We start from the raw sequence: 53365 nt of genomic DNA, 5'->3' as shown, positions 1-53365 counted from the left end.
CATCGGCACGCGGCCGGGCACCAGTTGCGCCCAGGTGTCCTTGGCCAGATCGTTGGTGCCGAGCACGAAGCAGGTCAGCCGGGTGCGCCGGTCGCGCCGGGCCTTGGCGATCTCGTGGATGTTGAGGATCGCGGCCGGCGTCTCGATCATCGCCCAGACGGCGATGGAATCGGGGGCGTCGAGCGCCTCCAGATGGTCGGCGATGCTCTCCAGCACGGCGGGCGACGACACCTTCGGCATCAGGATCGCGTCGGGCTTCGCCTCGATGGCGGCGCGCAGATCGCCCTCGCCCCAGGGGGTCTGCGGGGCGTTCACGCGGATCACGAGTTCGCGATGGCCGTAGCCGCCGCCCTTCACCGCGGCGCAGACCTGCTCGCGGGCCAGCTCCTTCTCCTCCATCGACACCGCGTCCTCGAGATCGAGGATCAGCGAGTCGGCCGGTAGGGTCTTGGCCTTCTCCAGCGCCCGCGCATTCGAGCCCGGCATGTAGAGCACGCTGCGGCGCAACCGCAAATCCGACATCTGTGGTCTCCTCCGTGTGGGGGGCCGACGCCTTTGCCGCGCCGCACCATTTTGCATGCGGAATACGGGAGAACCGGTTCGGTTGGAAGCGGCCGGGCGCGGTTCTACCTTAGCCCCACGGCCGGCGACCGCCAGAGGCCGTTCATTTCACTCTTCCGGAGTCCCCCATGCCCCTCATGCGCTTCGACCTGCTGGAAGGCCGCAGCGACGCCGAGCTGAAGGCTCTGCTCGACGCGGCGCACGAGGCGATGCTGGAGGCGTTCAACGTGCCCCCCGGCGACCGCTACCAGATCGTCACCGAGCACAAGCCGAGCCGGATGATCGTGGAGGATACCGGCCTCGACATCCCGCGCACCAAGGACGTGGTCGTGGTGCAGATGATCACCCGGCCGCGGGGCCGCGAGAAGAAGGCGCTGTTCTACCGGCTGCTGACCGAAAAGCTCCAGGCCGCCTGCGGGATCGCGCCCGCCGACGTGATGGTCTCGACGGTGGAGAACACCGACGAGGACTGGTCCTTCGGCCACGGCCGGGCCCAGTTCCTCACGGGCGAATTGTGAGCGAGGCTTTGCCCTCCGCCACGAGCCAGTCGATGAAGGCGGAGAGCGCGGGCGACTTGTCGGCGTCGAACGGCGTCAGCACGAAGTAGCCCGGCCGCTCGACCACGATCTCCGGGAACGGGGCGGCGAGCCGGCCCTGCTCCACTGCGCGGTCGAGCACCGGGAACGGCCCGATGCCGAGCCCGGCCCCGTCCTCCACCGCTTGGAGCGTCACGAAGTAGTGGTCGAAGACGCGGGTGGGCACGCCCTCGGGCCGGCCCGCCCCGGCAGCGGCGAGCCACGCGCCCCAATCGCCCGGTCGGGTCTGGGTGCCCAGCAGGACGCGGCCGTCGAGATCGCCGGGATTTTGGAGCGGGCGCCGCGCCAGCAGGCCTGAGCTCGCCACCAGGGTGTCGAACTCGGGCAGGAACGGCACGGCGTGGTGCTGCGGCCAGGGCTCGGGCCCGCGCCGGATCGCGATGTCGAAGCCGCCGCGCAGCTCTTCCTGTAGGGTGGTCGTGGTGGTGACCGTCACCTCGGTGTCGGGCCGCGCACGACGAAAAGCATCGAGCCGCGGGATCAGCCAGCGCATCGCGAAGGTCGTCGGTGCGCTCACCCGCAGCACCCGCGGCGCCACCGGCCGGCCGCAGGCCTCCGCGGCCTCCGTCAGCCGGTCGAAGGCGAGGCTGATCTCGGCGGCGAACACCCGCGCGGCTTGCGTCGCCACCATCCGGCGCCCGACGCGGGCAAAGAGCGGCTGCCCCAGCCACGCCTCGAGCGCAGCGACCTGCCGGCTGACCGCGCCATGCGTCAGGCCGAGTTCGGTCCCGGCCGCCGCGTAGCTCCCGGCCCGCACGGCGACCTCGAACACGCGCAGGGCATTGAGCGGCGGCAGGCGGCGCATGCGTGAGGTTTTAGCACGGTACGCGTGAGAAGGATGGGGCTGATCGCGAAAAGCTCACGGGTTTAGAAGTGGCGGTGAGTTGGGTTGATCTACCTGGATGCCGCGAAGTCCCCCTCTCCCCGCCCGCGGGGAGAGGGTCGCGACGACCTCGTCGTCGGCGCGACGAGGCGGCAGCCGAGGCGTGAGGGGGCTTCGACGGAGGTAGCGCATCCCGAGACTTCCCCTCACCGCCGCTGCGGCTTCGCCTGCGCTTCCCGCAGACACGACAAGGTGCCTGCGGGCCTCTCCCCCGTGCGGGGAGAGGGGGGAGCCGCGGCATCCAGACGGATCAATCCACGTCCGTTCGAGCCAATCGCCGAGAGAAACCCGCCGTGAGCCAAGCCCTGCCGCTCTCTGAGGCCCCCCGCGACGACCGCGCCGCCACCCAGCGGCGCAGCCTCGGCGGGGCCTGCCTCGCGCATGCGCTGCACGACGGCTACACCGATCTGCTCTACGTGCTGCTGCCGGTCTGGCAGGCGGAGTTCGGACTGTCCTATGCCGGCGTGGCGGCGCTCCGCAGCCTCTATTACGGCACCATGGGCGGGCTGCAGATCCCCGCCGACCGGCTGGCCGGGCGCCTCTCGATCCGCGCGGCGCTCGCTCTCTCGACGCTGGTCGCGGCGCTGGGCTTCGTCGCGATGGGCCTGAGCGGCGGGCTGTTCGGGCTCTGCGCCGGCCTCGTTCTCGCCGGGATCGGGTCGAGCATCCAGCATCCGCGCGCCTCGCTGCTGGTCTCGGACGCCTACGGGCGCGCCGCGCGGGGGCCGCTCGGCATCTACAACTTCGCGGGCGATCTCGGGAAGGCGACGTTTCCGGTCGCGGTCGCCCTCATGCTCGGGGTGCTGGCATGGCGGCCGGTCGCCGGGCTGATGGCGCTCGCCGGGCTCGCTGCAGCGGTCGCCCTCGTCGCGGTGCTGCCGCACCGGCCGCTGCCCCCGGCGCCAATGCGAGCCGCGGGAAGCGGCGAAGGAAAATCCCAAAAAAACTTTGCGCTGCTGATGGGCGTCGGCGCCCTCGACACCGCGACCCGGATGGGCACGCTGCTGTTCCTGCCCTTCCTGCTGGAGGCCAAGGGCGGCACCGGCGCCACCACCGGCCTCGCCCTGGCGCTGGTCTTCGCGGGCGGCGCCTTCGGCAAGGCGGTGTGCGGCTGGCTCGGCGAGCGGGTCGGGGTGGTGCGCTGCGTGATCGTCACCGAGATCGTCACCGCGGGGCTCGTCGCCGCCCTGCTGCCGCTGCCGCTGATGCCGACGCTGGGGCTGCTGCCGCTGCTCGGGATCGCGCTGAACGGCACCTCGTCGGTGCTGTACGGGACCGTGCCGGACCTCGCGCCGCGGGGCGACACCGGCCGAGCCTTCGCCCTGTTCTACACCGCGGTGATCGGCTCCGGCGGGCTCGCCCCCATCGCCTACGGGGCCTTCGCCGACCATGCGGGCGAGACCGCGGGCCTGCTCGCGGCCGCCGCGACCGCGCTCGCCACGGTGCCACTGGCGCTGGCCCTGCGCCGACCACACAAGGCGGCGGAAGCGCGAGTATAAGCTAAGAACAAGCGCGACTATTCGGGCTTCCTGAAGTTGCCGCGCGAGACGAGGGGGTCACCCTTTCGTCAAGATCGGCCGTCAGAGGCGTCCCCGTACTGACCGAAGGGACGAATCTGATGCGAATGACCTGTCTCGGCCTCGCCATGATCGCCGGCCTGTCGCTCTCCGCGCCCGCGCGGGCCGAGAGCCGCACCGCGGTGGGCGTCGGCGCGGGCGCCGTCGCGGGGGCGCTGGTGGCCGGGCCGATCGGTGCCGTGGTGGGCGCGGTGGCCGGCGGCGTCATCGGCTCGAACAGCGAGACGCGTCCGCGCCGGGCCCGTCGGGCCCGCGCCGGCCTGCGCCAGCGTCAGGCCCGCGTGCAGGCTCCGGCCCCGCGCCGCTCGGCGATGGCCGAGCCGCCCGCCGCGGGCGAGCCCGTCCGCACCGGCAGCACCGCCCCGGCGGCGTCGGGCTGGCGCGATCCGCGCTGAAGCGGGGCGCGGGGGCCCGCCAAAAGTGTCACCCTCGCGCCACAGCCAGGGAAATGCGCGAGCGAGACCGGCCGCTTGCCATTTTCATGACGCGTTGCGGCGCGCAAATTCGCTCCATGCCATGTCCGTCAGCGAGGAAGCGATGGTCGATCCCGACGAGCCGGACAGATTTCCCTCCCCGATGGACAAGGCCGACCTCTCGGTCGGCCGGGTGACCAAGGGGGTCGCCTACGCCATCGGCAAGCGCCTCTCGGTCGAGCGCGACAGCGCCCTGCCCGACCGCCTCGCCCGCCTCGTGGACCACCTTCATGCCGGCCCCCTCGGCCGCTCCGCCCTCAAGCCTCGTCGAGTCGCCTGAATGTCCAAGATCGAACGCGCCCTCACCGACGCCAACGTCGTCGCCTTCCCGTCCGCCGCCGCCGAGGCGGTCGCCGACGAGAACGTCGCCTCGATCATCGAGGTGCTTCAGGACCAGCTCAAGCTCGCCCGCGAGGGCAAGCTGCGCTCGGTCGCGGTGGTCTCGGTTTCCCAGGACGGGGGCGCCATCGGCACGCAATGGTCCTGCGCCCACGGCGACGTGGCGAGCCTCATCGGCAAGCTCACCGTCCTGTCCCACGACATGATGGCCGCCCGTAACTGATTTTTTGGGGTTCTTATCCGAGCCCGACGAAAAAGGCCGGCGCCTCGGGGCACCGGCCTTTTTCGTGTCTCGTGCGGGTGCTGCTCAGGCCTCCGGCGTCTCGCGAAAATACGGCTCGACCGGGCCCTTCAGCTTCACCGTCATCGGATTGCCGGACCGATCGAGGGTCTTGCCGGCGGAGAGCCGCACCCAGCCCTCGCTGACGCAGTATTCCTCGACATTGGTCTTATCGACGCCCTTGAAGCGGACGCCGACGCCGCGCGCGAGCAGCGCCTCGTCGTAGAACGGGCTGTTCGGGTTGACCGAGAGGCGGTCGGGAAGCTGGTCGGACATCGGCGGCGGCTTCGTCTGTGAAGGGATGCGGGCCGGTTACGGCAATCGCGGCGGCGTCGCAACGGCGCGCCGTCCCTCGGATCTGGCGTTCCGGCGGCCGACGTCGCATATTCGTCCGGATACCGAAGGCCGATCCATGCCGACCGCCTACACCGTCGCCGACTCCGCCAAGCTGCAGGTCCATCATCTGCCGCTCGCCGAGAAGCGTGCGCTCCAGGCCTTGTTCGACGCGCCGAGCGCCGTCGAGCACAGCCGGCCGCTCGAAGGCGGGGAGTTCGTCGCTCGGATGGGCGCGCGCCGCGTGCTCTGGCGGCCGGACGCGGAGGGCCGTCCCGTCGTCCTGAGCGTGCTCGATCACAGCTACGCCCGCGCTTGAGCCTGTTTCAGCCGCTGGCCTGGAGCCTCGCTCGGGCCGAGACGGAACTCGACGGCTTCCGAGGCTGGCTCGCGGGCCAGAACTTCGTCGCAGAGACGCCGATCGTCGCGCAGATCACGGCGCGTCCGCACCTGTGCGGTCTGCTGGCAGCGATCGCTGGCTTCAGCGCACCCGACCTGATCCGGTTCGAACTCTCGCTCAAGGGCCTGTTCCGTACTGACCTCGTCCTCGGGAACGATGCGGCCCGTCAGTTCGCTCTCGTCGAGTTCGAGCCGGCGGAGGCGACGAGCCTCTTCTCCGGTCGATCGACCCAGCAATACCGCCCCTGGTCGCGCCATCTGGAGCACGGCTTCGGCCAAGTCGTCGATTGGGCCTGGATCAGGAGCGACCATCCGCATGACATCGCGCTGACGAACGCGTTCGGCGGCCCCGTGCAGATCAGCGCGTTCCTCGTCATCTGCGGGCGCGACGCCGGAATGCGAGATGAGATGGAGCGGCGGCGCTTCAGCCATCGCGGCGGCAGCGTGCGGATCGACGGCGTGTCGGCCCGCATCCTTACCTATGACGGGATGGTCCGGGAAATGGAGCGCAACCTCGCCGTCGCGAAGAGTTTCGCGACGCTTCCCTGATCCTCGCGGAGCCGGTCAGGTGTCGCGCCGCCGCTCCGCCCGCACCGCCGCGATCAGTTCCGCCACCCGCCCGCTTTGCAGCAGCGGCACCCACCGGGTCACCGTCGCGTGCGGAAAATCCCACCACGCCGTGTCGATCAAGGCGGCGACCGTCGCCTCGTCGAAGCGCCGCCGCACGACTTTTGCCGGGTTGCCCGCCACCACCGCGAAGGGCGGCACGTCGCGGGTGACGACGGCGTGCGCGGCCACCACCGCGCCGTGGCCGACCGTGACGCCCGACAGGATCAGGCAGCCCGAGCCGAGCCAGACGTCGTGTCCGATCACGACGTCGCCGCGCGACGAATGGTAATCCTCGGGTGCGTCGGTGCCCGGCCACAATCCCGACATCGCCGCGAACGGATAGGTCGAGACCCAGTCGAGCCGGTGGTCGCCGCCGAGCAGGATTTCGACCTTGTCGGCGATGGAACAATAGCGGCCGATCGTCAGTCGCCGGCCGGATTCGGGGAAGCGCACCTTCGGACGGCCGTAAGAGTAAGCGCCGATTGAGAAATTCCAGCGCCGGGCCAGGCTCTCGAGGTGCAGCCGGGTCTCGTTGTGCGGGTTGCGCCCCCGCCTCAGCCGTTGCAACAGATGCCTCAACGATGCGCCCTCCGCGGAAGCGAACGAGCGAGCGGCGCGGCACGAGCGGGAGAGGACGGCGTCATGGCCGACAACATGTCCGAGGATCTGAAGTCCGGGGCGCTCGTCTACCACCGCCTGCCCAAGCCCGGAAAGCTGGAGATCCAGGCGACCAAGCCGCTCGGCAACCAGCGCGACCTCGCGCTTGCCTACTCGCCGGGCGTGGCCGCCGCCTGCATGGCGATCCACGAGGATTCGCAGGAGGCCGCGACCCTCACGATCCGCCAGAACCTCGTCGCCGTGCTCACCAACGGCACCGCGGTGCTGGGCTTAGGCGATATCGGCCCCCTCGCCTCGAAGCCCGTGATGGAGGGCAAGGCGGTCCTGTTCAAGAAGTTCGCCGGCATCGACGTGTTCGACATCGAGGTGAACGAGAAGGACGTCGACAAGCTCGTCGATGTGGTCTGCTCGCTGGAGCCGACCTTCGGCGGCATCAACCTCGAGGACATCAAGGCGCCGGAGTGCTTCGAGGTCGAGGAGCGCTGCCGCGAGCGGATGAACATCCCGGTCTTCCACGACGACCAGCACGGCACCGCGATCATCGTCGCGGCGGCCGTCCTCAACGCGCTGGAACTCGCCGGCAAGCAGTTGTCCGACGCCAAGATCGTCACCTCGGGCGCGGGCGCGGCGGCGCTGGCCTGCCTCAACCTGCTGGTCTCGCTCGGGGCGACGCGGGAAAACATCACGGTCACCGACATCAAGGGCGTGGTCTACAAGGGCCGCGCCGAGCTGATGGACCGCTGGAAGGACATCTACGCCCAGGAGACCGAGGCGCGCACGCTCGCCGAGGTGATCGGCGGCGCCGACGTGTTCATCGGCCTCTCGGCCGGCGGCGTGCTCAAGCCCGAATATCTGGAAAAGATGGCGGACAAGCCGCTCATCATGGCGCTCGCCAACCCCTATCCCGAGATCATGCCCGATCTCGCGCAGGAGAAGCGCCCCGACGCGATGATCTGCACCGGGCGCTCGGACTTCCCGAACCAGGTCAACAACGTCCTCTGCTTCCCCTACATCTTTCGCGGTGCGCTCGATGTCGGCGCGCACGCCATCAACGAGGAGATGAAGAAGGCCGCCGTGAAGGCCATCGCGGCGCTCGCCCGCGAGACGCCCTCCGATGTCGTTGCCCGCGCCTATGGCGGCGAGGCCCGGCCGTTCGGTCCGCACTCGCTGATCCCGAGCCCGTTCGATCCGCGCCTAATCCTGCGCATCGCCCCGGCCGTGGCCCAGGCGGCGATGGATTCGGGCGTGGCCGGGCGCCCCGTGGAGAACATCCAGGCCTATACGGATTCGCTCGACCGGTTCGTCCACCGCTCCGGCTTCATCATGAAGCCGATCTTCTCCAAGGCGAAGGAGAACCCCAAACGCGTCGTCTACGCCGAGGGCGAGGACGAGCGGGTGCTGCGCGCCGCCCAGGCGCTCGTGGAGGACCAGGTCGCCCGGCCGATCCTGATCGGCCGCCCGCGGGTGATCGAGACCCGCATCAAGCGCTTCGGCCTTGCGATCCGCGCGGGCGACGACTTCGATCTGATCGACCCCGAGGACGATCCGCGCTACCGCGCCTACGTCTCGACCTATCTCGAGGTGGCGGGCCGGCGCGGCATCACCCCCGATCTCGCCCGCACGCTGGTGCGCACCAACAACACGGTGATCGGCGCGCTGGCCGTTCGCCGCGGCGAGGCCGACGCACTGATCTGCGGCCTGGAAGGGCGCTTCGAGACGCGCCTGCGGGTGATCCGCGACATCATCGGCCTGAGCCCGGACGTGCTCGATTTCGCCGCCATGAGCCTAATCGTGACGAAGAAGGGCGCCTTCTTCCTCGCCGACACCCATGTGCGTCCCGATCCGAGCGCGGAGGAGATCGCCGACGTGGCCCTGGCTTGCGCCAACCACGTCTCGCGCTTCGGCCTGACGCCGAAGATCGCGCTGCTCAGCCACTCGGATTTCGGCCAGTCGGATTCGGCGAGCGCCCGCAAGATGCGCGGCGCCCTCGAACGCATCCGCTCGCGCGCGCCGCAGCTTCACGTCGATGGCGAGATGCAGGCGGATTCGGCCCTGTCCGAGTTGATCCGCGACCGGGTGCTGCCGGGATCGAGCTTCAAGGGCGCGGCCAACATCCTTGTCTTCCCGAACCTGGATGCGGCCAACATCGCCTTCCAGTTCGCCAAGGTGCTGGCCGACGCGCTCCCCGTCGGCCCGCTGCTGATCGGTCCGGCCAAGCCCGCCCACATCCTGACCCCGTCGGTGACGGCCCGCGGCATCGTCAACGTCACCGCCGCCGCGGTGGTGGAGGCCCAGGCCGGCGCGGTGGACGAAGTCGCCATCGTGGCCGAGCCGGGTGCGGCGCCGATCTCGGAGTGAGCTGAGCGGGCGCCATGGCGCCCGCCCCTTCCTCCGACCTACACCCTCATCCTGAGGTGCCCGCGCAAGCGGGCCTCGAAGGAGGGCTCCAGTGGATCGCCGAGCGAGTTGGAGCCCTCCTTCGAGGCTTCGCTGAGCTCCGCACCTCAGGATGAGGGGGTTTGGTAGGAAAGTTTCCTACTTCGCCACCGCCCCCACCAGCGGCCCGAGGGGGCGGCTGAGGTCGGAGCGGCCGAGGCCGGGGGCGTAGAGGCTCGACACGCTGCCGTCGAGGAACAGCGCGTTGCGGCAGCCGAGTTCGTCCTTGAACAGCCGGGCGAAGGCCCCGAACGTCACCGGCTGCTCGGAGATGGCGAAGATCGCGGTGCGCCCGTCGTCGCGCACACCGACGCCGTTGCGGATTTTCTGGCTCGGGCCGTCTTCCGAGATCTTCGGGTGGATTTTTCCCTCGACCACCAGCATCGGCCCGGATTGCGTGGCGAAGTCCGGCGAGGGCTTGGCCTTGAGGTAGCGGGCGGTGTCCATCACGCCGGCCCGATCGCCCTTCACATAGAACACGCCGTTGGGCTTGAGATGGAAGTTGCCCGGCCCGTTGGCGGTCGAGACGCCCTTCATCTCTCGCCCCTCCTCGACATAGAGCCCGACCGGCGCCTGCCCCTTGTCGTACATGCCGGCATTCATCGCGAAGCTGAGGCGGGCGCCCTGGCGGTCGGCGAGGCTGCCGAGGGAGGAATAGGGCAAGCCGTCCGGCCCGAGCCAAAAGAGCCGCACCCGCTCGCGCCGCAGATCGACGGTGCAGACCGTGAAGGGCTGCCCCTCCGCCTGCACCGGGCGGCAAGGGCCGTTGCCTGCCCCCTTGGCTGCGGACGCCGGCTCGGCGACGGCCGCGAGCGGGGTGGACAGGACGAGGCAGGCGGCGAGGAAGGCAAGGCGCGTCACGGGTTCCACGGTCCCTGTCGATCGGCGGGCCTCGCGGAGGGATGATCCGGGACGAGGCTCGGCCGTGCGTGCCCCTCCTCGCCCGAAAGCATGGCGGCATTCAAGCCGGCAGGGTGATGCCCGATTGCCGCTTCGGGCCGCCGCACCGCCGACAAGCGGCACGACTGGCGCAGGATTTTCATCCCGGCTCACGGAATTGAGACCGTCGGTCGCGTGAACCCTTCTCCGGCGCCGCACGTTCTGAGCGCACGGGGGACCCCTTTCCCTGTGTTGGAGATGGTTCGATGAAACGGATTGTTCTGGCATCGGCCGCCATGGTCGGCGCGCTGGCGATGATCCCGGCGACCGCCGACGCCCGCGGCTTCGGCGATTTCCATGGCGGCGGTTTCCACGGTGGTGGCTTCCACGGCGGCGGCTTCGGTCGCGGCTTCGGCGGCCCCCGCTTCGGTGGCGGCTTCGGCGGGCATCGCTTCGGCGGGTTCGGCGGTCCGCGCTTCGGCGGCGGCTTCGGCGGATACCGGGCGGCGCGCTTCGGCTACGGCGGCTACGGCTACCGCGGCGGGTACGGTTATCGCCGCGGCTACGGCGGTCTGGGCCTCGGTCTCGGCCTCGGTCTCGCGACCGGCGCCGTCCTCGGTGCCGGCTATTACGGCGGCGGATACGGTGGGTATGGCGGCTATTACGGCAGCCCCTACGGCTACTCCACCGTCGGCTACGACCCGTACTCTTACGGCGGCGGCTGCTACACCGTCCCGCGCACCCGCTGGACGCCCTGGGGCCCGCGCCGGGTTCTGGTCGAGCGCTGCTACTGAGCGCCGACATCTGAGATGATCGACGAGGGGCCGCCCGCGGGCGACCCCTTTTCGTGACAAAGAGGTTCCGCGGTGCTCAGGCGTCCGCCGCCTTCATCGGTGCCGGCTCGGCGGCCTGCAATTCCAGCCCGAACCGTTCCGCCGCGTAGGCCTCGAGATCGAACCGGTCGTCGGGCAGCTGGAACATGAAGCGTTCGGCCACCTGCCCGATCACGAGGTCGGGCCGGACCCGTTCGAGGTAGTGCCAGTCGAGCGACGACGACCAGATGAAATGCACCTCGGCGAAGGTCTCGGCGATCAGCGCGGTCAGCATGATCGGCGCGAAATGCGCGTAGGAATCGCCGAACAGCACCACTTTGCGCGGGTCGGTCCCCGGCGATGCGTTGCGGTAGATCACGTGCGAGCCGACATGGAGCGTGTCGGCCCGGCCCAGGCGCTCGCGCAGGTGCACGATCGGGCTCGCATGCACTCGTACGGCGTCGCGCTGGATCCGGCGGATCGGCCAGGGCTCGGTCCGCGGCGGGGTGAACTTGCCGCCGAGGTCGCCCGCCCTCTCCAGCCATTCGTGCGGCTCGGTGCGGAGGTCTTTCGGCGCGGCCCCGCAGGCGGCGCAGATTAGGCGGTAGGCGGTCTCGCAGCCCTCGAACGACCAGTGGCTGTCGGTGCGGTAATAGAGGTCGTGGGCGTCGCGCTCCGCCCGGAAGGCGCCGACGAGGTCGAGGCAGGCGCGCCGCGCGCGCCGGTGCCAGAACAGCGCCCGGCGCAGCCGCAGGGCCGGCGACAGCCGCACCCGCACCTTCAGCCCGTCGAGCCGATGGTCGTAGACCGTCAGCTTCTCCGGCACGATCACGTGGAGATAGGGGCAACCGAGCCGCGCGCAGCCGCGCACGCGGGCGATCACCAGCCGCTTCCAGCCCCGCACCCGCCGCGCCATCAGGCGCGAGCGGCTGAACTGGCCGACGACGTTGTTGCTGCCCGCCGTCAGAAAAAGCCAGCCGTCCCGCCCGACATGGACGTGCTCCGCCCCCTCGATCTCCATCCTCGCGGGCTCAGCCCCCGAACACGGAGGTCAGCACCTCGCCGCCGCGGTTGATCGAGACCTCCCACAGGCCGAAGCTGCGCTGGGTCAACCGGTCGAGGTCCTTGGTCGAGGCGACCGGGGTGCCGTTCACCGCCACGATCACGTCGCCCTTCTTGAAGCCGGCCCGGTTGGCGAGCGAGCCGTCCTCGACGGCGCTCACCGCCACGCCCTCCTCGGGAAGGTCGGCCTGCAACTCCTCGCCGACGGCGGGCGAGGTGTTCACCAGCGTGGCGCCCGCGAACGGCGTGCGGGTCTTCACCTTGAGGAGGTCGCGCGGGCGCGTCTCCGGCGCCGCGGTGAGCTTGACCGGGATCGTCTGGCGCCGCGTGCCGCGCAGGATGCCGAACTGCGCCGTGCCGGTGATGCCCTTCAGCGCGAAGCGGTAGCCGAACGCCTCCGGGTCATCGACGTTCTGCCCGTCGATGGAGAGGATCACGTCGCCGCGCTTGAGGCCGGCCTCCTCCGCGGGGCTCTTGGCCTGCATGCTCGCCACCAGCACGCCGGTCGGCCGGTCGAGCCCAACGCTCTCGGCGATGTCGTTGGTCACGCTCTGCACTCGGGCACCGAGCCAGGGCCGGCGCACGAGGCTGCCGCCGCCCTTGGCCGCATCGACCACCGCGCGGATCATGCTGGCGGGAATCGCGAAGCCGATGCCGTGGCTGCCGCCGGACTGCGAGTAGATCGCGGTGTTGACGCCGACGAGGCGCCCCTGGAGATCGACCAGCGCGCCGCCCGAATTGCCCGGATTGATCGCCGCATCGGTCTGGATGAAGAACTGGTAGTCCGACGAGCCGACCTGCGTGCGCGCCAGCGCCGAGACGATGCCCTGCGTCACCGTCTGGCCGACGCCGAACGGGTTGCCGATCGCCAGCACGAAGTCGCCGACCTCGAGATGGTCGGAATCGCCGATCGGCATCGGCGCGATGTCGGCCGGCGTCTTGATCTTGAGGACGGCGAGGTCGGTGCGGGGATCGCGCAGCACGATCTGCGCTTCGAACTCGCGCTTGTCGGCAAGCGACACCTTCACCTCGTTCATCTCGGCGATGACGTGGTTGTTGGTGATGACGAGGCCCGAGCCATCGACGATCACGCCCGAGCCCAGCGAGCGCTGCGCCCGCTCCCCCGGAGCCCCGCCGGGGCCGCCGCGCCCGCTGCCCCCGGGGCGGTCCTCGCCGAAGAAGCGGCGCATGAACTCGTCCATGGCCGACGAGCGCGCCGAACGCTTCTCGACATGGGTGGCGTAGACGTTGACGACGGAGGGTGCCGCCCGCTTCACCACCGGGGCCAGCGAGAACTGGATGTCGCCCTTGGAGAGCGGCACCGCCTTCTCCTGCGCCACCGCGGGCGACGCGGCGAGCAGCAGCACGGACAGAAGGCCGGCCGGCCGAAGCGGCGAGAAGGGCATGTCGGGTCTCCCGGAGAAGGCTGAACTCCGGGCTATGTAGCCCCGGCCGCTTCGAGGCGCGAGAGCCGGAAAGACCTACCAGGGCTCTGCCCTGGACCCGCGAAAGGACTTGTCCTTTCGAAACCGGAACTTAGTGCTTGAAGTCCTGTGCCCTCAGGTCGAGCATGAAGCCCTTGCCGCGGACCGTGGTGATGACCGGGCCACCGAGGCGCACGAAGTCTGAGAGCTTCGAGCGCAGGTAGCCGACATAGACGTCGACCACGTTGAGCGAGAGCCCGCCCTGGCTCGCCCAGAGCCGGTCAAAAATCTCGCCCCGCGAGATCGGGCGGTTCACCTCCTGCATCAGCAGGGCCAGCAGCTCCGCCTCCCGCGGCGTCAGCCGGGCCGAGGCCTCGCCGAAGCTGACTTGGCGGATGTTCACGTCGAGCGTCAGCCGGCCCGCGGTGAAGACGGTGCGCGGCGTGTCGGCCTCGCGGCGCCGCAGCAGGTGGACCTGAAGCCGGGCGAGCAACTCGTCGAACACGAACGGCTTGACGATGTAGTCGTCGGCCCCGAGCGCCAGCCCTTCGGCCCGGTCGCGCACCTCGTCGCGGGCGCTCAGGAACAGGATCGCGCCGGGATAGCCACCCTCGCGCAAGCTGCGGCACACGTCGTGGCCCGAGCCGTCGGGCAGCGTGATGTCGAGCACCACCGCCTCGGGCGCGGCGTCGCGGGCCGCGCTGAGCGCGTCCTCTACGCGGCCGGCCACGCCCACGTCGAACCCTTCCGCCTCCAGGCCGCGGGCCAGCATGCCGCGGATGTCGATATCGTCTTCGACGATCAGAACGCGCGTCGTCATACGGCGTCGATCCTCTCCCGTGCCGCCCCGTGTCCATCCGGCTCGGCGCTCAGGTCGAACGCGGGCAGGTCGAGGACCACCCGCGCACCCGCATTCGACTTGATCGCTGGCCCGGCCTTGCCGAGGCTGATCGTTCCATCATGACGCTCAACGACCCAGCGCGCCAGAGCCAAACCGATACCGAAGCCCGGCTCTCCCGAATGGTTGTCGCGCCGGAACCGCTCGAACAGCCCCTCCGCGTCCTCGGGGAAGCCCAGCCCGTCATCCTCGATGGCGATGACGGCGCGCTCGCCCTGGCCGTCGAACCGATCGTCCACCGAGACGGTGACGCGGCTCAAGCCGCTGGCGTGGCGGAAGGCGTTGTCGATCAGGCTCTCGATGACCTGGCGCAGCCATTCCGGGTCGGCGGAGAGTTCGATGTCGCGCGCACCGGGTTCCAGCACCAGCTCGACCCGGCGGCGGGCGGCCTCCGAGGCGACGCCGTCCACCGCATCGCTCGCGATGGCGACCGCCGAGACCGGGCGCCGGTCCAGCTCGATCTGGCCGGATTCCGAGCGGGCCACGCGCAAGAGGTCCTCCACGCGGCGCTTGAGCCCCTGCGCCCGCTTGCGGATCGTTCCGAAGACGGGTGTGAAGTCGGCGGGCCGCGGGCTGCCCCGCTCGACCGAGCGCTGGGCGAGGTCGCACTCGCCGAGGATGACGGTGAGCGGCGTGCGCAATTCGTGGCTCACGTCGGCGAAGAAGCGGCGGCGCGAGCGGTCGACCACCTCCAGCCGTTCGTTCGCCGCGCGAAGGTCGGCGGTGCGGGCCTGCACCGTGTCCTCCAGGGCGGCCCGGTCGGCGGCGAGCCGCCCCTCGCGGCGCGACAGCCGGGCGACCATGCGGTTGAAGTTCGCCACCAGCACGCCGAGCTCGTCGCGGGTCTCGACCGAGAGCCGGGTATCGAGCGCGCCGCTGCCGACCGCCGTCGCCGCGCGACGAATCTCGGCGATGCGCGCCAGCGTCGGCCGCGTGACCGTGCGGTAGAGCAGCCCGACGAAGGCCAGCGCCAGCGCCATCGCGGCGAGCGAGGCGGCGGTGAGCCGCTGCGACAGGTTCCGGGCGTCCTCGGAACCGGCGTTCATGCTGCGCCGCTCGGCCTCGATCAGCATCGACAGCGGCGGCCCGGTCATCGCCCCGAAACCGTTGAGCGCGCCCTGCATGGCGGTGCGGCGGCGGTCCGGCTCGCTCTCACGCTGGGCTCTGAGCACCTGCCGGTCGAGCATGGCGCGAGCGGCGCGCACGCTGGCGAGCGGCCGGGTGCGGGCGAGATACTGGATGCGGTCCTGCGGATCGTCGCTCGACCCGAGCCCCCGGCCCAGCGCGTCATCGACGGCGGTGAGCGCCTGATCGACCCGGTCACGGGTCACCGAGAGGGCTTCCGGCGGCGCGTCGGGGTTGTTGACGCTCTCGATCGCGGCCAACCCGTACTGCGCGAGCCGCCCGGAGAGTTCCGCCATCAGCTCCAGGCGGTGCTGGGCGGCGAGCGTGCGCTCGATGACGCGCTCGGACAGCCGCGTCGACCACAGCACGCCCCCCGCGGCCATCAGCGCGATGAGCGCCGTGCCGCCGAGCAACAGGGCGAACCGGACCTTGAGCGAACGCATGGGTTTTCAGTGTTCCCGCCGCTTGAGGCGGCCGGCGGACCCTGCCACCGCGGGGCGGGGGGCTCAAGCAGCGGACATCACGTCTTGTCCGGCACGCTCCCCTTCGGCGCGCAGCGCCAGCTCTTCACGTGCAGGTCGGGGTGCTCCTCCTGCCAGGCCGCCAGCGTCGCCTGCGAGTTGCGCAGGCACAGGAACGGATTGGGGTTGTCGAAGGCGAGGTTGATCCGCTCGTCGTGGCACTTCGTCGGCTCGGCGATGAGACAGACGGACAGGAGCAGGAACATGCCGCACGACCTCGCTTAGGTGAGCGGCCCGAGGATTCCGCCTGTGCCGCATCCGAGGAGAAGTGGGACGAAGCGGCAGGCCGGCAAGGGATTTCGTGCAGGTTCGGATGGGCGCAGGTGCAGGATCGTGCCGTTTCCGCCAGCGCCTCCCACCGTCATTCCGGGGCGCCGCAGGCGAACCCGGAGTCCACCCGTGATGCACGGCTGCGGAAGATGTCGCGGCCAGTCGTGGATTCCGGGTTCCGCTACGCGGCCCCGGAATGACGACCGTGAGAGGGTGTTGTGCCTCCCGGCCTTACGCCGGCACGAACATCTCGCCCTTGCCGAGCGTCGCGAGATCCCCGGAGTAGCGCCGCAGCGTGCCCCCGAGCAGACCGGCCTGCGCCGCGCCGAGGCGCTTGAGGGTCTGGGCCAGCAGGCGGACGTAGACGAGGTCGGGCGTGCCGGTCTCGACGAAGGTGGGCAGCAGGGCGCCGTGGCCGCCCGCAATCAGGGTGCCGCGGCGCATGCCGTAGCCCGGATGGTCGCCAATAGTGCCGGACACCACGATGGTGCCGGCGATCATCCGCGAGGCGGTCTGCGCGCCCGCCGACCCGGCCAGGATGATCCCGCGGCGCATGCGGTCGCCGAGACCGTCGCCCGCGCGGCCCTTGATCACCAGCGTCGCACCGTCGAGCCCGGCCTTGGCCGCATAGACCGCGCCGCCCGCGTGGTCGCCGGCGTCACCCTCGATCGTGACCGTGCCGCCGGTGGCACCGGTGGCCGCGAACGGGCCGGCCGAGCCGGTGACGGTGAGCGTGCCGCCCGCCATGCCCTCGCCGAGGCGCTGGCCGACATCGCCCTCGACGCGGATCGTGCCCTCGGAGAGGGCGGCGCCGACGCGGTCGAGACGGTCGGAGCCGCCTTCGATCACCAGCGTGTCGGAGCCGTCGAGGCTGATCTCGAACAGGTCGCCGAGGCTCACGCCGCGGCGGCTGGTGCCGACCGCGAGCTTGCCGGCTTCCGATTCCGAGAGGCCCTTGAGCGCCAGCGGCGTCACGTTGAGGAGGTCGATCCGCTCCGGCGGCGCCCCGCGCAGTCTCAGCGTGCTCATCGTGGAGTCCTCATGCGGCGGGTTTCTCCAACAGGTCGCGGAGGTGGTAGTGGTGCCGGCCGAGATTGCCGCCGTAATTGCCGGCGGTGACCGCGACCAGCCCGTACTTCGCGCCGATCTCGGTGGAGGCGTGGAGCGCCGCGCGCATCGATTCGGCGACGCCCTGCGAGGTGAGCGCGTCGATGACGATCTCCAGCACCACGCCGCATTCGGGCGGCAGCGCCGAGCCGGCGCGGCCTTTGAGCGTCGGGCAATAGGCGTCGTTGGTCGAGGCCATCATGCCCTTGGTGCGCCCGCCGACCTTCGAGCCGGAGCGGACGATGCCGCCGGGGAAGGGCAGGATCGCGCCGGGGATGGCTTTGGCCGCCTCCACCGCGATCTCGGCGACGATGAGCGTGTCCGAGTGCTTGCGGCCGAGGAACAGCAGGTTGCCGCCGCCGACCGCGCCGTCGACCGCGCGGGTCGAATCCTCGCACAGGAACTCGCCGTCCATGACAGGGATGCGCCAGTAGCGGCGCATCCGGCCGCTCGCGTCGGGCAGCCGCTTGGCGACCGCGAACCCGTCGCCGAAGTAGCGGATCGCGCCGCCGAGCTTGATCTTGTGCGGGCCCTCGACGCCGGCGAAGCACGCGGTGCCGGGGCAGGTGAGGATGCACTGGCCGACGCGCTTGAGCAGCTGCTCCTTGAGCCCGTTCGGCTCGAAGCCGAACAGCAGGATGCGCACGCCGGGGCGCCCGTCCGGGGTTTCCTCCGGGGACAGCTCGGCGTCGACGCCGGCCTCGGCGCCGCAGCCGATCACCGAGGTGGCGAAGCCCGTCATCACGGTGGCCGCGATCATCGCCCATTTCGGCGTGTCGTTGGTCACGATGATCGCGGTGCCCGCGACGTCGAAGGCCTCGGCGAAGGTGTCCTCGACCTTGATGCCGTTAAGGGTGAGGTCAGCCATGGGTTCTTTTCCTCACGCCCGGCACGCCACGTCTTCGAACGTCCCGGTGTTGTCCGGGAACACGGCGTCCGGCACCGCGAAGGTGTCGAGGCCGGCGCCGAAGCGATCCTGCAGGTAGCTCTCGGCGCGCTTTTCCATGCCGGCATCGGCTTCGACATCGAGCGAGAGCGTCTTGCCGGAAATCCAGGCCACGACTTCGCCGTCCTCGACGATGCGGCGGCCGTCCTTCAGCACCAGCTTGGCGTGGGCGAACATCGCCGTGCGGTTCTTGTCGTCGCGGTAGATCGCGATGTCGGCCTTGGCGCCCTCGCGAAGGTGGCCGCGATCGGTCAGCCCCAGGAGCTTGGCCGGACCGGAGCGGGTCAGCTGGGCGATCTCGCTCAAGTTGTATTCGCGCTCGATCTTGGGCAGACCGGAGCGCTCGCCGACGACCGCGGGCAGCGTCGCGATTTCCTTCGCCCGCTCCTCGGCATCCATCAGCAGGTGGATGATGCGGGGATACTCGGTGAACACGCCGCCGTTGGGGTGGTCGGTCGTCAGGATGGTGCGCTCGGGGTTCGAGGATAGCAGCATCAGCTCCAGGCCGATCGCCCATTGCAGCGACGAGACGGGCCCGCGCGGCCGGTAGAGAAACGGCACCACGCCGCCGCCCTCGGCGTCGCCCGCCTGGATCGTCCACTTCTTCGGCTTGGCGCCCTTGCGGCCGCCGAACTGGCGCAGGATGTCGAGGGAGATCGTCACCGTCTGGCCGAACACCACCTGACCGACGTCGTAGGTCGCGTTGGGATGGGCCTCCATCGCCGCGTTGATCCGCTCGGCGGCCGAGCGGAAGCCGCCGGTCATCGGGTTCTCGGGGTCGGCGACGCCGTAGGCGTAGAACTGGGCGTGGGCGAAGTGGATGCGCCGGCCTTCCGCGGCCTCGAGCGTCGCGACGAGCGAGTCGTCGGCGCCGGGGAGACCGAGGTTGTTGCAGTGGACGTGCAGCGGGTGCGGCACGCCGATCTCTTCCACCGCGTCGAGCAGGGCCGACATGATCTTGCGCGTCGAGAGGCCGTAGCAGGGAATCTCGTCGTCGAGGCTGAGCTTCAGGACGCCGTCCTTGAAGGCCGAGGCGCCGCCCGCGTTGATGCACTTGACGCCCAAGCCCCGCGAATGGGCCAGCGTCTGCTGCACCAGATCGCGCACCGCCGCCTTGCTCTCGCCGTCGCGCAGCAATTGCAGCAGGTGGTCGTCATTGCCCAGCACCGCGAGGCCGCCGCGGTCGAGCAGCGGGATGTCGGCGAGTTCGAGATGGGTCGCGAGCGCGTTCGAGGGCGGCAGCGCCGGCTCGACCGCGGTGGTGTAGCCCATCCGGGCGTAGTTCGCGCCGACCCAGCTGCCCGAGCCGCCGGCATGGGCGAAGGGATGGCCGTTCGGGGCCGACTCGCTGACGTAGAGGTCGGGCAGGAGCAGGCGGCTCATCACCACGTTGCCGCCCGCGATGTGCGAGTGGACCTCGACGCCGCCGGCCATCACGACGCAGCCGGTGGCGTCGATGGTCTCGTCGGGAGCACGATCCGAGGGGGCGACGACGCGGCCGTCCTCGATCCAGACGTCGCCGACGCCGTCGCGCCCGGCGGTCGGATCGACCACCCGTCCGCCATGGATACGGGTCAGCATGAGACACCCTTCTCGATGAGGCGGTCGCGGATGCGGGCGAGCACGTCGGCTGCGGTCTGGCCTTCCGCCGGCGCGGTGGCGTCCGCGTAGGCGATGACGCCGCGCCGCTGGTTCCAGAGCGCGCCGCCGACGGTTTCGCCCGGCACGCCGACGGTGATGACGACCTCCGCGGTCTCGCCCGCGGCTTGCGCCGAGCCCTCGCCGACGATGGCGACGGTCGGGAGCTTTCCGAGCCAGTCCGGGCGCGGTGCGGGAAGCGCCGCAAGCCAAAGGACGGCGTCGGCCTCGCCCGCTTCGATCTGGCGGGCGCTGTCGAAGCGCCACGGATCGTGTTCGGGCCGGTGCCGGCCGAAGCCGACGCGGGGCGCCTGACCGGTGGTCCAGGCGGAGAGCTGGATCGCGGCGCGGCCCTGGAACGGGTCGGCGAGCGGCAGGGTGAAGAAGCGGGTGGTCTCGTTGAGATCGCGGATGAGGCCCTGCAGCATCTCGACGCCGAGTTCGCCGAGTTCCTCCGCGTCGTAGATCACGACGCCGTATTGGGCCGCAAACAGGCGCTTGGCCAGATCGGAAAAGGCCTCCTCGCCGGCGAGATGCCCCTTGGCGAAGGCGCGCAGATGGCCCAGCGAGACGGCGAGACCGCCCTCGTCGGCCCCGTAGGCGACGTGGCGGATCGCGCCGTTCTGCGGGCCGCCGAGCGAGAGCAGGCTGCGCTCGGCGCCGGTCGCCCGTCCGCGGCGGATCGGGGCGGCGGCGATCTCGCCGATCAGGTCGCCGTCCCAGGGGCGATGCCCAAGGATCAGCACCACGTCGGCGCGTGCCGCGGTCTCGGCCCGGGTCGTCGTCATGGCGCCCCCTGCGCTCAGCGCGCCGAGTTCGGCGTAGACGCTTTGGCCCGCCGCCGGATCGAGCGAGGCGCCGAGCGTCTCCGCGAGCCGGTAGGCGGCGCGCAGGCCCGCCACATCCGCGTTCAGGCCGGCGACCACCGGCACGCGGGCCGTTGCAAGCAGGTCGGCGGCGGCCTTCACCGCCGCGTCCACATCCGCCGCGCCCCCCTTCACCCAGGCTGCCATGATTCCTCACCGTCGTTTCTTCGGGCATCCCCGCACGAATGGCGGGGCGAAAGACGGCCGTGTCCGAGGGACGCCGGAGAGGACGCCCTTGGTGGAGCCTCGATGTCCCGCGCCGTGAAAAGGTGGCGGGCAGATGCTCGGACCGGCTCCGCGAGGGAGCACGGTGGTTTTGCATTCCTGTCACCGCGCCCGCAAGTCCCCCCTCGCCAATCCCGCCACGGTTTTCCGAATGGGAATTCCGGCCCATCGAATTCGCTTGTGCGCGATGCAAGCATCGCACAGCGCCATCCTGATCCTTCCCCCCGTCATTCCGGGTTCCGCTTCGCGGCCCCGGAATGACGGGGGTGGATGTTGGTGCGGTGGCGGGGCCGCCTTCGTGGTTGTCGCGGGGGCCGCCGCATGGGACAAGCCGCGCGCTGAGGGCGAGGCGCTGACCTTGCCGGCCCGAAATCCATATCGAGAGGGAAGCGACGGTGGCCGAGGTCCCGCAACGCACGGGTGAGACCGCGACCGGAACCGCCACGGGTGTCCGCGTCCGCGCCCCGGCGCGCCTGCATTTCGGCTTCCTCGATCTCAACGGCGGGCTCGGGCGCCGCTTCGGCAGCATCGGGCTCGCCCTCGACGCGCCCGCGGTCCAGCTCGTGGCCCGCCCGGCCAAGCGCGTCGCCGCCACCGGCCCGGAGGCCGAGCGGGTGCGGGCGAACCTTCTGGCGGCGGCCTCCTATCTCGACGTGCCCGACACCGTCGCGGTCGAGGTCGAGGAGGCGATCCCGCCCCATGCCGGCTTCGGCTCGGGCACGCAGCTCGCGCTTGCCGTGGCCGCCGCGCTCGCCCGCCTCAACGGCAAACCCTTCGCCCCGGCCGACTTCGCCGACGTGCTCGACCGCGGCAACCGCTCCGGCGTGGGGCTGGCCGCCTTCACCGAGGGCGGGCTGATCGTCGATGGCGGGCGCGACGAGTCCGGCGCGCCCCCGCCCGTGATTTCCCGGCTGCCCTATCCGGAAGCGTGGCGCGTCGTGCTGATCCTCGACGAGGGCATGACCGGCGTGCACGGCTCGCGCGAGACCGAGGCGTTCCGCGATCTGCCGCCCTTCGATGCCGGACAGGCCGCCGAGATCTGCCGCATCGTGCTGATGCAGATCCTGCCCGCCGCCGCGACCGCGGAGCCCACCGGCTTCGGCGCCGGCATCACCGAGATTCAGAAGCGCATCGGCGACCATTTCGCCCCGCACCAGGGCGGGCGCTACGCCAGCCCGGCGGTGGCCGAGGCGCTCGCCGCCATCGCGCAGGCCGGCGTGCCGGGCTACGGCCAGAGTTCCTGGGGGCCGACCGGCTTCGCGCTGATGCCCTCCCAAGCGGAAGCCGAGCGGCTGGTGGCCTCGCTCGCCCGGCCGGGGCGCCTGCGCTTCGTCATCGCGCGGGGGCGCAACGACGGCGCCTCGGTGACCGAACTTTAGATATTTTTTCGCTAAGCCGATCTCCGACAAATCGGCTTGACCGGCACCGGTCCGATACGCTTTGCACCTGAAGCGGCCTCGCGAAGCCGCGATCACGGGAGACGAAACACATGGCCCGCTCGATCCTGCACATGCTGACGCCGCTCAAGCACATGAGCCCGTTCGACGTGAACATGGCGATCGATGCCGGCTTCGAGACCCTGATCCCCTATACCGGCGTCACCCTGCCGGACGTGGTCTCGCTGACCCAGGACTCGATCTTCTCCCGCGCCCCGCAGGACGGCGTGCGCACCGGCATCTTCATCGGCGGCAAGAACGCCGAGGACGCCCTCGACATGGTGGACCGGGCCAAGAAGGCGTTCGTGCCGCCCTTCGTCAACCACGTCTTCGCCGACCCGGCCGGCTCCTTCACCACGGGCGCCGCGATGGTCGCCGAGGTGAACCGGGCGCTGAAAGCGAAGTTCGGCACCGATCTCAAGGGCAAGCGCATCGTCATCTTCGGCGGCGCGGGCGTCGTCGCCTACGTCGCCGCGGTGATCGGCGCGCTGGAGGGCGCCCAGACCGTGCTGGTCGGCCATGACGGCGAGGAGCGCGTCTCGAAGATCGCCTTCACCATGAAGTGGCGCTTCGGCATCGAGGTCGGCGCCGTGGACGGCACCCTGCCCGAGGCGCGGCGCGCCGCCATCACCGACGCCGACGTGATCCTGTCCGCCGGCCCCGCCGGCATCCCGATCCTGACGGCGGAAGACCTCGAATCCGCGCCCAAGCTCCTCGTCGCCTCCGACGTCAACGCCGTGCCGCCCGCCGGCATCGCCGGCATCGACGTGAACGCCAAGGACGTCCCCCTGCCCGTGGGCAAGGGCGTCGGCATCGGCGCCCTCGCAGTCGGCAACGTCAAGTACCAGACCCAGTGCCGGCTCTTTCGCAAGATGCTGGAGGCCGAGGAGCCGCTCTGCCTCGACTTCCGCGACGCCTACACGCTCGCCGTCGAGATCGCCGGCTGACCACGCCACGCATCCGCGAGGGCGGCGCGCTCCTGATCGCCGCCCAGTCCGGCCGGGCGCTGGCCCAGGCCGCGCGCCGGGCGGGTTTTCGCCCGTTCGTGCTCGACCTGTTCGGGGACGAGGACACGCTGGCGCTGGCCGAGGCGCATCGCCCGCTGCCGGGTCGCTTCGGGGCGGGGCGGCGGGACCGGGCGACGGTTTTTTTGGGGCTTGAGGCGCTGGCATCGGAAGCCGGAGGCGCTCCGCTCGGCGTGGTGCTCGGCAGCGGGTTCGAGGGTGCGCCGGACCTGATGGCGGAGATCGCCGCGCGCTTCCCCCTGCTCGGTGCGACGCCCGCCTCGGTCGCCGCCTTGAAGGACCCTACGGGTTTCGCCGCCCTGTGCGAACGCCTCGCGATTCCCCACCCGGCGCTGGCCGGTGTGCCATCGCGGCTGGGTCGAGCGCGGGTTCCCCTCCCCCTTGTGGGGAGGGGCAGGGGTGGGCGTGGTGCAGAACGCACCGCACCGCCCCATCCTGAACCACCCCCACCTCCTCCCTCCTCCCCACAAGGGGGAGGAGAAGCGTTCCATCCGGCTCGCCGAGCATCGGCTGAACCCGATGGGGCGCAGCGGGACACATGGCTCCTCAAGCGCGCCGGCGGATGCGGCGGCTCGCATATCCGCCTGAGCGCCACCGGCGCGGTGCCGCCCGGCCATTACCTCCAGCAAAAAGTGCCCGGCCGCGCCTTCGCCCTCAATTTTCTCAGTGACGGCCGACGCATCGAGCCGCTGGCGCTGACCGAGCAGTGGCAGGCGCCCTCCCGCCTGCGCCCATTCCGCTACGGCGGCGCGCTCGCCCGCGGCCGGGACGAGCCGCACCCGGTTCCCCCGGCCCTGCGCGAGACCATCATGGAGGCCGTCGCCCGGATCGTGCGCGCCACCGGCCTGACCGGCCTCGCCAGCGCCGACCTGCTGATCGACGGCGAAAGTTGGTGGCTGCTCGAGATCAACCCCCGCCCCGGCGCGACCCTCGACGTGCTCGACCGGCGCCCGACACCCCTGCTTCTCGCGCATATCGAGGCCAGCCTCGGCCGTCTGCCGACCCTTGAGCCCGCCCCCCTGGATGCAACAGGCGCCGAGATCTGTTACGCGGCCCGAAGCTATGCGGCCCTGCCGCCGCTCGACTGGCCGGCGCATGTCCATGACCGGCCGCGGGCCGGCAGCCGGGTCGGCCGCGACGCGCCGCTCTGCACGGTGACGGCGACCGGGCCGGATGCGGCGGCGGTCGAAAAAAATTTGCGGGAGCGGGCGGATGCGCTCCGCGCCCGCCTCGACGACACGGAGAACAGGCATGAGTTCCAACACGACCGTCCCGAGCCTCAACGCCCTGGCGAACCCGCTGGTCGAGAGCCTCGTCGCTGACGCGGCCAAGCTCCGGCTCGTCGTCGCGCAGGAGAACGGGGCGCGCACGGTCGATGCCGGCGCCAATGCCCGCGGCTCGATCGAGGCCGGCCGGCGCATCGCCGAGATCTGCCTCGGGGGGCTGGGCACCGTGTCGATCGCGCCGACCGGTCCGATCGCCTCCTGGCCCTACACCATCGTCGTCCACTCCGCCGACCCGGTGCTGGCCTGCCTCGGCAGCCAGTATGCCGGCTGGTCGCTGGCCGACGAGGAGGGCGATTCCGGCTTCTTCGCGCTCGGCTCCGGCCCCGGCCGCGCGGTCGCCGTGGTGGAAGAGCTCTACAAGGAGCTGAATTACCGCGACAACGCGACCAGGACCGCGCTCGTGCTCGAATCGGCTAGCGCCCCGCCGGCCTCGGTGGTCCGCAAGGTCGCCGCCGCCACCGGGATCGCGGCCGAGAACGTCACCTTCATCTACGCCCCGACCCAGAGCTTGGCCGGCGCGACCCAGGTGGTCGCCCGCGTGCTGGAGGTGGCGCTCCACAAGGCCCACACGGTGGGCTTCGACCTCCACCGCATCCTCGACGGCATCGGCTCGGCCCCGCTCTCGCCGCAGCACCCGGACTTCATCCAGGCGATGGGCCGCACCAACGACGCCATCATCTACGGCGGCCGGGTGCAGCTCTACGTCGATGCCGACGACGCGGACGCCAAGCAGCTCGCCGAGCAGCTGCCCTCGACGACCTCGGCCGATCACGGCGCCCCCTTCGCCGACATCTTTTCGCGGGTGAACGGCGACTTCTACAAGATCGACGGCGCGCTGTTCTCGCCGGCCGAGGCCATCGTGACCTCGGTCCGGACCGGCCACACGTTCCGCGGCGGCCGGCTGGAGCCGACGCTGGTGGACGCTTCGTTCTCGTAAGAAGCGCAGCGCCAAACTAACCCTCCCCCCTCCGCGGGGGAGGGCGGCCCCCGAAGGGGGTCGGGTGAGGGGCTGGCTCCGCATTATCCGGACGCGTCGCTCCCCTCTCCCGCCTGCTCCGCAGGCACCCTCCCCCGCGGAGGGGGGAGGGTCGGGGAAAACGGAAAAGACGTTCATGCGCATCGGGCTCGCGGCCGACAACGGCAATTGGCACAAGGCGCGCCTGCGCGCGGCGCTGCAATCCTTCGGCGTCGAGCCGGTGCTGTTCTCGCTCGCCGACGTGGCGGTGGTGACGGGCGGCGGCGAGCCCCTGCGCGTGCCGGGCTTCGCCGACGGCCTGCCCGACGGCGTCCTGCTGCGCACCATCGCGGGCGGCACGTTCGAGGCCACCACGATGCGGCTCGGCGTGCTCCATGCCCTCGTCGCCTCCGGCGTCACCGTCTGGAACGGACCCGTCGGCATCGAGCGCTCGGTGGACAAGGCCGCGACCTCGCTGCAGATCGCCCGCGCCGGTTTGCCCACCCCCGACACCTTCGTGGTGTCGAAGCGCGAGGCGGCGGCCGAGATCGTCGCCTGCGAGGCCCGGCCCGGCACGCCGATCGTCCTCAAGCCCCTGTTCGGCTCGCAAGGGGAGGGGCTGATGCTGATCGAGCACCCCGACCAACTGCCGCCGCCGGAGGCGGTCAGCGGCGTCTACTATCTCCAGCGCTACATCCCCCGCGCCGACGGGCTGTGGCGCGACTACCGCGTCTTCGTCTGCGAGGGCCGGGCCATCGCCGGCATGATCCGCGAGGGCGACGGCTGGATCACCAACGTCCATCGCGGCGGCCGGCCCTTCGCCTGGGACGTGCCGGCCCGCGCCGCCGAACTCGCGGAAGCCGCGGCGGCGGCCGTCGGCGTCGATTATACCGGCATCGATCTGGTGGAGGACGGGGAGGGCGGCTTCCTCGTGTTGGAGGTCAATTCCATGCCGGCCTGGTCCGGCCTGCAGCAGGTGACCGAGACCGACATCGCGGGCGCCGTCGCCCGCGGCTTCCTCAACGCGGTGCGCGCCGCCCGCCCGCCGCGTCTGGTCTCGGCGCTGGGATGAGCCCGGGGCTGCCCTCCGCCACGGTGGCCGACCTCTACCGGGCCGCGTGCCTCGCCGAACTCGACGCGCTCAAGCCCGGCAACGTCCACGCCTACGCCCCCGGCCACCGCATGGTGACGGCGGATTTCGTCACCAGCGCCGAAGTCTCGGCGCCCCCGCTCGCCGCGCGGGGCGCGCGGGTCGGCGCGCGGGTGCGCGGCGGCGTCGAGGCGACTGTCGCCGCGGTCGGCCAGAACACCAATCTCGGCATTCTTCTGCTGTGTGCGCCGCTCGCCAGTGCGGCGGAAGCCGAGGGTCCCCTGACCGAGGCGCTGTCCGCCGTGCTCGCCGGCTTCGACCCTTCGGACGCGACCGACATCTTCGCGGCGATCCGCCACGCCAATCCCGGCGGCCTGGGAAAAGCCGCGCGCCACGACGTGACCGACGCGAGCGCGACGCCCTCGCTCGCGGAGGCGATGGCGGAGGCGGCCCCCCGCGACCGCATCGCCCGCGCCTACACCGACGGTTTTCGCGATCTTCTCGAGATTGGCCTGCCGGCCCTCGCGGCCGCGCGCGGCAACGGGCGCGTCGCGCCCTGGACCACCACGGCAGTGCATCTCGCCTATCTGACGACCGTGCCGGACAGCCACATCGCCCGCAAGCACGGCCCCGAGCGCGCCGAGGCCGTTCGCGCCGAGGCCGCGGCGCGCCTCGCCGGGCTCGACCTCGCCGAAATGCCGGTCGCGGCCCTGCTCGACTACGACCGTTCGCTCAAGAGTGCCGGCCTGAATCCCGGCACGAGCGCAGATTTCACGGTCGCCACCCTGTTCCTCGACACCCTGCTATGCGCCCGCGGCGAGCCTGTTTGAGCCTCGCCCGCGAAGGAACGAAGTCTTCTCCCGTCAAGGGCCTAAAGGGCCCAAAAATCGCCGATTTCGGGCTCCGGCGCGGGTTGTTCGGGGCAAAAGCCCGCTGTAGGGTCCGCCCCGCTATCCGGGCTAACCGGCTCGGCCCCCTGCCGGGCGCCGCGAACAAGGATGGCCTTCGGCCCCGCCCCCTCTCAGGGCGGGCCTTTTTTCCATGAATTCAGGGAGAGACCCCGAATGGCCAAGATCAACAAGCTCCAGGTCGGCGAAGCCCTCGTCGGTGATGGCAACGAAGTCGCCCACATCGACCTCATCATCGGACCGCGTGGTTCGGCCGCCGAGACCGCCTTCGCCAACGGCATGGTCAACAACAAGCACGGCTTCACCAGCCTGCTCGCCGTGATCGCGCCGAACCTGCCGTGCAAGCCGAACACGCTGATGTTCAACAAGGTCACCATCAACGACGCCCGTCAGGCCGTCCAGATGTTCGGCCCGGCCCAGCACGGCGTCGCCATGGCGGTGCAGGATGCCGTCGCCGAGGGCATCATCCCGGCGGACGAGGCCGACGACGTGTTCGTGCTGGTCGGCGTGTTCATCCACTGGGAGGCGGCCGACGACGCCAAGATCCAGAAGTACAACTACGAGGCCACCAAGCTGTCGATTCAGCGTGCCGTGAACGGCGAGCCGAAGGCCGCGACCGTGACCGAGCAGCGTAAGTCGGCGACCCACCCCTTCGCCTCCAACGCTTAGATCGGACACAGTCCTGGGCAGAGCGAGCCTCCGCCCGCACCGCGGGGCCTGCTCCAGCGACTGGCTTCGATCTTCCTCGGACGTTGACATGGATCGGGACGGCCTCAGGGCCGTCCCTTTCTTTTTGGGCGGTGTGGTTCGCGTCGAGCGCCGGCTCCATCCAACCCCCCTCATCCTGAGGTGCGGAGCGTAGCGGAGCCTCGAAGGAGGGCTCCAGTGTATCGCGCGATCCACTGGAGCCCTCCTTCGAGGCTCCGCCTTCGGCTACGCGCCTCAGGATGAGGGGGATGGGTGGGAAAGGCCGGTCGGGTCGGTTCTTACCGCAGCCCCCCGTCATGGATCGCCGAGGCGACGAGCGCCCCGGCCGCGCCGGCCTCCGTCAGCCGTGCCACGTCGTCCGGCCCGCGCACGCCGCCCGCCGCATAGACGCGCCGGCCCCCGGCGCGCGCCACGGCCTGCGAAACCCTCAAAAAATCCGGCCCCGTCCCCGTGCCGACGCGGGCGAGCGTCATCACGATGGTCTCGTCGGGCCATGCGGTGGCATCGTCGTGCAGCGTGTCCGGCCCGAGCCGTTCCGCGCCGCGGCTGTCGAGGGAGAGGACGGCGCGGTTCCCCATCGCCCGCACGAGCCTCTCGTCGCGCTGGCTCTCGCTGCCGATCACCGGGCGGCCGAGCCCCGCACTGAGGAAGCGCTCGACGCCCGCGGCTTCCGAGAACCCGGCATCGACCCACAAAGCCACGCCGGGGCAGGCGCGGGCCACCGCCTCCAGGCTGGCGCGGTCGGGCTCCGTGCCGTCCATGATTGCGTCGAGGTCGGCGACGTAGAGGGTGTCGGCAGCGACCGCGTCGAGCAGGCCGCGGGCGACGTCGGCGGGGGCGGAGCCCCTGGCCAAGGGGGTGAGGATCGGGGCATAGGCATCGCGCTCGCCCGCGCGGGCACGCACCACGGCGCCGCGGCGCAGATCGATCACCGGGATCAGCCGGAACGGCGCCGCCCGACCTTGCAGAGCGTGAGACATCGCGTGAACCGGACCAGAAGCAAAGTCGTCGGGTGGGATCTCGGCGGGGTACATGTCAAGGCGGCCCTTGTGGTGGACGGCCGCGTGGTCGAGGCGGTGCAGGCGGCCTGCCCGCTCTGGCGCGGCATCCCGGCCCTCGACCGGACGTTTTCGGAGTTGCCCGACTGGGCGCGCGACGAGGCCGAGCACGCCGTCACGATGACCGGCGAGCTGACCGATTGTTTTGCCGACAGGGCGGACGGCGTCGAGAAGCTGTCGGCCTGGGCCGCCGCCACGCTCGAAGGTCGTGTGCGCATCTATGCCGGCCGCGCCGGCTTCGTGGCCCCCGAGGCGGCGCGCGACAACGCCTTTGAGATCGCGTCCGCCAACTGGCATGCCACGGCGGCGCTGGTCGGCCGCTGCCTGCCCCGCGCCCTGCTGGTCGATATCGGCTCGACCACCGCCGACCTGATCCCGATCGTCGAGGGCCGCCCAACTGCGACCGGCTACAGCGACGCCGAGCGGCTGGAGACGGGCGAACTCGTCTACACGGGCGTCGTCCGCACGCCGATCCTGGCCTTCGCGACGCATGCCCCCTGGCGGGGGCGGCGCACCGCACTGATGGCCGAGACGTTCGCGACCGCCGCCGACATCCATCGGCTGACCGGCGACCTGCCCGAGGGGGCCGACCAGCAGCACAGCGCCGACCTCAAGGGGAAGTCGCTGGCCGAGACCGAGACGCGGCTGGCCCGCATGGCCGGCCGCGACCGGAGCGAGGGCAGTGCGCAAGAATGGCGCGCGCTCGCCGCGTGGTTCGCTGAAGCGCAGCTGCGCCCGCTGCACGACGCCGCCGCAATGCTGCTGTCGCGGCCCGACCTGCCGGCGGACGCCCCGCTCGTCGTCTGCGGCGCCGGCCGCTTCCTGGCCGAGCGTCTGGCCGCCCGGCTCGGACGCGAGGCCGTGCCGTTGGCCTCCCTCATCGCCGAGCACGTCGCGGCGGAGGGCTCGGAATGGGTCTCGACCTGCGGGCCTGCGGTAGCGGTCGGGTTGATCGCGTGAGGAACGCGGCGCGTCCCGCGCGTTGACCGGGACGAAACGAGGAGAGGGGAAGAATGAGCGCAGCCCAGAAACTCACCCGCATCCTGGCGACCCGCACGGGGGCGGACATCGAGCTGGCCTTCGTCACCGAGGACGGCCGCACCACGCGGGTCCTGGCGAGCGACGACCAGATCGACCTGCTGGTGGACGAACTGGAAGACATCCTGAACTCGCCGACCGAGGGCGAGACCGGCGAGCCGCCCGCGGCGGCCTGAGCGTCGGTTCGGTTCGGCGCAGCACGCTGCGTTCGATACCGCGCGTTCTCCCACCCGCACCCTCATCCTGAGGCGCCGCGTCAGCGGCCTCGAAGGAGGGCTCCAGAGATCGCGCGATCCGCTGGAGCCCTCCTTCGAGGCTTCGCTTCGCGGCACCTCAGGATGAGGGGATGGGATGAGAGGGGCCTACCGCAAAAAATCCCCGAACGAGCGCGGGCCGTCGCCGGTCTCGATCGTCGCGGTCACCGTGAGGCTCGTCGGGTCGATCAGGCTGAGCGAGTTGTCGCCCCAGTTGGCGACGACGACGGTGTTACCGTCGCGGGTCGCGGCGATGCCCTCGGGGTGGTCGCCGACATCGACCGTGCCGAGTTTCCGCATCGTGGCCGGGTCGAACGCCGTCACGGTGTTGGAATACTGGTCGGTGACGAAGCCTCGGCCTCCAGCGAACGCGATGACGTAGGGGCGCTGGCCGGTGCCGACCCGGCCGGTCTCGCGGCCCGCCGCGATGTCGATGGCCGAGACGTCGTCGGACAGGACGTTGGCGGTGTAGGCGCGGGTGCCGTCGGGCGAGAGCGTCAGGCCGAACGGGTGGCTGCCGACCGCGATGCGCCGCGTCTCCTTGCGGCTCGCCACGTCGATCACCGAGACGGAATCGGATTCGCGGTTGGCGACCAGCAACGTCGCTCCGTCCGGGGTCACGGCGATGCCGGACGGCGACTTGCCGGTGGCGATCTCGCCTTCCAGGCTCACCCCCTCGGGGGTGGGGCGCAGCACGAACACCCGTTCGGCGAACCAGTCGGCGACATAGACCTCACCCGATTTCGGGTTGACGCCAACGCCGAGCGGCCCGCCGGGCAGGCCGAGTTCCGACAGGACTTTCTGGGATTCGAGATCGATCACCGTGACGCCGTGACCCTCGGGCCGGGTGACGTAGGCGCGGGACCGGTCGGGCGACAGCGCGATGCCGGCGGGTGCCCCCGCGACGGGGATCGTGTGCAGGATTTTTTTTGTGGCGAGATCGACGATCTCGACGGCGTTGCCGAGCTGCGCCGTGACGATGGCTTCCTGGGCCGTGGCGGGGGTGGCCGCGAGCAGAAGCAGGCTAACGGCGAGCCGTTGCCGAACGACCCTTCCCCCTCCCTTCCCCGCAGAGGGAGAAGGGAGGGGGCGGCGCGCCCATGGAAGCACAGTCATCGAGCGCGCCGCCTGCATCATCGAAAGTCCTACGAACCCTTCTCGGCCTTGGTCTTCACGTTCTCGAGGCTCGCCTTGTAGAGGCCGGAGACGGCGGTCTTGGCGGCGTCGTCGCTGAGGTCCGGCGGCGGATCGTTGTTCATGTAGCCGCGGTAGAACGCGCCCTTCCACGTCAGCTTGGTCTTGGAGCCGTCGCCCTCGACCTCGACGGTGGAGGAATAGTCGTTCACCGGCAGGGTCTTCACGTCGACCTTGGTGATCCGGTACATGAAGGTCTTCTTCTCGGCGTCGTACTTGGCGAGTTCTTCCTCGACCGTGGCGCCGCCCTTGAGCGTCAGCGTGCGGGTCGCCTTGACCTCGTTGCCGCCCTTGCCCTCTGTCTTCTCGACCACCGGAATCCAGCTGCCGTCCTGGAAATTGCCGACGATGGCCCAAACCTTGTCGGCCGGGGCGTTGATCTCGATCGATTCCGAGACCTTCTGGCGGGTCGGGCCGTGGGCCTGGGCCGCGAAGGTCACCGTGGCCAACGCCGCGACTGCGGCGAGCGTGCGAAACTTCATTTCTCGTCTCCTCCCCTGCGCCGCGAGGCGGCGCGGTCGTCACCCTTCTGTCGAAGTGTCACCCACACATTGATCGCGGCAACGGCTTAGCCAGGGGTCGGCCTCGGACATCGCGGCGAAAATTGTGGGCGGTGGCGGGCGGCCCCCTCAGGAGCCGCCCTTCTCAAGCCGCGCCTTGAGGGTCTCGAGGCTGGCGTGAATCCAGGCCCGCACGGCCTTCTCGGAATTCTCGTCGTTCAGCGCGGGCGGGGGATCGTTGTTGGGGTAGCCGCGGTAGAACGCGGCCTTCCACTCGACGCGCGCCGCCCCGTCGCCCTCGGGCACGACCGAGAGGGTCGCCGAGTAGTCGTTGGCCGGCAGGTCGGCGACGTCGTTCCGGACGAGGTAATAGGCGAAGCTGCGGGCTTCCGGATCGAGCTTGCGGCTCTCCTCGACCAGGGTGTGGCCGTTGTCGAGGGTGAGCCGGTAGGTCGGCTTCGTGGCATCCGTCACGCGCTCGGCCTTCACCACATGCGCGATCCACGTGGCGTCGGCCGGGTTGCCGACGACCGCCCAGACCTTGTCGGCGGGCGCCCGGATCGTAACGGACTCGACCACCTTGCGGCGGGTCGGCGCGTGCTGGGCGCTCGCCGCGGTGACGGTGACGGCGAGTGCCGCCGTCGCGAGGAGGACGGTGCGTATCATGAATGGCATCTCCGGCCTGCTCACACCTTAAGGACCCGCTCGCTGCGCCCGAGCGCGGCCGCGACCTTGTCCTCGATCCAGTCCCAGGCCTCGCGCTCGACGGGGCCGGCGGTCTTCTGGATCGCGATGGCGTGGTAGGCCATCTCGGTCAGGATCTTTTCGGGGTCCAGCATGTGGAGCCGGGTCGAGAGGATCGCGGCCTCGATCACCGCGCCTTGCGCCCGGTTATAACCGATGAACGGCACGTGGCTCTGCGCGTGGACCATACGGCCCCGGTACCGTGGGCGGGTCTCGTCGTCCTCGATCGAGGCCACCTCGAACTCGGCATGGCCGAAGCATTCCGCGAGGCGTTTTCCCGGAATCTTTTCGCAATCCACCACCGGCCAGTCGCGGCGGCCGGTGACGACGCCCGCGATCACCCGCACGTCGCTCGGGGCGGAAGCCGCGAAGAACGGCCGCTCGGTCAGGTTGGTGATGGTCGGCGAGGGCCGGAACGGGGCGAGCACGAAATCCTCGCCCTCGCGGATCAGGCCGAACGGCACGAGATGCATCGTGCCGTCGGCCGAGAGGGTGGTGACGACGGTTTCCAGGATCAGCGGCATCGGTTCAGCCCCGCTCCTCGTCCGGCACCAGCCGGCCGCAGACGATGCGCCCACCCCGCGGCTCGCTGAGCGGATCGCGCGCCGCAGTCTCACCCCGGCCGGTCTCGGTCTCGGGCCGGGCCGCGTCCTGCTCCAGCGGCACCGCCGCGGCGCGGGCGGCCTCCGGCGCCGCGGGGCCGCTGTGGCTCGTATGCGCCGCCTTCTTGGTCGGGCCGGCCTGCTTGAAGGCGGTTGTGTCCTCTTGGGTCCGATCGGCGGCGCAGCCCCAGTCGAGCGGCTCGTCCTGCACGTAGCGCTTGCCCAGGCGGAACGCGGTCTCGGCCTTGTTCAGCTCTCCCCCGAGATAGAAGGCGTGGGCGCCGTCGCTCTCCACGCTCAGATCGGGGAAGAAGGCCATGGCGTCCGTGCCGGTCCGGTAGGTGTCGCGGTTGAAGACGTGGATGCCGTCCTCGGCCACCGCGATGCGGTAGTTGGGGTCGCGCACGTCGGCTGCCTGCGCCGCGATCTCGTCGGGGGTCTGCACGAAGGGGCGCTTGTCGTGAAGTGCCAGAAGCTCCCGGCCGTAGCCCTTGGGCAGGGCCGCGTCGGCTCTGGCCGCGTACATCACGCGCCGGGCCGCGTCGTGCTCTTCGATGGTGCGACGGGTGTGGCTGGAGACCTGCACGATCAGCACGTTGCCGATGGCGAGTTCCGAGCACATGCCCACCAGCAGCGCCGTGACGCCGAGACTGTCGGCCTCGGTGAGTTCGGTGAGGTTGCCGGTGCCCATCATCATCGCGATGTCGGGCCAGCGGGCGCGGGTGTCGCGGTAGCGGGCGATGGAATCGACGAAGCCGAAATGGATCGGCTCCAGGATCGGATCGGCCAGGAACGGTTTGCCGGCCTTCACCATCCGCTCGATGGCGCGATCCAGCGAGGGCAGGTCGTCCGGGCGCATCGGCACGAGGACGGGGACCGCATCGGTCTCGAAGGCGAAGTCCAGCGTCTCCTCGTTGAGGCTGAGGAGATAGTCGGCCCCGGCCCGCGCGCCGCGGGTGAGTTCGTCCAGCGAGAAGGAATCGACGCTGACCTTCAGCCCGGCGGCCTTGAGGCCGCGTACGCTGTCTTCGAGATGGGGGAAGTCGGTGTCGGGCAACCCGCCGAGATCGATCACGTCGGCGCCCTTGCGCGCCAGTTCCAGGCCTTTCGCGACGATCTCATCCGGCGTCATCTTCGAGGCATCGACGATCTCGGAGAAGATGCGCAGGTCGTGGCGCGAGAGATCGACCTTGCGGGCGGTGAGCCCGAGATAAGCCGGCAGATCGACCACCTCGTCCGGGCCCCGTTCCACCGGCAGGCCGAAATGGGCGGAGAGCGCCTCCGGGTTCGCGCGGCAGCGGCCGGGCAGGACGATGCGGGTCGCGCCCTCGGGCATTGTCACGCGGCGCTTGATGATCTCTTCCGTCATCAGCGCGGCGACCTTCACGCCGGCATCCGCGATCGACCAGGCATAGCGCTCGCTCGGCAGGGTCGCGGCGACCTTTTCGAGCCGGGCATGGGCCAACTTGCCGGTGATGAAGACGAGATGTTCGGGCGCGCTCATGCGGCCTCACTGGTGGATGCGGGGCCGCGCACCGTGATTTCGCCGGGATAGAGGGCGGCGAAGCGCGGAAAGGCCGCGTCCACCAGCCCCGCGGCGGCGAGCGCCTGCACGTCGGCGACGGGGACGGGCGCGGATTTTTCCAGGATGCAGCGGTCGGCGCCCAGCCGCGTCGCGAGCCAGAGGGCGAGGCTGTCGGAGGTGACCGCCCAGCTTTCCGGGATATCAGGGCAACCCGCCTTGAGCGCGGCCGGGTCCCAGACGACGCAGCGGCCGTAGGCGAGGGCGCTCGCCACGGCCTCGACGCTCGCCGCGACGGCGAGTTGTGGTTCGAGGGCGCAAAAAACTTCGGCCATGCGGCCCATGGCGTCGAGGGCGAGGCGGTGGGCCAAGGCGTCGTCGAAGCCGAGGGCGGCTTGGGCCGTGCGCACCGCATCGGCGAAGGGGCCGCCGCCGGGGACGATGGCGACGTTTTTCGTAGTGCAATCGGTGAGGAGGGCGCGCAGGCGCAGCTTGTCGGAGAGAAGGCTGCCGCCGACCTTCACGACGCACCGTCCCCTCTCCTCCGCAGCGGAACACGGGTTATGGGCGGCGGGCTGCATCACGCGGCGTCGGCGCGGCGCGGCATCCGCAGTGCGGCCACGGCCTCGGCGATGCGGGCCTCTTCCAACCCCTGGCGCCGGTCGCCTTCGCGGCACAGGCCGCCGCGGAAGCCGAGATAGTCGGGGCCGAGTGCAGCGAGCGCCGGGATGTCGGCGAGCCGCAGCGAGCCGGCGAGCCCGCTCATCAGGCCAGAGGCGCGGCAGGCGGCGACGAACGCGGCGAGGGTCGCAGCCGACAAGACATCGCGCAGGCCGGTGCCGTGCTTGCCCCGCGTGTCGATCATCGCGCCGGAAAACCCCGCCGCGGCGAGGCGCGCCGGGAGATCGTCCCTGTCAAAAAAATCCTCGGCGAAGACGACGCCGATCAGCCGGCCCGGCGCCGCGGCGGCGGCCTCGACAAGCGCGGCGTCGGAGGCGGTGCCGACCGCGATCTTGATCCAGCGCGGCCCGGCTTCTGCCAGCGCGGCGACCGCGCCCGCGAGGTCGGCCCCGGTGCCGTCGCCCGCCACCGCGCTGGTGACCGCCCGCCCGTCGATCGTCGCGACGATCTCCCTCACCGTCGCGGGCGGCAGGGCGCCCAGCGCGCCGCGCTCGGGGTCCTTGGCGTCGATCAGGTCGGCGCCCGCGCGCAAGGCGACGCGCGCCTCCGCGGCGTCGAGAACGCTGACGAGGAGGCGGACGGGGAGGGAAACCTGGGACACGGGAACGCTTAAACGCTCGGACGGGGCGTCGGCGCAAGCCCTCCCGCAAGCATGCGGGGATCGCCCAAGCGGCGTTACGACCGGCCCGGCAGCGGCTCGGCTAGCAGGCGGTTCTTTACGATCCAGCGCACGGCGTGCGACCAGTCGTCGTCGGTGTTGGCCCGGATCGTCACCTGCCCCTGGCGCACGACCTTGCCGGACTCGGCCTCACTGATGGTGACCACAAGGTTGAACAGCTGGTTGGCGCCCTTGTCGGCAAAGGCCGTGACGGCGAGTTCCGCGCCGAGCGCCTTGGCGATCGGTGGGACGCAGCCGTTGCACTTGTAGAGCGGGCTCTCCTTGCGGATTTCCTCGGCCTGGGGGGCGAGGTCGACGCTCTCGATCCCGGCTTTTTCCGAGAGTTGCGCCTTCAGCACGTCGGTGACGAGGCCGAGCCGCTTCTGGTCGGCGGGTAGGTTCTTGCGGCCGTAGGCCAGCGTCGGGTCGTTCATCTCGGCGGGGAAGATCGCGGCCTTGCGGGCCTCCTCGGCGAGCGCCGCGCCCGAGAGGGCCGGCAACAGCACCAGCGCGGCCAGGGTGTGACGGCAAACGGCCGGGTGGGCGCGCAGTCTCATGGGAAAAGGCCTCGACCTCTCGGGGCGGCGCGGGGGCCGCACAGCAAAATATCTCGGGCGGCCGGAGGATTTGGCAACGGCCGGCGCACCTCCTTCCCACCCGGCTCACGCCTTCGTTCACCGTTCATGTCTTAGAAAAATCTTATGTTTTTGCCGTTGAGGCGGCCGGGGCAATGTTGCTAGCGTTGTACCCGCATGCGCGTTTCCCCGTCCCTCCTCCTCGCCCTCGCGGTTCTCGCGAACATCCCGGCCGCCCAGGCGCAGGAGCTGAGGGCGGCGACCGGCGAGTCGCCGCCGCCCCCCCTGCCGCAGGCCGGCGGCAACGACACGCATATCGCGATGATCTACCGGCCGGTCCCTGCTCCGTCCTCCTACGACGCGGAGGCCGAGCCCGAGGATCTCGGCGTGGCCGGCGCCCGGATGGCGGTGAAGGACAACAACACCACCGGCCGCTTCACCAAGCAGACCTACGCCCTCGACGAGGTGGCCCTGGAGGCGGGCCAGGATGCGGTGGCGGCGGCCAAGGAGCTGGCCGCCAAGGGCGTGAAGTACTTCGCCCTGACGCTGCCGGCCGACGAGGTGCTGGCGGTGGCCGACGCCCTGAAGGACGGGGACGCGGTGGTCCTCAACGCGGGCGCCCCCGACGACCGCCTGCGCGGGGCCGATTGCCGGGCCAACGTGTTCCACACGATCCCGAGCCGCGCGATGCAGACCGACGCGCTGGCGCAGTACATGACGCTGATGCGCTGGCGTAAGATCTTTCTGATCGTCGGCCCGAGCGAGCGCGACAAGGCCTATGCCGACGCGCTGAAGAATTCGGCGAAGAAATTCGGCCTCAAGATCACGGCGGAAAAGCCCTGGACCTTCGGCCCGCTGGCCAAGGCGCGGGGCGATACGCCGACCCGGGCCGAGGCGATGGTGTTCACCCGCGGCCTCGACTACGACATGGCGATCGTCGCCGACGAGGAGGGCGATTGGGGCGACTACGTCCCGTTCCGCACCGTCGATCCGCGGCCCGTGGCCGGCACGCAGGGCCTGATCGCCACGACGTGGCACCCGACGCTGGAGACCTGGGGCGCGGCCCAGGCGCAGAACCGCTTCCGCCGCCAGACCGGCCGGCTGATGCGGCCCCTCGACTATCAGGCCTGGGCGGCGATCCGCACCGTGGGCGAGGCGGCGACGCAGAAGAAGACCACCGATGTCGGCGTGCTGCGCCCCTATCTGACAACGCCCGAATTCTCGCTGCCGGCCTACAAGGGCGTCTCGCTCACCTTCCGCCCCTGGGACCACCAGCTGCGCCAGCCGGTGATCGTGGTGCAGCCCAAAGCCATGGTCTCGGTGGCGCCCGAGCAGGGCTTCATCCACCAGCGCACGCCGCTCGACACGCTGGGCACCGACGAGCCGGAGACGACGTGCAAGCTGAAGTGAGCGCGCCGCTTGCCGCAAGCCCCTCGCGCTCCTACCGTTCGGGCCACAGACGTGAGGACAGGGCCGTTCATGCAGCTCGCGGTGACCGTGCATCACGACGCGGCGTCGGGCGTCTGGTACGTCCACGACTCGGAGCTGCCGGGCCTGCACGCCGAGGCGCCGACGCTCGATGCCCTGGTGGCGATCATCGAGGATGTCGCACCCGACCTGATGGAGACCAATCTGCCGCGCGGTGCAGACGGCGCCGTGCCGCCGACCGAACTGCGGGTTCAGCACGTCGTCAGAGCCAAGCCCGCGCGCGCTGCGTAGATGGGCGGCAACCTCTATCCCGAACTCGTTCGCCTCTTGCGGGCGGCGGGGTGCCGGCTCGTGCGGCAGGGCAAGGGCTCGCACGAAATCTGGCACAGCCCGATCACGAATCGTCGGTTCGTCGTGCCTCGCAACACGACGATGGCTCACACGGCCAACGCCATCCTGAAGGAAGCCGGGCTGGAGAAGGCGTTCTGATCCGCCCCACGGTGTGGCAATCCACCACCCGGTCCGGGAGGGTTCGGACGCCGATTTTCCGTTTGTGCCGGGCGCCCTAGATGGCCATGTCGCCGGTAGGAACACATCGAACCAAGGCGCATCCAAGCGCCGGAACGACAGGGAGGATGCCGATGGTCGCTCGCGTCAGGGCGGGGCTGGGTGTGGCGGCGCTCGCGGGCTGCTGGCTCGCGGGAAGTGCGGGCGCGCAGGCCTTCACCGCCTACGTCACCAACGAGAAGGCCAACACCGTCTCGGTGATCGACACCGCGACCATGGCGGTGACCGCGACGTGGAAGGTCGGGCGCCGGCCCCGCGGCGTGACGCTGTCGAAGGACGACAAGGAGCTGTTCGTCTGCGCCAGCGACGACGACCGCATCGACGTGCTCGACACCGCCACCGGCAAGGTGGTGCGCTCGCTGCGCTCCGGCCCCGATCCGGAGCAGTTCATCCTCGATCAGAGCGGCAACCCGCTCTACGTCGCCAACGAGGACGACAGCCAAGTCACCATCTTGGACATCGAGAAGAACAAGGTGCTCGCCGAGATTCCGGTGGGCGTCGAGCCGGAAGGCATGGGCCTGTCGCCGGACGGCAAGGTGCTCGTGAACACCTCCGAGACCACCAATATGGCCCACTTCATCGACACCAAGACCTTCGAGGTGATCGACAACGTGCTGGTCGATGCCCGCCCGCGCTTCGCCGAGTTCTCGAAGGACGGCAAGATCCTCTGGGTCTCGGCCGAGGTCGGCGGCACGGTCTCGATCATCGACACCGGCACCCGCAAGGTGACCAGGAAGATCACCTTCAAGATCCCCGGCGTCACCGACGAGCAGATCCAGCCGGTCGGCGTGCGGCTGACGAGCGACGGCACCAAGGCCTTCGTCGCGCTCGGGCCGGCCAACCGCGTCGCCGTGATCGATGCCAAGACCTACGAGGTGCAGAAGTACCTGCCGGTCGGCCAGCGCGTCTGGCAGCTCGCCTTCACCCCGGACGAGAAGCAGCTCTACACGACCAACGGCAGCTCGAACGACGTCTCGGTGATCGATGTCGAGGCGCTGAAGGTGGTCAAGAGCATCCCCGTGGGCCTGCTGCCCTGGGGCGTGGCGATCTCGAAGAAATAAGCCGGCAAACCGGTTTAGGAGGAAACGACATGGCATGGACCACGCGCCTCGGCCTCGCCGCCGCGGCCCTGATGCTCGGCCTCGCGCCCGCGGGCGCCCTCGACCTGACGAAGAAGCGCCAGAACCTGCCCGACCTCGTGCTCGGCAACGAGGAGGGCAACGACTTCGTGGTGGAGAACAAGGACATCGAGCTGGAGGCCGGCAAGGCCTACCGTCTGCGGATCGTCGCCAAGGGCCGGCAGGAATACAAGTTCTACGCGCCGGAGTTCTTCCGCTACATCTGGCTCAACCAGATTGTGATCGAGCACAAGGAGATCCACGGTGGCGGCCCGCCCGACCACCTCGAATTCGACGATCCCGGCGAGATCGCCATCGAATTCGTTGCGATCAAGCCCGGCGAGTACCGGTGGTACGCGCAGGGGCTGGAAGAGAAGGGTCTGGCCGGTAAGATTTCGGTGAAGTGAGATGATGGACCTCGCTAAACGCACCGGCGTCGCGCTCGTCCTGCTCGCCACCCCCGCGCTGGCCGACGACAAGGCCGCCTGCCTTTCCGGCATCGCCGACATCAAGGCCAAGGTCGCGGGCCTCGCCCCCGACGCCGTCCCGCAGAAGCTGAAAAAGGCCCTGCGGGTGGCTGAGCGCGAGCAGGGCGAGGGCGAATTCGACGAGTGCCTGGAGGCCCTCGACGACGCCAAGCGGGCGCTGCCGCGATGAGCGCAGCCCTGGAGGTCGCGAACGTCAGCCACCGCTTCGGCCAGCGCGCTGCGCTCTCCGACGTGTCGATCACGGTCGAGCGCGGACGCTTCATGGCGCTGCTCGGGCCGAACGGCGCGGGCAAGACCACGTTGTTCTCGGTGATCACGCGGCTCTACAACAATCAGGAGGGCCGGGTGTCGATTCTCGGCCATCCCCTCGACCGGGAGCCGTCCCGCGCTCTGGCCCGCCTCGGCGTGGTGTTCCAGGCGCGAACCCTCGACACCGACCTCACCGTCGCGCAGAACCTGCACTACCACGCGAGCCTGCACGGCATCGCGCGCAAGGCGGCGCGTGCCCGCATCGCGCAGTTGCTCGACCGCGTCGGCCTGTCGGAGCGGCGCGACGACAAGATCCGCACCCTGTCCGGTGGCCAGTCCCGCCGCATCGAGATCGCCCGCTCGCTGATTCACGAGCCGCGCCTGCTGCTCCTCGACGAGCCGACGGTCGGCCTCGACCTCGAATCCCGCGCCGACATCGTCGCCATCGTCCGTGCGCTGGTCCGCGAAGAGGGCCTGTCGGTGCTGTGGGCGACCCACATCTTCGAGGAGATTTCGCCCGAGGACGACGCGGTGGTCCTGCACAAGGGTCGCATCGTTGCCCGCGGCAAGGCTGGCGAGATCGGCGCGCCGGGCGAGACGCTGGAGGCCGCCTTCCGCCGCCTCGTCTCCGAGCCGGGTAAGGGCGCCGGCAAAGAAACGGGAAAGTTCGCCGCATGAGCACGCCCGCCCTCACCGACGGCGCCCGGCCCGTGCCCCATGCCGGTCGGCTCGACGCCGTCGGCTACCTGATCGCGCTCGGCGGCATCGTTCGGCGCGAGCTGCTGCGCTTCTTCAATCAGAAGGAGCGGTTCTTCTCCGCGCTGGTGCGCCCGCTGGTCTGGCTGTTCATCTTCGCCGCCGGGTTTCGCAACACGCTCGGCGTCTCGATCACGCCCCCTTACGAGACCTACGTGCTCTACGAGGTCTACGTCGTGCCGGGGCTGGCCGTGATGATCCAGCTCTTCAACGGCATGCAATCGTCGCTGTCGATGGTCTACGACCGCGAGGTCGGCTCGATGAAGGTGCTGCTCACCTCGCCCTATCCGCGCTGGTTGCTGCTGCTCGCCAAGCTGATCGCGGGCGTGAGCGTCTCCATCGTCCAGGCCTACGCCTTCCTCGCCATCGCGTGGTTCTGGGAGACCGACATCCCGCCGATCGGCTACCTCGCCGCGCTGCCGGCCTTCCTGGCGGCGGGGATGATGCTCGGCGCCATCGGCCTGTTCCTGTCGTCGCTGGTGCGACAATTGGAAAACTTCGCCAGCGTGATGAACTTCGTGATCTTCCCGATGTTCTTTGCCTCTTCCGCCCTATATCCGCTCTGGCGCATCCGGGAATCGAGCGATTCGCTCTACTGGATCTGCCAGGCCAACCCGTTCACCCACGCCGTCGAGCTGGTGCGCTTCGCTCTGTACGGGAAGTTCGAGCCGCTTGCCTGCGCGGTCGTGATCGGGACCGGCCTCCTGTTCTTCACGCTCGCCGTGATCGCCTACGACCCGGGCCGGGGAATCATGGCCCGTCGCGGTGGACCGGCCGGCGAAACCCCGTGAGAGGACTTTTTATGCGCGCGCTGACTTGCACCCTCCTGCTCGCGCTTGCCGCCGGGCCGGCCCTGGCGCAGCCGAAGCAGGACCCGGACTGGCCCTGCGCCCAGCGCCGGGTGCCGACCATCGGCTACGGCGCGGTCTGGACCGGGCCGGACCCGACAGGCGCCGCGAGCGAGTGGGGCAACGACCGCGAGGCGGCGCAGCTCGCCCGCAAGCTCGCCTCCCGCCGCACGGAACTGCGCGAGGCCGACACCCTGATCGACGAGTTCGCCGAAAAACTCGATCCGGCCGAGAAAGCCAAACGCCTCACCCACGTCTTCGCGGGCGTCTACGAGATCGTCACCGGCGAGCGCAGCACGGTGATGAACGGCATCGTCCGCTACGCTCAGGGGCAGCGTCGTTTGGCCGAGCGCATCCGCGACGAGGCCGACAAGGTCAGCGAGCTGAAGGATTCGCCGGACAACGACACCACCAAGGTCGCCTCCAAGGAGGTCGCGGAACTCGAGACCAAGTTCGCCTGGGACCGCCGTATCTTCGACGAGCGCAACCAGTCGGTTTCCTACGTCTGTGAGGTGCCGACCCTGTTGGAGCAGCGCCTCGGCGAGATCGCCAAGCGCATCCAGGCGAAGCTCTGACGCGCGCTCAGGGGCAGTAGCGCAGCGGCCGGCCGAACGGATCGTCGAAGCCGGGGCCGGGGCGGAAGCCGTAATAGCTCGGCTTGCCCAAGCCGTAGGCCGAGCCGACATAGCTCGGATCGTCGGGCGCGTCGGTCGGCACCGGCGCGATCCGCGGCGCGCACCCCGCGAGCCGGCGCGGCGGCGGCAGACGCTCGCCGATGGAATCGCCCTCGGCACGAGGAAAGAACCGCGGCGCCTGCGGGCCGGGCAAAGGTTCGAGCCCGAGCAGGTCGGCGGCGTCCACCGGCGTGACGGCGAGGACGAGAAGGGCCATCGCCCACAACCGCCCGCCCGTCATCACCGCTCCCCTGCGAAAATACCCGAAAAGCCGTGGCAGTTTATGGTGAACGGTTCGTTACCGCGGCGCCTCACCCCCGCGGATAGACAATGATCGACAGATACGTCGTCGGCGTCTTCAAGAGCTTCGCCGGGCCGTGCAGGCCGTTCGAGTCGAACATCAGCGCGTCGCCGGGGCCGAGGTGATAGTCGAGGCCCGAGTGGTGATACACCACCTCGCCGGTCAGCATGTAGATGAACTCCGTGCCGACATGGCGGAAGCTGGTATAGGCCTCTGCTTCCTCTTGGAGCGTGATGAGATAGGGCTCGACCACCACGTCGCCGCGAATGCCCGCCCCCAGGAGTTCGTAGATGTGGCCGACCTTGGTGCCGCGCCGCTCGATCAGCACGCCCTGGCCGCTCTTCACATGGGAGCAGTCGCGGGTTTCCTCGAAGGCGGCGAACAGCGCGGTGATCGGCACGTTGAGCGCCAGCGCGATGGCGTTGATCGAGGCGAGCGAGGGCGAGATCGCCCCGTTCTCGATCTTCGAGATCATGCCCGGCGAGATGCCCGCCGCCGCCCCCAGATCGGCCACCGACAGGTCGCGTTCGCGCCGCAGCACCCGCACCTGATGGCCGAGCGCCTTCTCCAGCGGCCGTTCCTCGGCCGCCGGCGCGTTCGAGGCGGTGTTCAGTATGGGGCCCGCAGTCACCGTCTCGGTCTCCGGTCGGCAAGCCCGCACTATGGAGGGCGGCGCGGCGTGCCGCCAGTGAAGCGCGGGTCGCAGCGGACCGGTTCCACCGCTCACACCACCGTTTCGTTTCCCATCAAGAAATTTTAGTTCCCTTAAATTGACATGGGCCATGGCCCATGCGAGCAATCCGGCAACGGGCGGAACGGCTCGCGAGGGTGAACGCGATGTGCGGGATTGTCGGACTGTTTCTGAAGAACCCGAAGCTGGAGCCGCAGCTCGGCGCGCTGCTTGCCGACATGCTCAAGACCATGACGGATCGCGGCCCCGACAGCGCGGGCTTCGCCGTCTACGGTTCGGACGGCGCGGGCGTGAAGCTGACGCTGCGCGGCCCCGATGCGGGTGCGCTCGCCAAGGCCGTGTCCGGCCTCGAAGAGGTGCTCGGCGGCTCGGTCTCGGCCACCGCCCGCGACACCCACAGCGTGATCGCGCTGGCTTCCGATCAGGAGGAGACCGCCCGCGCGTGGCTGTCCGCCAACGCGCCCGGCATCGACGTGGTCAGCGCCGGCAAGCGGATGGAGATCTACAAGGAGACCGGGCTGCCCGAGAACGTCGCCCGGCGCTTCGACCTCTCGACGATGACCGGCACCCACGGCATCGGCCACACCCGCATGGCGACCGAAAGTGCGGTGACGACGAACGGCGCCCACCCGTTCTCGACCGGCCTCGACGAGTGCCTCGTCCACAACGGCTCGCTGTCGAACCACAACGACATGCGCCGCCGGCTCCAGCACGAGGGCATCACGTTTGCCACCAAGAACGACACCGAGGTCGCCGCCGGCTACCTCAGCTGGCGCATGCGCGAGGGCGCCTCGCTGAAGGACGCGCTGGAATCGAGCCTGACCGATCTCGACGGCTTCTTCACCTTCGTGGTCGGCACCGAATCGGGCTTCGCCGTCGTGCGCGATCCCATCGCCTGCAAGCCCGCCGTGATGGCCGAGACCGACGACTACGTCGCCTTCGGCTCCGAGTACCGGGCGCTGATCGGCCTGCCGGGCATCGACAAGGCCCGCGTCTTCGAGCCCGAGCCGGCCCGCGTCTATGCCTGGGAGCGCCACTGATGCCCGTCTACGATCTGAGAAGCGCCGGACTGCGCGACCTGAACCGCCAGCTCCACGCGCTCCGCCCCGACACCAACGAGACCCATTGGACGGTCCAGAACCCCGACGGCGCGCACGCCATCGCGGCCGGGCTCGATGCGGCCGTCACCGTCGAGATCGAGGGCAATGTCGGCTATTACTGCGCCGGCATGAACAAGCTGGCCAACGTCGTGATCCACGGCAGCGCCGGCACGGGTGTGGCCGAGAACATGATGAGCGGCTTCGTCCACGTGAAGGGCGATGTCAGCCAGTCGGCCGGCGCCACCTCGCACGGCGGCATGCTCGTCGTCGACGGCAATGCGGGGGCCCGCTGTGGCATCTCGATGAAGGGCATCGACATCCTGGTGAAGGGGTCGATCGGCCACATGTCGGCCTTCATGGCGCAGGCCGGCACGCTCACCGTGCTGGGCGACGCGGGCGAGGCGCTCGGCGACTCGCTCTACGAGGCCCGGCTCTACGTCCGCGGCTCGGTGAAGAGCCTCGGGGCCGACTGCATCGAGAAGCCCATGCGCGACGAGCACCGCGCGCAACTCGCCGAGAAGCTCAAGGCGGCCGGCCTGCTGGGCGAGGTCGGCATCGAAGAGTTCCGCCGCTACGGCTCGGCCCGCACCCTCTACCACTTCCACGTCGACAACGCCGGAGCCTACTGATGGCCGACAAGGCACCCCGCACGGCGCCGCGCTACTCGGCGACCTTCACCCCCGAGGTGATGTCCGAGATCCGCCGCGCGGCGGCGACCGGCATCTACGACATCCGCGGCGCGGGCGCGAAGCGCAAGCTCCCCCATTTCGACGACCTCCTGTTCCTCGGCGCCTCGATCAGCCGCTACCCGCTCGAAGGGTATCGCGAGCGCTGCAGCACCGAGGTGATCCTGGGCTCGCGCTTCGCCAGGAAGCCGATCCATCTCAAGACGCCGATCACCATCGCCGGCATGAGCTTCGGCTCGCTGTCCGCCAACGCCAAGGAGGCGCTGGGGCGCGGCGCCACCCTCGCCGGCACCTCGACCACGACCGGCGACGGCGGCATGACGCCGGAGGAGCGCGGCCACTCGAAGACGCTGGTCTACCAATACCTGCCGTCGCGCTACGGCATGAACCCGGACGACCTGCGCCGGGCCGACGCCATCGAGGTCGTGATCGGTCAGGGCGCCAAGCCCGGCGGCGGCGGCATGCTGCTGGGCCAGAAGATCACCGAGCGCGTCGCCGGCATGCGCTGCCTGCCCGCCGGCGTCGATCAGCGCTCCGCCTGCCGCCACCCGGACTGGACCGGGCCGGACGACCTCGAGATCAAGATCGGGGAGCTGCGCGAAGTCACCGAGTGGGAGAAGCCGATCTACGTGAAGGTCGGCGCCTCGCGCCCCTATTACGACACCGCGCTCGCGGCAAAAGCCGGCGCCGACGTGGTGGTGCTCGACGGCATGCAGGGCGGCACCGCCGCGACGCAAGACGTGTTCATCGAGCATGTCGGCCTCCCCACGCTCGCCGCGATCCGCCCCGCCGTGCAGGCCCTGCGCGATCTCGGCCTGCACCGGAAGGTCCAGCTCATAGTGTCGGGCGGCATCCGCTCCGGCGCCGACGTCGCCAAGGTGCTGGCGCTCGGGGCCGACGCGGTCGCCATCGGTACCGGCGCCTTGATCGCGCTGGGCGACAACGATCCGCGCTGGGAGGAGGAGTATCAGGCGCTGGGCACCACGGCGGGCGCCTACGACGACTGGCACGAGGGCAAGGACCCGGCGGGCATCACCACCCAGGACCCGGAGTTGATGAAGCGCCTCGATCCGGAACTCGCGGGACGGCGGCTCGCCAACTACCTCGCCGTGATGACGCTGGAGGCCCAGACCATCGCCCGCGCCTGCGGCAAGAGCCACCTGCACAACCTCGAACCCGAGGATCTGGTGGCGCTCACGATCGAGGCCGCCGCCATGGCCCAGGTGCCGCTCGCCGGCACGTCCTGGGTGCCCGGCCAGACCGGACTCTGACGACCCGAGGCCGCTCCCGCGAGAAGGAGCGGCCTTTTTCTTGGATGTGGGGCCTGGAGCGAGGCTCGGCTCACCGACGGGAGGACATCAGCATGCCGCTTGATCTCGAGATTGCCGCCAAGGAACGCGGCATCAAGTACTTCCTCGTCTCCTACACCGACCTGTTCGGCACGCAGCGCGCCAAGCTGGTGCCGGCGGCGGCGATCAAGAGCACCTGCAAGAACGGCGCGGGCTTCGCCGGCTTCGCCACCTGGCTCGACATGAGCCCGGCCGATGCCGACCTGCTGGCCGTGCCCGATGCCGAAGGCCTGATCCAGCTGCCCTGGAAGCCCGAGGTCGGCTGGCTTCCGGCGGACCTCGTGATGGACGGCAAGCCCGTCGAGCAGGGCCCGCGCAACATCCTCAAGCGCCTGATCAAGGACGCCGCCCGCGACGGCCTGCAGATGAAGACCGGCGTCGAGTGCGAGTTCTTCTTGATCACGCCCTGCGGCTCCGAGCCGGCCGACATGGCCGACAAGCAGATCAAGCCCTGCTACGATCAATCGGCCCTGATGCGCCGCTACGACGTCATCACCGAGATCTGCGACGCGATGCTGTCGCTCGGCTGGAGGCCGTACCAGAACGACCACGAGGACGCGAACGGGCAGTTCGAGATGAACTGGGACTACGATGACGCCCTCGTCACTGCCGACCGGCACGCCTTCTTCAAGTACATGACCCGCTCGATCGCCGAGAAGCACGGCCTGCGCGCGACCTTCATGCCTAAACCCTTCATGGACCTGACCGGCTCGGGCTGCCACGCCCACGTTTCGGTCTGGCGCGACGGCCGCAACGTGTTCGCCGACTCTTCCGACGAAATCGGCATGTCGCAGGAGGGCTACCACTTCATCGGCGGCCTGATCCATTCGGCCGACGCGCTCGCGGCGATCACAAATCCTTGCGTCAACTCCTACAAGCGCATCAACGCGCCGCGCACGACGTCCGGCGCGACCTGGGCGCCCAACACCGTGACCTACACGGGCAACAACCGCACCCACATGATCCGCATCCCCGATGGCGGGCGCCTGGAATTCCGCCTCGCCGACGGCGCCGCCAACCCCTACCTGCTGCAATCCGCGATCCTGGCCGCGGGCCTGGACGGCATCCGCAACCGCCGCGATCCGGGCAAGCGCCTCGACATCAACATGTACACCGACGGCCACACGGTCGAGGGCGTGAAGCGCCTGCCGCTCAACATGCTCGACGCCATGCGGGCGCTGGAGCGCTGCGACGTGCTGAACGACGCCTTCGGCTCCTTCGTGCCGAGCTACCTCAAGCTCAAGACCGAGGAGTGGAACAGCTACTGCCGCCACCTCACCCAGTGGGAGCGGGACACGACGCTGGATTGCTGACGCGAAAGAGCCTGCCCGATCCAAGGATCGGGCAGGCTCTTTCGCTGTCACTCATGTCCTGGTTCCCAAAGGACAAGTCCTTTGGCGGGGGCTCGGGGCAGCGCCCCGAGATGGCTCCGCCGGCCAGGGCTCTGCCCTGGACCCGCTCCTTTCGAAACCCGTTTCTAGAACGGGATGTCGTCGTCGAGGTCGTAGTTCGGCTTGCCGCCACCGCCACCGCCACCGCCGGAGGGACGGCGGTCACCGCCGCCCGACGAGCGGCCCGAGCCGTAATCGTCGCGTCCGCCCCGGTCGCCGCCCCGGTCGCCGCCGCGGCTGATCTGGCCGCCGCCGCCCTGGTCCTCCTCGCCCGCGAAGTCGCCGCCGCCGCCACCGCCGCGCCCGTCGAGGATCGTCATCTCGCCGCGGAAGCGCTGGAGCACGACTTCGGTCGTGTACTTCTCCACGCCCGACTGGTCGGTCCACTTGCGGGTCTGGAGCTGGCCCTCGATGTAGACCTTCGATCCCTTGCGCAGGTACTGCTCCGCCACGCGGGCGAGGTTGTCGTTGTAGATCACGACCGAGTGCCACTCGGTCTTCTCCTTGCGCTCACCCGACGCCTTGTCCTTCCAGGACTCCGACGTCGCGATGCGCAGGTTCACCACGGGGTCGCCCGAGGACAGGCGCCGGGTCTCGGGATCGCGCCCGAGATTGCCGACGAGGATCACCTTGTTGACGCTGCCCGCCATCCCACTCTCTCCATCCGATCCGATCTCACAGGGCTTGTTTGTCTCGCCCGCGATGGCGTGACCTTGGCGGTCCGGCCATCGCGGAGCAAGCCGTCGGCGCCGCTTGTGCCCGCTTCACACCGGTCCACTGCGCCGCAAATTTGTTCTACTTTTGTTCGATGCGCCGAGCAAGATGCCGATTGCTCCAAAAACCCTCCGCACCGTCATTCCGGGGCCGCGCAGCGGAACCCGGAATCCACCCGTGATGCACGGCTGCACGAAGCGTTGTGCCCAGTCGTGGATTCCGGGTTCGCTTCGCGCCCCGGAATGACGGCGGGGGAGGAAACGGCTCACGATACCTTCACCACCAGCTTGCCGAAATTGGCGCCCTTCAGCATGCCGATGAAGGCGCCCGGTGCGTTCTCCAGGCCCTCGACCACGTCCTCACGCGCCTTGACGCGGCCTGCCTTCAGCCAGCCGCCGACATCGCGCAGGAAGGCGCCGTGCAGCTCCGCAAAATCCCAGACGATGAAGCCGCGCAGCGTCAGGCGCTTGGTCAGCACGTTGCGCATCAGGAGGCCCGAGCGGTCGGGGCCCGGCGGCAGCTCGCTCATGTTGTAGCCCGAGACGAGGCCGCAGACCGGCACGCGGGCGAAGTCGTTCAGGAGCGGCAGCACCGCATCGAACACCGCTCCGCCGACATTCTCGAAATACACGTCGATGCCGTTCGGGCAGGCGCGCGCCAGGGCCTCGGGGAAGTCCGGGGCGCGGTGATCGATCGCCGCGTCGAAGTCGAGCGTGTCGGTGAGGTAGGCGCACTTCTCTGGCCCGCCCGCGATGCCGACCGCGCGGGCGCCCTTGATGCGGGCGATCTGGCCGACCATCGAGCCGACCGGGCCGGCGGCGGCGGCCACCACGACGGTCTCGCCGGCCTGCGGGCGGCCGATCTCGAGGAGCCCGGCATAGGCGGTCATCCCCGGCATGCCCAGCGCCCCGAGGTAGGCGCTCGGCGGGCCCTCCGCCGGATCGAGCTTCTGCAAGCCGCTTCCGTCGGAGACGAGATAGTCCTGCCAGCCCGCCGGGCTCAGCACGAGATCGCCGACGGCGAAGGCCGGGTTGTTCGACGCCTCGACGGCGCTCACCGTCTGCCCGACCATGGTCTCGCCGATCTCGACGGGCTTCGCATAGGATTTCGCCGCGCTCATGCGCCCGCGCATGTAGGGATCGAGGGACAGGAAGCGCGTGCGCAGCAGGATGTCCCCGTCGCGCAGGGCGTTCACACGGTTCTCCTCCAGGCGGAAATGCTCCGGCTTCGGCTCGCCGTGCGGGCGCGAGGCCAGGACGATCCGGCGGTTGACGACGGTCATGGGGCGTCTCCGGGATTGAGATGGAACCGGGCAGATGGGTCGCACGTCGGTCCCGGCAATCATGCGGAAGTGGTGCGATGCGGACGAAGGCTGTGGGCGTCGCGCTGGCGGCGCTGACGATGGGAGGCGCGGCAATGGCGGCGGGCGACCCGCTGGAGCGGTATGTCTGGAAGGCGCGGGTGCTGGTCGTGTCCGCGCCGGATGCAGGCGACGCCCGGCTCGCGGCCCAGCGTCAGGCGCTGGCCTCGGCCCGCACGGGCTTGTCGGAACGCGATCTCGTCACCGTCGAGGCCGTGGGTGGGGACGCGGAGGCGGTGGCGATCCGCAAGCCCCTCGGGCTACCCGCGGACGCCTTCCGGGCGGTGCTGGTCGGCAAGGATGGCGGGGCCAAGCTCACGTCGCCCGAGCCGATCCCGCCGCAACGCCTGTTCTCGACCATCGACGCCATGCCGATGCGCAAGGACGAGATGCGGCGCTGAGGGCCGGCCTGCCTCTTACCCCCCTCCCCTGCTCTCTCGGCGAAAACTTCCTCGGTTTTCGGGCCCCCCTGGGCGCGTTATCTCGCCCTCTCGCGACGGCCCCGATACGGCGCCGGGCCGGCGAAAAGTTTCATTCAGCCTGTTTCGGAAATGTTGCGTCGGGCGTGGCCCGGCCCGCGCGCCATGTGCGCTGGCGCAATGCCTCGGCAATCTGTCCAGCCTAGGTTCAGCCTCACACGAGAGCCGACAAGGCTCCGCCCTGGAGCCGTATCCGGCCCGATCGCATCGGGCCGACGTCTCCAGGTTCTTGTTTTGGCGCGCATTCTTTCGACGAACCGGCGTCCGCTTCGTCGGAATGCGCTCAGAGGGGCGGACATCATGCGGGACCTGTTCAAGATCGCGGCGGCCGGTGCGGTGCTCAGCGCCTACGCCGCCCTGGTGCCCTCGGTGGTCGAGGCGGTGCCCGCTCAGCCTGAGACCAAGGCCTTCACCCATCGCCTGCCGCAGGCCGGCGGGGCCGGTCCGGTCAGCATCCGCCTCGAGACCACGGAGACCGGGGCCCGTTCGTTCGACGCCCGCCGGCCGCTCGTCGTCGGCTTCTCGGCGGGCGGAGCCTCCCGTTGACCACCGCGGACGCGCCCCTCCTCGCCGCGGTGTTCGTCGTCGGCCTGGGTGCGGCCGTGATCCTCAACGCCCTGCTGCTCGCCTGAGCCCTTTTCCCGGCGCGAAGGGCGCTTCAGCCCGTGGCGGCCAGCGCGTGCACGTTGCCGCGCAGGCCCGCACAGAGGTCGTCGACCTCCGCTTGATCGAGGGCATCGCCGCTGGTGGCCGCGATGGTGTCGATCAGGTCGTCCTTCCGGGGGTCGAACGGGTGACCCTGCATCCGGTAGAACTGGTAGTAGCGCAACGCCGCCAGGAGCGTGTCACGCTCGCGAGCGGTCACGGTCAGGTTCTGCGTGGTCATGGGAGTCCCCTTGGCTTGCAACGAACGCCTGGACGAGGCCGCGCGCGACTCGGCCAAGCTCGACCGTTGTAGCCCCGGGAGAGCGGGTCCGTAAATGAATGGACGTTAAGGAACCGGCGATCGCTCAGGCCGGCTCCCGCTCCGCCCCGGCCCGCGCCTCCGCGGAATCTCGACCCGGCAAGCCGTAATAATCCTCCAGGATGCGCGGGTAGACCGTCGGGCGGAAGGCCGGCTGTTCGGCCCTCAAGGCGTCGAGCGGCAACGCCAGCAGGGCCGCGTTGAGCCGTTGCGGGTCGCCGATCAGCGCCGGGTCGAGACGAAACCCTTGGCCCAGTTCCGCCAGCCGCTCGGCTTGCGCGCCGAAATCGAACACCGCCGGGGGCACACGGGCCGCGAGCGCCAGCGAGAGCGTGTAGCAATAGGTCTCCGGCCAGATCGAGGGCAGCAGGATCAGGTCGGGGTCGAGCCGTGCGAGTTCCGCGAAGGCCGCCGCGGCGCCGTCGTAGGGGCCGGTTTCTTGCACGCCCACGGCCTGCATCACCTTGGGCACGCTGCTATGCCCGATGAGGGTGTAGGCGATCGGCAAGTCGCGCAGCTGCGCGTCCAGCGCGAGGTCGTGGACGACGTCGAAGCCCTTGTGGATACCGATCGAGCCGATCACCGCCACCCGCAGCGGTCCGTCCCGGCGCCGGGACGGGCGCGGGGGGGGCTCGGGCACCCGGTCCTCGTGCGGGCGCAGCGTGATGTGGTCGAGACCGAGCACGCCCCCGATGCGCGCGGCGAGATCGTGCGAGGGCGCATAGACCCGTCGCGCGCTCCGCAGGAACCCGGCCCAGGCCTGGTGGCGCGCCTCCGGGTCGGGCGGCGGCGTCTCGGGCTCGTCGTCGAGGCGGATGCAGGTGCGGCAGACCGAGGGCGCCGGCAGCCCGCAATAGACGCCCTCGGGCCGCACGAGATGGTTGCGGTGGCAGACGGCCGAATAGTCGTGCAGCGTCGCGTCGTAGCCGGTGGGCAGGCCGGCGATCAGGTCCATCAGGGCGAGCGTCGAGGACCAGTCGAGCCCGACGAGCGAGTGGACGTGGACGAGGGCCGGATCGAGCCAGGCGATCAGTTCGGCGACGAAATCGATCTCGTGGGCAAGCGAGATCGGCTCCAGCACCGAGGCCGGG

General features: G+C 70.2%; 62 protein-coding genes (2 of these 62 running past the window's edge). 33 read left to right on the top strand and 29 right to left on the bottom strand.

What is annotated here, in order from left to right; translation table 11 throughout:
• A protein-coding gene (locus tag ASG52_RS20890; RefSeq protein ID WP_056247380.1) for an HpcH/HpaI aldolase/citrate lyase family protein crosses the window boundary here: on the bottom strand, positions 1-522 show its 5' portion. It extends 375 nt beyond the left edge of the window; the window shows 522 of its 897 coding nt (coding positions 1-522); the start codon lies at positions 520-522; its stop codon lies off the left edge, out of view.
• A 167-nt stretch (positions 523-689) separates the two neighbouring features.
• On the opposite strand from ASG52_RS20890, the gene ASG52_RS20885 reads away from it, so the two are divergent.
• Positions 690-1079, top strand: a complete 390-nt coding sequence (locus ASG52_RS20885; RefSeq protein ID WP_056247379.1) for a tautomerase family protein — start codon at positions 690-692, stop codon at positions 1077-1079.
• On the opposite strand, the gene ASG52_RS20880 is transcribed toward ASG52_RS20885, so the two are convergent.
• Positions 1063-1962, bottom strand: coding sequence for a LysR substrate-binding domain-containing protein (locus ASG52_RS20880; RefSeq protein WP_056247376.1), 900 nt, complete (start codon positions 1960-1962; stop codon positions 1063-1065). The genes ASG52_RS20885 and ASG52_RS20880 overlap by 17 nt on opposite strands.
• 371 nt (positions 1963-2333) lie before the next feature.
• Between ASG52_RS20880 and ASG52_RS20875 the strand changes: the two genes are divergently transcribed.
• The 4 genes from ASG52_RS20875 (at position 2334) to ASG52_RS20860 (ending at position 4652) form a co-directional block, all read left to right on the top strand.
• On the top strand, positions 2334-3539 hold the full coding sequence (locus tag ASG52_RS20875) for an MFS transporter (RefSeq protein ID WP_056247374.1): 1206 nt from the start codon (positions 2334-2336) through the stop codon (positions 3537-3539).
• A 119-nt stretch (positions 3540-3658) separates the two neighbouring features.
• Complete coding sequence (locus ASG52_RS20870) at positions 3659-4012, top strand: hypothetical protein (protein WP_056247373.1); 354 nt, start codon at positions 3659-3661, stop codon at positions 4010-4012.
• A gap of 121 nt (positions 4013-4133) precedes the next feature.
• Positions 4134-4370 (top strand): hypothetical protein, encoded by a 237-nt coding sequence (locus tag ASG52_RS20865; protein ID WP_156384062.1) that lies wholly within the window; start codon positions 4134-4136, stop codon positions 4368-4370.
• Positions 4371-4652, top strand: a complete 282-nt coding sequence (locus ASG52_RS20860) for a hypothetical protein (RefSeq protein WP_056247371.1) — start codon at positions 4371-4373, stop codon at positions 4650-4652.
• Between the two features lie 84 nt (positions 4653-4736).
• Here ASG52_RS20860 and ASG52_RS20855 read toward each other — a convergent pair whose 3' ends face one another.
• Positions 4737-4985, bottom strand: coding sequence for a DUF3297 family protein (locus ASG52_RS20855; RefSeq protein WP_056247368.1), 249 nt, complete (start codon positions 4983-4985; stop codon positions 4737-4739).
• 136 nt (positions 4986-5121) lie between these two features.
• Here ASG52_RS20855 and ASG52_RS20850 point away from each other — a divergent pair, with 136 nt between their 5' ends.
• Together ASG52_RS20850 and ASG52_RS20845 are read left to right on the top strand one after the other, a co-directional pair.
• Positions 5122-5361: a hypothetical protein gene (locus tag ASG52_RS20850; RefSeq protein WP_056247366.1), complete on the top strand. Its 240-nt coding sequence runs from the start codon at positions 5122-5124 to the stop codon at positions 5359-5361.
• On the top strand, positions 5358-5990 hold the full coding sequence (locus ASG52_RS20845; RefSeq protein WP_056247364.1) for a Shedu anti-phage system protein SduA domain-containing protein: 633 nt from the start codon (positions 5358-5360) through the stop codon (positions 5988-5990). Before ASG52_RS20850 ends, ASG52_RS20845 begins: the two co-directional genes overlap by 4 nt.
• 15 nt (positions 5991-6005) lie before the next feature.
• Here the strand turns inward: ASG52_RS20845 and ASG52_RS20840 are convergent, their stop codons facing one another.
• A complete protein-coding gene (locus ASG52_RS20840; protein ID WP_056247362.1) occupies positions 6006-6617 on the bottom strand; it encodes a CatB-related O-acetyltransferase in 612 nt (203 codons plus the stop codon).
• A 75-nt stretch (positions 6618-6692) separates the two neighbouring features.
• Between ASG52_RS20840 and ASG52_RS20835 the strand changes: the two genes are divergently transcribed.
• Positions 6693-9026, top strand: a complete 2334-nt coding sequence (locus ASG52_RS20835; RefSeq protein ID WP_056247360.1) for an NADP-dependent malic enzyme — start codon at positions 6693-6695, stop codon at positions 9024-9026.
• A gap of 177 nt (positions 9027-9203) precedes the next feature.
• Here ASG52_RS20835 and ASG52_RS20830 read toward each other — a convergent pair whose 3' ends face one another.
• Positions 9204-9965 (bottom strand): phosphodiester glycosidase family protein, encoded by a 762-nt coding sequence (locus ASG52_RS20830; RefSeq protein WP_056247359.1) that lies wholly within the window; start codon positions 9963-9965, stop codon positions 9204-9206.
• Positions 9966-10249: 284 nt separating this feature from the next.
• Between ASG52_RS20830 and ASG52_RS20825 the strand changes: the two genes are divergently transcribed.
• Entirely contained in the window at positions 10250-10777 is a 528-nt protein-coding gene (locus tag ASG52_RS20825; protein ID WP_056247357.1) for a hypothetical protein, read from the top strand.
• Positions 10778-10853: 76 nt separating this feature from the next.
• On the opposite strand, the gene ASG52_RS20820 is transcribed toward ASG52_RS20825, so the two are convergent.
• The 9 genes from ASG52_RS20820 to ASG52_RS20780 form a co-directional block, all read right to left on the bottom strand.
• Positions 10854-11816: an alginate O-acetyltransferase AlgX-related protein gene (locus ASG52_RS20820; RefSeq protein ID WP_056247356.1), complete on the bottom strand. Its 963-nt coding sequence runs from the start codon at positions 11814-11816 to the stop codon at positions 10854-10856.
• 10 nt (positions 11817-11826) lie between these two features.
• On the bottom strand, positions 11827-13263 hold the full coding sequence (locus ASG52_RS20815) for a Do family serine endopeptidase (RefSeq protein ID WP_056247355.1): 1437 nt from the start codon (positions 13261-13263) through the stop codon (positions 11827-11829).
• 130 nt (positions 13264-13393) lie between these two features.
• Positions 13394-14101, bottom strand: a complete 708-nt coding sequence (locus ASG52_RS20810; RefSeq protein ID WP_056247352.1) for a response regulator transcription factor — start codon at positions 14099-14101, stop codon at positions 13394-13396.
• Positions 14098-15747 (bottom strand): sensor histidine kinase, encoded by a 1650-nt coding sequence (locus ASG52_RS20805; RefSeq protein WP_056247346.1) that lies wholly within the window; start codon positions 15745-15747, stop codon positions 14098-14100. Before ASG52_RS20805 ends, ASG52_RS20810 begins: the two co-directional genes overlap by 4 nt.
• Positions 15748-15824: 77 nt before the next feature.
• Positions 15825-16031, bottom strand: a complete 207-nt coding sequence (locus ASG52_RS20800; protein ID WP_056247344.1) for a hypothetical protein — start codon at positions 16029-16031, stop codon at positions 15825-15827.
• Positions 16032-16326: 295 nt separating this feature from the next.
• A complete protein-coding gene (locus tag ASG52_RS20795; RefSeq protein WP_056247342.1) occupies positions 16327-17124 on the bottom strand; it encodes a formylmethanofuran dehydrogenase subunit C in 798 nt (265 codons plus the stop codon).
• A gap of 10 nt (positions 17125-17134) precedes the next feature.
• Complete coding sequence (gene fhcD / locus ASG52_RS20790; RefSeq protein ID WP_056247340.1) at positions 17135-18070, bottom strand: formylmethanofuran--tetrahydromethanopterin N-formyltransferase; 936 nt, start codon at positions 18068-18070, stop codon at positions 17135-17137.
• A gap of 12 nt (positions 18071-18082) precedes the next feature.
• Entirely contained in the window at positions 18083-19729 is a 1647-nt protein-coding gene (locus tag ASG52_RS20785; RefSeq protein ID WP_056247336.1) for a formylmethanofuran dehydrogenase subunit A, read from the bottom strand.
• Entirely contained in the window at positions 19723-20799 is a 1077-nt protein-coding gene (locus ASG52_RS20780) for a molybdopterin-binding domain-containing protein (RefSeq protein WP_056247334.1), read from the bottom strand. Before ASG52_RS20780 ends, ASG52_RS20785 begins: the two co-directional genes overlap by 7 nt.
• A 473-nt stretch (positions 20800-21272) precedes the next feature.
• Here ASG52_RS20780 and ASG52_RS20775 point away from each other — a divergent pair, with 473 nt between their 5' ends.
• The 7 genes from ASG52_RS20775 (at position 21273) to fae (ending at position 28246) form a co-directional block, all read left to right on the top strand.
• On the top strand, positions 21273-22256 hold the full coding sequence (locus tag ASG52_RS20775; RefSeq protein ID WP_156384061.1) for a beta-ribofuranosylaminobenzene 5'-phosphate synthase family protein: 984 nt from the start codon (positions 21273-21275) through the stop codon (positions 22254-22256).
• A gap of 110 nt (positions 22257-22366) precedes the next feature.
• Positions 22367-23260 carry an NAD(P)-dependent methylenetetrahydromethanopterin dehydrogenase gene (mtdB, locus tag ASG52_RS20770; protein ID WP_056247330.1) on the top strand — a complete coding sequence of 298 codons (894 nt, stop codon included), beginning with the start codon at positions 22367-22369 and terminating at the stop codon, positions 23258-23260.
• Positions 23261-23358: 98 nt separating this feature from the next.
• Complete coding sequence (locus ASG52_RS20760; RefSeq protein ID WP_056247326.1) at positions 23359-24660, top strand: ATP-grasp domain-containing protein; 1302 nt, start codon at positions 23359-23361, stop codon at positions 24658-24660.
• Positions 24590-25561, top strand: coding sequence for a methenyltetrahydromethanopterin cyclohydrolase (gene mch, locus ASG52_RS20755; protein WP_056247324.1), 972 nt, complete (start codon positions 24590-24592; stop codon positions 25559-25561). The genes ASG52_RS20760 and mch overlap by 71 nt, the downstream gene beginning before the upstream one ends.
• Before the next feature lie 175 nt (positions 25562-25736).
• Positions 25737-26651, top strand: a complete 915-nt coding sequence (locus tag ASG52_RS20750; protein WP_056247321.1) for an ATP-grasp domain-containing protein — start codon at positions 25737-25739, stop codon at positions 26649-26651.
• Positions 26648-27499, top strand: a complete 852-nt coding sequence (locus ASG52_RS20745) for a triphosphoribosyl-dephospho-CoA synthase (RefSeq protein ID WP_056247319.1) — start codon at positions 26648-26650, stop codon at positions 27497-27499. The genes ASG52_RS20750 and ASG52_RS20745 overlap by 4 nt, the downstream gene beginning before the upstream one ends.
• A gap of 234 nt (positions 27500-27733) precedes the next feature.
• On the top strand, positions 27734-28246 hold the full coding sequence (gene fae / locus ASG52_RS20740; protein ID WP_056247317.1) for a 5,6,7,8-tetrahydromethanopterin hydro-lyase: 513 nt from the start codon (positions 27734-27736) through the stop codon (positions 28244-28246).
• A 317-nt stretch (positions 28247-28563) separates the two neighbouring features.
• Here fae and ASG52_RS20735 read toward each other — a convergent pair whose 3' ends face one another.
• Positions 28564-29265: a HisA/HisF-related TIM barrel protein gene (locus ASG52_RS20735; protein ID WP_056247315.1), complete on the bottom strand. Its 702-nt coding sequence runs from the start codon at positions 29263-29265 to the stop codon at positions 28564-28566.
• A gap of 3 nt (positions 29266-29268) precedes the next feature.
• Here ASG52_RS20735 and ASG52_RS20730 point away from each other — a divergent pair, with 3 nt between their 5' ends.
• Together ASG52_RS20730 and ASG52_RS20725 are read left to right on the top strand one after the other, a co-directional pair.
• Positions 29269-30303, top strand: coding sequence for a hydantoinase/oxoprolinase family protein (locus ASG52_RS20730; protein WP_056247313.1), 1035 nt, complete (start codon positions 29269-29271; stop codon positions 30301-30303).
• A 53-nt stretch (positions 30304-30356) separates the two neighbouring features.
• Positions 30357-30557, top strand: coding sequence for a hypothetical protein (locus ASG52_RS20725; RefSeq protein WP_056247311.1), 201 nt, complete (start codon positions 30357-30359; stop codon positions 30555-30557).
• 186 nt (positions 30558-30743) lie between these two features.
• Here ASG52_RS20725 and ASG52_RS20720 read toward each other — a convergent pair whose 3' ends face one another.
• The 8 genes from ASG52_RS20720 to ASG52_RS20685 form a co-directional block, all read right to left on the bottom strand.
• Positions 30744-31751 carry a YncE family protein gene (locus ASG52_RS20720; RefSeq protein WP_200945643.1) on the bottom strand — a complete coding sequence of 336 codons (1008 nt, stop codon included), beginning with the start codon at positions 31749-31751 and terminating at the stop codon, positions 30744-30746.
• A gap of 29 nt (positions 31752-31780) precedes the next feature.
• The gene (locus ASG52_RS20715) at positions 31781-32311 is read right to left on the bottom strand and encodes an SRPBCC family protein (protein WP_056247309.1); all 531 of its coding nucleotides are present in this window, start codon (positions 32309-32311) and stop codon (positions 31781-31783) included.
• A 147-nt stretch (positions 32312-32458) separates the two neighbouring features.
• A complete protein-coding gene (locus ASG52_RS20710) occupies positions 32459-32995 on the bottom strand; it encodes an SRPBCC family protein (protein ID WP_056247307.1) in 537 nt (178 codons plus the stop codon).
• A gap of 20 nt (positions 32996-33015) precedes the next feature.
• Complete coding sequence (locus tag ASG52_RS20705) at positions 33016-33597, bottom strand: DUF447 domain-containing protein (protein WP_056247304.1); 582 nt, start codon at positions 33595-33597, stop codon at positions 33016-33018.
• A 4-nt stretch (positions 33598-33601) separates the two neighbouring features.
• A complete protein-coding gene (locus tag ASG52_RS20700; RefSeq protein WP_056247302.1) occupies positions 33602-35179 on the bottom strand; it encodes a DUF6513 domain-containing protein in 1578 nt (525 codons plus the stop codon).
• Positions 35176-35778 (bottom strand): amino acid kinase family protein, encoded by a 603-nt coding sequence (locus ASG52_RS20695; protein WP_056247301.1) that lies wholly within the window; start codon positions 35776-35778, stop codon positions 35176-35178. The genes ASG52_RS20700 and ASG52_RS20695 overlap by 4 nt, the downstream gene beginning before the upstream one ends.
• On the bottom strand, positions 35778-36479 hold the full coding sequence (locus tag ASG52_RS20690) for a (5-formylfuran-3-yl)methyl phosphate synthase (protein WP_056247299.1): 702 nt from the start codon (positions 36477-36479) through the stop codon (positions 35778-35780). Before ASG52_RS20690 ends, ASG52_RS20695 begins: the two co-directional genes overlap by 1 nt.
• 74 nt (positions 36480-36553) lie before the next feature.
• Positions 36554-37093, bottom strand: a complete 540-nt coding sequence (locus ASG52_RS20685) for a DUF3280 domain-containing protein (protein ID WP_056247297.1) — start codon at positions 37091-37093, stop codon at positions 36554-36556.
• A gap of 195 nt (positions 37094-37288) precedes the next feature.
• On the opposite strand from ASG52_RS20685, the gene ASG52_RS20680 reads away from it, so the two are divergent.
• From ASG52_RS20680 to ASG52_RS20640, 9 genes are all read left to right on the top strand, one after another.
• The gene (locus ASG52_RS20680; RefSeq protein ID WP_056247295.1) at positions 37289-38521 is read left to right on the top strand and encodes a lanthanide ABC transporter ABC transporter substrate-binding protein PedA1; all 1233 of its coding nucleotides are present in this window, start codon (positions 37289-37291) and stop codon (positions 38519-38521) included.
• Positions 38522-38590: 69 nt separating this feature from the next.
• Positions 38591-38830 carry a DUF1902 domain-containing protein gene (locus ASG52_RS20675; protein WP_056247292.1) on the top strand — a complete coding sequence of 80 codons (240 nt, stop codon included), beginning with the start codon at positions 38591-38593 and terminating at the stop codon, positions 38828-38830.
• The gene (locus ASG52_RS20670) at positions 38831-39028 is read left to right on the top strand and encodes a type II toxin-antitoxin system HicA family toxin (protein WP_056247290.1); all 198 of its coding nucleotides are present in this window, start codon (positions 38831-38833) and stop codon (positions 39026-39028) included. It abuts the gene before it with no gap.
• A 152-nt stretch (positions 39029-39180) separates the two neighbouring features.
• On the top strand, positions 39181-40167 hold the full coding sequence (locus ASG52_RS20665) for a YVTN family beta-propeller repeat protein (protein ID WP_056247636.1): 987 nt from the start codon (positions 39181-39183) through the stop codon (positions 40165-40167).
• 29 nt (positions 40168-40196) lie between these two features.
• Complete coding sequence (locus ASG52_RS20660) at positions 40197-40631, top strand: cupredoxin domain-containing protein (RefSeq protein ID WP_056247289.1); 435 nt, start codon at positions 40197-40199, stop codon at positions 40629-40631.
• A 1-nt stretch (position 40632) separates the two neighbouring features.
• Complete coding sequence (locus ASG52_RS20655) at positions 40633-40881, top strand: hypothetical protein (protein WP_156384060.1); 249 nt, start codon at positions 40633-40635, stop codon at positions 40879-40881.
• Positions 40878-41639 (top strand): lanthanide ABC transporter ATP-binding protein PedB/LutE, encoded by a 762-nt coding sequence (locus tag ASG52_RS20650; RefSeq protein WP_056247287.1) that lies wholly within the window; start codon positions 40878-40880, stop codon positions 41637-41639. Before ASG52_RS20655 ends, ASG52_RS20650 begins: the two co-directional genes overlap by 4 nt.
• Positions 41636-42508, top strand: a complete 873-nt coding sequence (locus ASG52_RS20645; protein WP_056247285.1) for a lanthanide ABC transporter permease protein PedC — start codon at positions 41636-41638, stop codon at positions 42506-42508. The genes ASG52_RS20650 and ASG52_RS20645 overlap by 4 nt, the downstream gene beginning before the upstream one ends.
• Before the next feature lie 11 nt (positions 42509-42519).
• Complete coding sequence (locus ASG52_RS20640; RefSeq protein ID WP_056247283.1) at positions 42520-43140, top strand: hypothetical protein; 621 nt, start codon at positions 42520-42522, stop codon at positions 43138-43140.
• Positions 43141-43147: 7 nt separating this feature from the next.
• Here ASG52_RS20640 and ASG52_RS20635 read toward each other — a convergent pair whose 3' ends face one another.
• The gene (locus ASG52_RS20635; protein ID WP_056247281.1) at positions 43148-43480 is read right to left on the bottom strand and encodes a hypothetical protein; all 333 of its coding nucleotides are present in this window, start codon (positions 43478-43480) and stop codon (positions 43148-43150) included.
• A gap of 70 nt (positions 43481-43550) precedes the next feature.
• Entirely contained in the window at positions 43551-44156 is a 606-nt protein-coding gene (locus ASG52_RS20630) for a helix-turn-helix domain-containing protein (RefSeq protein ID WP_056247632.1), read from the bottom strand.
• A 221-nt stretch (positions 44157-44377) separates the two neighbouring features.
• Between ASG52_RS20630 and ASG52_RS20625 the strand changes: the two genes are divergently transcribed.
• The 4 genes from ASG52_RS20625 to glnT all read left to right on the top strand — a co-directional run bounded on the left by ASG52_RS20625 (position 44378) and on the right by glnT (position 48679).
• Entirely contained in the window at positions 44378-45271 is an 894-nt protein-coding gene (locus ASG52_RS20625) for a class II glutamine amidotransferase (protein ID WP_056247629.1), read from the top strand.
• Complete coding sequence (locus ASG52_RS20620) at positions 45271-45960, top strand: protein glxC (protein WP_056247279.1); 690 nt, start codon at positions 45271-45273, stop codon at positions 45958-45960. Before ASG52_RS20625 ends, ASG52_RS20620 begins: the two co-directional genes overlap by 1 nt.
• On the top strand, positions 45960-47288 hold the full coding sequence (locus ASG52_RS20615) for an FMN-binding glutamate synthase family protein (RefSeq protein WP_056247277.1): 1329 nt from the start codon (positions 45960-45962) through the stop codon (positions 47286-47288). The genes ASG52_RS20620 and ASG52_RS20615 overlap by 1 nt, the downstream gene beginning before the upstream one ends.
• Before the next feature lie 92 nt (positions 47289-47380).
• Positions 47381-48679 (top strand): type III glutamate--ammonia ligase, encoded by a 1299-nt coding sequence (gene glnT / locus ASG52_RS20610; protein ID WP_056247275.1) that lies wholly within the window; start codon positions 47381-47383, stop codon positions 48677-48679.
• A gap of 164 nt (positions 48680-48843) precedes the next feature.
• Here the strand turns inward: glnT and ssb are convergent, their stop codons facing one another.
• Together ssb and curA are read right to left on the bottom strand one after the other, a co-directional pair.
• A complete protein-coding gene (gene ssb, locus ASG52_RS20605; RefSeq protein ID WP_056247274.1) occupies positions 48844-49407 on the bottom strand; it encodes a single-stranded DNA-binding protein in 564 nt (187 codons plus the stop codon).
• A 329-nt stretch (positions 49408-49736) separates the two neighbouring features.
• Positions 49737-50753, bottom strand: a complete 1017-nt coding sequence (curA, locus tag ASG52_RS20600) for an NADPH-dependent curcumin/dihydrocurcumin reductase (protein ID WP_056247271.1) — start codon at positions 50751-50753, stop codon at positions 49737-49739.
• Between the two features lie 77 nt (positions 50754-50830).
• On the opposite strand from curA, the gene ASG52_RS20595 reads away from it, so the two are divergent.
• Together ASG52_RS20595 and ASG52_RS20590 are read left to right on the top strand one after the other, a co-directional pair.
• On the top strand, positions 50831-51232 hold the full coding sequence (locus ASG52_RS20595; RefSeq protein ID WP_056247269.1) for a DUF4174 domain-containing protein: 402 nt from the start codon (positions 50831-50833) through the stop codon (positions 51230-51232).
• 378 nt (positions 51233-51610) lie between these two features.
• Positions 51611-51856 carry a hypothetical protein gene (locus ASG52_RS20590; protein ID WP_056247267.1) on the top strand — a complete coding sequence of 82 codons (246 nt, stop codon included), beginning with the start codon at positions 51611-51613 and terminating at the stop codon, positions 51854-51856.
• 112 nt (positions 51857-51968) lie between these two features.
• Here ASG52_RS20590 and ASG52_RS20585 read toward each other — a convergent pair whose 3' ends face one another.
• Both ASG52_RS20585 and ASG52_RS20580 read right to left on the bottom strand, forming a co-directional pair.
• Positions 51969-52196 (bottom strand): hypothetical protein, encoded by a 228-nt coding sequence (locus ASG52_RS20585; protein WP_056247265.1) that lies wholly within the window; start codon positions 52194-52196, stop codon positions 51969-51971.
• A gap of 124 nt (positions 52197-52320) precedes the next feature.
• Positions 52321-53365, bottom strand: the 3' portion of a protein-coding gene (locus tag ASG52_RS20580) for a glycosyltransferase family 2 protein (protein WP_056247627.1). 1967 nt of this gene lie beyond the right edge of the window; the window shows 1045 of its 3012 coding nt (coding positions 1968-3012); its start codon lies beyond the right edge, outside the window — the gene reads right to left on this strand; the stop codon is at positions 52321-52323.

Origin of the sequence: Methylobacterium sp. Leaf456, from assembly GCF_001425465.1 — a bacterium.
In the GTDB taxonomy this organism is placed as follows: Bacteria; Pseudomonadota; Alphaproteobacteria; order Rhizobiales; family Beijerinckiaceae; genus Methylobacterium.
The sequence above is the reverse complement of the archived record's forward strand: the minus strand, read 5'-3'. Positions and strand labels throughout refer to the sequence as shown.

Coding starts and splice junctions, on each gene's coding strand:
- ASG52_RS20850 (WP_056247366.1), top strand. CDS start 5,122: ATGCCGACCGCCTACACCGTCGCCGACTCCGCCAAGCTGCAGGTCCAT.
- ASG52_RS20710 (WP_056247307.1), bottom strand. CDS start 32,995: ATGATACGCACCGTCCTCCTCGCGACGGCGGCACTCGCCGTCACCGTC.
- ssb (WP_056247274.1), bottom strand. CDS start 49,407: ATGGCGGGCAGCGTCAACAAGGTGATCCTCGTCGGCAATCTCGGGCGC.
- ASG52_RS20720 (WP_200945643.1), bottom strand. CDS start 31,751: ATGACTGTGCTTCCATGGGCGCGCCGCCCCCTCCCTTCTCCCTCTGCG.
- ASG52_RS20615 (WP_056247277.1), top strand. CDS start 45,960: ATGGCCGACAAGGCACCCCGCACGGCGCCGCGCTACTCGGCGACCTTC.
- fae (WP_056247317.1), top strand. CDS start 27,734: ATGGCCAAGATCAACAAGCTCCAGGTCGGCGAAGCCCTCGTCGGTGAT.
- ASG52_RS20585 (WP_056247265.1), bottom strand. CDS start 52,196: ATGACCACGCAGAACCTGACCGTGACCGCTCGCGAGCGTGACACGCTC.
- mch (WP_056247324.1), top strand. CDS start 24,590: ATGAGTTCCAACACGACCGTCCCGAGCCTCAACGCCCTGGCGAACCCG.
- glnT (WP_056247275.1), top strand. CDS start 47,381: ATGCCGCTTGATCTCGAGATTGCCGCCAAGGAACGCGGCATCAAGTAC.
- ASG52_RS20835 (WP_056247360.1), top strand. CDS start 6,693: ATGGCCGACAACATGTCCGAGGATCTGAAGTCCGGGGCGCTCGTCTAC.
- ASG52_RS20705 (WP_056247304.1), bottom strand. CDS start 33,597: ATGCCGCTGATCCTGGAAACCGTCGTCACCACCCTCTCGGCCGACGGC.
- ASG52_RS20635 (WP_056247281.1), bottom strand. CDS start 43,480: ATGACGGGCGGGCGGTTGTGGGCGATGGCCCTTCTCGTCCTCGCCGTC.
- mtdB (WP_056247330.1), top strand. CDS start 22,367: ATGGCCCGCTCGATCCTGCACATGCTGACGCCGCTCAAGCACATGAGC.
- ASG52_RS20880 (WP_056247376.1), bottom strand. CDS start 1,962: ATGCGCCGCCTGCCGCCGCTCAATGCCCTGCGCGTGTTCGAGGTCGCC.
- ASG52_RS20620 (WP_056247279.1), top strand. CDS start 45,271: ATGCCCGTCTACGATCTGAGAAGCGCCGGACTGCGCGACCTGAACCGC.
- ASG52_RS20715 (WP_056247309.1), bottom strand. CDS start 32,311: ATGAAGTTTCGCACGCTCGCCGCAGTCGCGGCGTTGGCCACGGTGACC.
- ASG52_RS20650 (WP_056247287.1), top strand. CDS start 40,878: ATGAGCGCAGCCCTGGAGGTCGCGAACGTCAGCCACCGCTTCGGCCAG.
- ASG52_RS20590 (WP_056247267.1), top strand. CDS start 51,611: ATGCGGGACCTGTTCAAGATCGCGGCGGCCGGTGCGGTGCTCAGCGCC.
- ASG52_RS20700 (WP_056247302.1), bottom strand. CDS start 35,179: ATGAGCGCGCCCGAACATCTCGTCTTCATCACCGGCAAGTTGGCCCAT.
- ASG52_RS20885 (WP_056247379.1), top strand. CDS start 690: ATGCCCCTCATGCGCTTCGACCTGCTGGAAGGCCGCAGCGACGCCGAG.
- ASG52_RS20825 (WP_056247357.1), top strand. CDS start 10,250: ATGAAACGGATTGTTCTGGCATCGGCCGCCATGGTCGGCGCGCTGGCG.
- ASG52_RS20860 (WP_056247371.1), top strand. CDS start 4,371: ATGTCCAAGATCGAACGCGCCCTCACCGACGCCAACGTCGTCGCCTTC.
- ASG52_RS20660 (WP_056247289.1), top strand. CDS start 40,197: ATGGCATGGACCACGCGCCTCGGCCTCGCCGCCGCGGCCCTGATGCTC.
- ASG52_RS20780 (WP_056247334.1), bottom strand. CDS start 20,799: ATGGCAGCCTGGGTGAAGGGGGGCGCGGCGGATGTGGACGCGGCGGTG.
- ASG52_RS20795 (WP_056247342.1), bottom strand. CDS start 17,124: ATGAGCACGCTGAGACTGCGCGGGGCGCCGCCGGAGCGGATCGACCTC.
- ASG52_RS20595 (WP_056247269.1), top strand. CDS start 50,831: ATGCGGACGAAGGCTGTGGGCGTCGCGCTGGCGGCGCTGACGATGGGA.
- ASG52_RS20680 (WP_056247295.1), top strand. CDS start 37,289: ATGCGCGTTTCCCCGTCCCTCCTCCTCGCCCTCGCGGTTCTCGCGAAC.
- ASG52_RS20675 (WP_056247292.1), top strand. CDS start 38,591: ATGCAGCTCGCGGTGACCGTGCATCACGACGCGGCGTCGGGCGTCTGG.
- ASG52_RS20725 (WP_056247311.1), top strand. CDS start 30,357: ATGAGCGCAGCCCAGAAACTCACCCGCATCCTGGCGACCCGCACGGGG.
- ASG52_RS20865 (WP_156384062.1), top strand. CDS start 4,134: ATGTCCGTCAGCGAGGAAGCGATGGTCGATCCCGACGAGCCGGACAGA.
- ASG52_RS20735 (WP_056247315.1), bottom strand. CDS start 29,265: ATGTCTCACGCTCTGCAAGGTCGGGCGGCGCCGTTCCGGCTGATCCCG.
- curA (WP_056247271.1), bottom strand. CDS start 50,753: ATGACCGTCGTCAACCGCCGGATCGTCCTGGCCTCGCGCCCGCACGGC.
- ASG52_RS20745 (WP_056247319.1), top strand. CDS start 26,648: ATGAGCCCGGGGCTGCCCTCCGCCACGGTGGCCGACCTCTACCGGGCC.
- ASG52_RS20815 (WP_056247355.1), bottom strand. CDS start 13,263: ATGCCCTTCTCGCCGCTTCGGCCGGCCGGCCTTCTGTCCGTGCTGCTG.
- ASG52_RS20625 (WP_056247629.1), top strand. CDS start 44,378: ATGTGCGGGATTGTCGGACTGTTTCTGAAGAACCCGAAGCTGGAGCCG.
- fhcD (WP_056247340.1), bottom strand. CDS start 18,070: ATGGCTGACCTCACCCTTAACGGCATCAAGGTCGAGGACACCTTCGCC.
- ASG52_RS20820 (WP_056247356.1), bottom strand. CDS start 11,816: ATGGAGATCGAGGGGGCGGAGCACGTCCATGTCGGGCGGGACGGCTGG.
- ASG52_RS20785 (WP_056247336.1), bottom strand. CDS start 19,729: ATGCTGACCCGTATCCATGGCGGACGGGTGGTCGATCCGACCGCCGGG.
- ASG52_RS20645 (WP_056247285.1), top strand. CDS start 41,636: ATGAGCACGCCCGCCCTCACCGACGGCGCCCGGCCCGTGCCCCATGCC.
- ASG52_RS20870 (WP_056247373.1), top strand. CDS start 3,659: ATGCGAATGACCTGTCTCGGCCTCGCCATGATCGCCGGCCTGTCGCTC.
- ASG52_RS20665 (WP_056247636.1), top strand. CDS start 39,181: ATGGTCGCTCGCGTCAGGGCGGGGCTGGGTGTGGCGGCGCTCGCGGGC.
- ASG52_RS20640 (WP_056247283.1), top strand. CDS start 42,520: ATGCGCGCGCTGACTTGCACCCTCCTGCTCGCGCTTGCCGCCGGGCCG.
- ASG52_RS20800 (WP_056247344.1), bottom strand. CDS start 16,031: ATGTTCCTGCTCCTGTCCGTCTGTCTCATCGCCGAGCCGACGAAGTGC.
- ASG52_RS20655 (WP_156384060.1), top strand. CDS start 40,633: ATGATGGACCTCGCTAAACGCACCGGCGTCGCGCTCGTCCTGCTCGCC.
- ASG52_RS20695 (WP_056247301.1), bottom strand. CDS start 35,778: ATGCAGCCCGCCGCCCATAACCCGTGTTCCGCTGCGGAGGAGAGGGGA.
- ASG52_RS20810 (WP_056247352.1), bottom strand. CDS start 14,101: ATGACGACGCGCGTTCTGATCGTCGAAGACGATATCGACATCCGCGGC.
- ASG52_RS20670 (WP_056247290.1), top strand. CDS start 38,831: ATGGGCGGCAACCTCTATCCCGAACTCGTTCGCCTCTTGCGGGCGGCG.
- ASG52_RS20750 (WP_056247321.1), top strand. CDS start 25,737: ATGCGCATCGGGCTCGCGGCCGACAACGGCAATTGGCACAAGGCGCGC.
- ASG52_RS20685 (WP_056247297.1), bottom strand. CDS start 37,093: ATGAGACTGCGCGCCCACCCGGCCGTTTGCCGTCACACCCTGGCCGCG.
- ASG52_RS20805 (WP_056247346.1), bottom strand. CDS start 15,747: ATGCGTTCGCTCAAGGTCCGGTTCGCCCTGTTGCTCGGCGGCACGGCG.
- ASG52_RS20855 (WP_056247368.1), bottom strand. CDS start 4,985: ATGTCCGACCAGCTTCCCGACCGCCTCTCGGTCAACCCGAACAGCCCG.